Here is a 57,671-nt window from a genome sequence, read left to right on the forward strand (position 1 = left end):
TCGTCGGTAGCCACCCAGGCGTCGTCCAGCACGCCTGCCACCTGTTCGTACACCCGTTGTATCACGGTCTTGCCGCCCAGCATGGCCAAAGGTTTGGCGGGGAAACGCGTGGAAGCGTAACGGGCGGGTATGATTCCTATAAATTTCAAGTCACTATTTTTCATTTCCATTTCCATTTTCAATTTTCCATTCTCCATTCTCCATTTTCAACTCCTCCATCCCCTGTCGGACGTAAGCCCGCTCCATGTCGGCCGGCTTGAGCACACGGCCTTCGCACATCAGGAGGTCGAGGTCGAGGCGGACAATCTCGAGGGGCTTGTCCTGAGGCATGCGGCCCGCTTCGCGCTCGATGGCCTTCAGGCGGAGGCGCACCTCGTCGGTTCCGAGGCTGGAGTGGAAACAGGCCACCTGATTGGAGAAGAGGCCCGGACGGTGCAGGCACAGAGGTTCCGTCTCGCGTTCGGCCGAGAAGCGGATGTCCGCAAAGAGCTGCGCCAGCCGGCGGCGTGCCAGTGCCATGTTTACGGCACGCCCCTCGTTGCTACCCATGCTTATCAGGTACTCCATCGGCAAGGCAGATCAGTTGAAGAGGTCGTCCAGCCCCATGTCGGGTGTGGGTTCCTCCACCTCCTCGTACACCTCACCGTTGTCGGCACAGGGGTCGTAGTCCTCGGGCAGCTGGAAGGTCTCCGTCTCGTCGTAGCCCAGGGTCTTGTCGGCATAGACCTTGTTCATGTATTTCGTCCAGATGGGCAGGGCCATGGAGGCTCCCTGTCCGTGGAGCATGGTGTCGAAGTGGATGTCGCGGTCTTCGCCGCCCACCCAGCAGCCCGATACGAGCGAGGGGGTGAAGCCCATGAACCAGCCGTCGGCGTTGTAGTTGGTGGTACCCGTCTTGCCGCCCATGTCGGCCTTGACACCCAGACGGCGCACACGGCCGCCGGTACCTTCGTTGATGACGGCACGCAGCATGACGAGCATCTTGTAGGCGCTGGAGGTGCTGATGACTTCGTTCATCTCGGGCGAGAAGGTGGCCAGCACGTTGCCCTCGTTGTCCTCGATGCGGGTCACGAGCAGCGGAGCCACACGGATGCCGCGGTTGGGGAAGGCGGTGTAGGCGCTCACCATCTCGGCGACGGATATCTCACAGGGGCCGAGGCAGAGCGACACGCTGGGCACGATTTCGCGGTTGCGCACGCCGAAGGTCTGCACCAGTCGCTTCAGTTCGTAGGGGTTGAGCTTGCTCATGAGGTAGGCCGTAATCCAGTTGTCGGAGTTGGCCAGGCCCCACTTCAGCGTCACCATCTCGCCGATGCGCTTGTTGTTGGCGTTGCGGGGTGTCCAGGGGATGCCGTTCTCGTCGAGCAGGGTGTAGGACACGTGGCGTGCCTCGTCGCAGGGCGAGAAGCCGTTCTCCATGGCCAGGGCGTAGACGTAGGGCTTCATGGTCGAACCGATCTGACGGCGGCCCACCATGGCCATGTCGTACTGGAAGTAGTGGTAGTTGGGACCGCCCACATAGGCCAGCACGTGTCCGTTGCGGGGGTTCATCGACATAAAGCCGGCGCGCAGGAAGTGCTTGTAGTAGCGGATGGAGTCGAGCGGCGTGAGCACGGTGTCCACTTCGCCCGCCCAGCTGAAGACCGACATCTCCTGCGGGGTGTTGAAGGCCTTCATGATTTCCTTCTCCGAAGCACCGCCTTTCTTCATCAGGCGGTAGCGGTCGGTCTGGCGGATGTTGCGCAACAGGATTTCATCGACCTGCTCCTGCGTCAGGCGGAAGCTGTAGGGAGCCTTCTTGCGGCCTTTCTTCTCCTTGAAGAAGTAGCCCTGCAACTCCTTGAGGTGCTCGGTCACGGCCTCCTCGGCATACTGCTGCATGCGCGAGTCGATGGTGGTGTATATCTTCAGTCCGTCGGTATAGAGGTTGTACTTCTTGCCGTCTTTCTTGGTGTTCTTCTCGCACCAGCCGTAGAGGGGGTTCGTCTCCCAGTCGAGCGAGTCTTCGTAGAACTTCTGCATCTGCCAGCCGCGGTAGTCGGACTTGTCGGGCTTCTTGGCCGTCAGCACCGTGCGCAGGTATTCGCGGAAGTAGGGCGCGGGGCCTTCCTTGTGGTCCACGCGGTTGTACTTCAGCTTCAGGGGCAGGGCCTGCAGGGAGTCGCACTGGGCCTGGGTCAGGTAACCGGCCTTGCGCATCTGGTCGAGCACCACGTTGCGGCGTCCGCGGGTGCGTTCGTTGCGGCGCACGGGGTTGAAGAGCGAGGGGTTCTTGCACATGCCCACCAGCGTGGCGGCCTCCTCAATCTTGAGGTCCTTGGGGTCGCAGTTGAAGTAGGTATAGGCGGCGGTCTTCACGCCCACGGCGTTGTTCAGGAAGTCGAACTTGTTGAGGTACATCGTCAGGATTTCCTCCTTCGTGTAGTAGCGCTCCAGCTTGACGGCGATGACCCACTCGATGGGCTTCTGGAAGAGTCGCTCCAGCGTGCTCTCCGCGCTGGGCGAATAGAGCTGCTTGGACAGCTGCTGGGTGATGGTACTGCCGCCGCCGGCGTTCTTCTGGAAGAGGAGGCCGCGCTTCACCACGGCACGGAACAGGGCCTTGACGTCGATGCCCGAATGCTCGGCAAAGCGCACGTCTTCCGTGGCGATGAGGGCGTTGATGATGTGGGGCGACAGGTCCTGATAGCCCACGTAGACGCGGTTTTCCTTGCTGTACGAATAGGTGCCCAGCGTCTTTCCGTCGGCCGAAAAGACCTGTGTGGCAAACTTGTAGTTAGGGTTCTCCAGGTCTTCGACGGGCGGCATGTAGCCTATCCAGCCTTTCGAGATGGAGGTAAACACCAGCACGCATGCCAGCAGCATGACGGCCAGCAGTATCCAGAGGATTATGACGACTTTCTTGATCATGTTCCGAGTTTCGTTTTTACTTTGATTTAATAACGTGCAAAGATACAACTTCCGGCGCAATTACACAAGAGGAAGCTTCACTTTTCGGCGGCTTTTCAAGACCGGAAACGCACGTCTGTCCGGCAACCCTGATGATAAACACTTTTTAACTTACACAATTACAAATTACAATTACAGTAAGACGAAAGTGAGTTTCCGCATCCATCAGATTAAATAGTATATTATAAATTTATTATATTATATATTATATATATATTATAATTATATATATAATATATAATATAATAAACATATATATAAGGGGCATGGGAGAAGCGAGCAAAAAACGATATTGACCTAACTGTAATTGTAATTTGTAATTGTGTAAGTTAACGAATGTGAATAAAAATCCATCTTTCCACAGCATTCGGCAGGCACAAACAGTCTGTTTTCCCGAGCAGCCGGACACTCCGTTTCCTGAACAAGCAGACAGTTTCCTGCTTTTCCGGACACATATCCTGATTCAGCAGACATACCCTTCCACGAATGCGACAATCGGACAGAAAAAAGAGAAACGCCCCGATGCCTCGCCACAACGCGCCGCCCCGCCCGCACGAAAGCATCGTTTTCCCGGCTGAAAAACAATGCATTAGTTTTATTAACACAACAGGACGGCTTCGTTAACACCTTTTCAGACGCGGGCGAGGCTCTATTTTTGGCGCTTCGGCGGGAGATGCCTACCTTTGTAGGGACGGGAGGAAAAATGGCGGCGGACGGAAAAAAAACGGGGCACAAGCTTCCAACTACCGCAGTTTTTGCCTACCTTTACACTCTCGAAAAATAACAAGAACAACAACGATATGGAAAACAGAAGTTTAGTGACCATCGCCGAACACAGCAAGGAGAAAATCCTCTATATGCTGGAAATGGCAAAGCAGTTTGAAGAACGTCCCAACCGCCACCTGCTGGACGGAAAGGTCGTGGCAACCTTATTTTTCGAACCCTCGACGCGCACACGCCTCAGCTTCGAGACGGCGGCCAACCGCCTGGGCGCACGCGTCATCGGCTTCAGCGACCCCAAGGCTACCAGCTCGTCGAAGGGCGAGACGCTGAAGGATACCATCAAGATGGTGAGCAACTATGCCGACATCATCGTGATGCGCCACTACCTGGAGGGAGCCGCCCGCTATGCCAGCGAGGTGACCGACGTGCCCATCGTGAACGCCGGCGACGGAGCCAACCAGCACCCCTCGCAAACCATGCTCGACCTCTACTCCATCTACAAGACGCAGGGCACGCTGGAGAACCTGAACATCTTCCTCGTGGGCGACCTGAAATACGGACGTACCGTACACTCGCTCCTGATGGCCATGCGCCACTTCAACCCCACCTTCCACTTCATCGCCCCCGACGAACTGAAGATGCCCGAAGAATATAAGATATACTGCCGCGAGCACGGTATCCGCTACGTGGAGCACACGGACTTCACCGAGGAGACCATCGCCGAGGCGGACATCCTGTACATGACGCGCGTGCAGCGCGAACGCTTCACCGACCTGATGGAGTACGAGCGCGTGAAGAACGTCTACATCCTGCGGGGGAAGATGCTGGAGCACACCCGCCCCAACCTGCGCATCCTGCACCCCCTGCCCCGCGTGAACGAGATTGCCTACGACGTGGACGAAAGCCCCAAGGCCTACTACTTCCAGCAGGCGCAGAACGGCCTCTACGCCCGCGAAGCCATCCTCTGCGACGTGCTGGGCATCACTTTGGATGAATTGAAAATGGAGAATGGATAATGGAAAATTAGTGAATCATTTCCATTGTCAGTCCCCCAAAAAAATTATCAATTATCAATTTTCAATTTTCAATTAAAGAAATGAACGACAAGAAAGAATTGCAGGTAGCCGCGCTGGAGAACGGCACCGTCATCGACCATATCCCCTCCGAAAAACTGTTTACCGTGGTGTCGCTTCTGGGCCTGGAGCACATGAACAACAACATCACCATCGGCTTCAACCTCAACAGCAAGAAGCTGGGCAAGAAGGGCATCATCAAGATTGCCGACAAGTTCTTCTGCGACGACGAAATCAACCGCATCGCCGTCGTAGCACCCAACGTGAAGCTGAACATCATCCGCAACTACGAGGTGGTGGAGAAGCGCGAACTGGTGTTGCCCGACGAGCTGCGCGGCATCGTGAAGTGTGCCAACCCCAAGTGCATCACCAACAACGAGCCCATGCCCACCCGCTTCCACGTCATCGACAAGGAACGCTGCGTCATCAAGTGCCACTATTGCGAGAAGGAGCAGACGAGGGAGGAAATCGAGATAATTTAATCAATGGAGAATTGATAATGGATAATGATGATAGAATACGAAGAATCAACGTTGTCGAGGAAAAGAGTTATCAATTCTCCATCCGTATCATCAACTTGTACAAATATCTGGACGAGAACAAGAAGATATACGCCATTGCCCATCAGTTGTTGAGAAGCGGTACGGCCATAGGCGCACTGATTAAGGAATCGGCCCATGCACAAAGCAAAGCCGATTTTCTGAACAAGATGAATGTTGCTTTGAAAGAAGCAAACGAAACGACCTACTGGCTTTCGTTGCTACACGATACCGATTACTTGAAAGATCATGAGTTTGCCTCTATCAACAAAGATTGTGAAGAACTTCTCAAACTATTGATCAGTATCGTAAAAACGACCAAAAGCAGCCTCAACAAATAATTATCCATTATCAATTATCAATTTTCAATTAACAAAATGAAAGAAGACTGGAAACCCGGCACCCTCATCTACCCCCTGCCCGCCGTCCTGGTGAGCTGCGGAAGCACGCCCGAGGAATACAACATACTCACCGTAGCCTGGACAGGCACCCTCTGCACCAACCCGCCCATGTGCTACATCTCCGTCCGCCCCGAACGCCACTCCTACGACATCATCCGCCGCAACATGGAGTTCGTCATCAACCTCACCACGAAGGACATGGCACGCGCCACCGACTGGTGCGGCGTACGCTCGGGCCGCGACTACAACAAGTTCGAGGAAATGCATCTGACGCCCGGACGTTGCACCGTGGTGCAGGCGCCGCTCATCGAAGAGTCGCCCCTCTGCATCGAGTGCCGCGTCAAGGAAATCGTGTCGCTGGGCTCGCACGACATGTTCATCGCCGACGTGGTGAACGTACGCGCCGAAACCAGCCACCTGAACCCCGACACGGGCAAGCTGGAACTGGCCGAGACGAATCCGCTGGTCTACGTCCACGGCGGCTACTACGAACTGGGCCCCAAGATAGGCAAGTTCGGCTGGAGCGTCGAGAAGAAGAAATCCTGATAAAGAACCCCAAAAACATGCCATGAAACGAACCAAAGCCTCCCTACTGACCTCCCTCCTGCTGGCCGCCTCGCTGGCCTGGGGACAAGGTACCGCCCTGCCCCCGCCCGAAGCCGACGCCGCGCTGGCGGCACAGAGCCAGGAAGACGCGGGCCGCAAGCAGCACGACACTCCGCCCGTGAACTTCGGCATCAAGGGCGGATTCACCGCCTCGCTCTTCCTCGTGTCCGACCTCAGCATCAACGGCCAGCGCATCGAGCAGATTCAGAACAACTACAAGATAGGCTATTTCGCTTCGCTCTTCATGCGCATCAACTTCGACCGCCACTTCATCCAGCCCGAAGTGTCGTACAACATCAACCGATGCAACATCACCTTCGCCAAGCCTCTGCCCGCAGACGCCTCCGAAGGCAGCGTGCCCGAGCAGGCAGGCATCACCTCGACCATCCACAGCATCGACATCCCCGTCATCTACGGCTACAACATCATCAAGGACGGCCCCTACAGCCTGGCCATCTTCGGCGGCCCCAAGCTGCGCTACCTCTGGGCGCACAAGAGCAAGACCACCTTCGAGAACTTCAACCTGGACGACATCCACGAGGAGCTCTACCCCTTCAACGTCAACCTGACGGTGGGCGCGGCGGTCACCATCTCGCGCGTGTTCTTCGATTTCCGCTACGACATCGGGCTGCACAACATGTCGAAACGCATCACCTACGCCCTGCCCGAAACGCCCCCCTCGCCCGAAGGCACCAAGCCCGACAGCGAAATACGCTTCCACCGCCGCGACAACGTGCTGAGCTTTTCGTTCGGCGTATTTTTTTAGACAGAATGTAACCTATTCCCGATAAAATGCTTACATTTGCAAACATTTTGAGCGGAATACCTTTAAAATATAATAGCACATGGAAAGAGACAACTTGATTTTTGACATCATCGAAAAGGAGCACCAGCGCCAGCTGAAAGGCATCGAGCTGATAGCCTCCGAAAACTTTGTAAGCGACGAAGTGATGCAGGCCATGGGTTCCTGCCTCACCAACAAGTATGCCGAAGGCTATCCCGGCAAGCGCTACTACGGCGGTTGCGAAGTGGTGGACCAGAGTGAGCAGATCGCCATCGACCGCATCAAGAAGATATTCGGCGCCGAATGGGCCAACGTACAGCCCCACTCGGGCGCACAGGCCAACGCGGCCGTCTTCCTGGCCGTGCTCAACCCCGGCGACAAGTTCATGGGGCTGAACCTGGCTCATGGCGGACACCTGTCGCACGGCTCGCTGGTGAACACCTCGGGCATCATCTACCATCCGTGCGAATACAACCTGAACAAGGAAACGGGTCGTGTGGATTACGACCAGATGGAGGAAGTGGCCCTGCGCGAACATCCGAAGATGATTATCGGCGGCGGTTCGGCCTACTCACGCGAATGGGATTACAAGCGCATGCGCGAAATAGCCGACAAGGTGGGCGCCATCCTGATGATTGACATGGCACACCCCGCCGGCCTCATCGCCGCAGGCCTGCTGGACAACCCTGTGAAGTATGCCCACATCGTCACCTCGACCACTCACAAGACCCTGCGCGGCCCGCGTGGAGGTATCATCCTCATGGGCAAGGACTTCCCCAACCCCTGGGGCAAGAAGACGCCGAAGGGCGAAGTGAAGATGATGTCGCAGCTGCTCGACTCGGCCGTGTTCCCCGGCATTCAGGGCGGACCGCTGGAGCATGTCATTGCCGCCAAGGCCGTGGCCTTCAACGAAATCCTCCAGCCTTCGTGGAAGGAATATGCCCTGCAGGTGAAGAAGAACGCCGCCACCCTGGCTCAGGCACTCATCGACCGCGGCTTCTCCATCGTGAGCGGCGGAACGGACAACCACTCCATGCTCGTCGACCTGCGCACGAAGTACCCCGACCTCACAGGTAAGGTGGCCGAGAAAGCCCTCGTATCGGCCGACATCACCGTCAACAAGAACATGGTACCCTTCGACAGCCGCTCTGCCTTCCAGACGTCGGGCATCCGCCTGGGTACGCCTGCCATCACTACCCGCGGCGCCAAGGAAGACTTGATGTACGAGATTGCCGAGATGATAGAAACCGTCCTGTCCAACGTAGACAACGAAGCCGTCATCGCACAGGTTCGTGCCCGCGTCAACGAGACGATGAAGAAGTATCCGCTCTTCGCCTATTGAACGGACGACTGAATATCACACCACATAGAAAAGAGGGTGTGTCAAAATGAAGTGAGACTATTTTAACTCCCCTCCTTCTGGAAGGAGGGGTGCCCAAAGGGCGGGGTGGTAGGTTTTCGCGAAAAGTTATCAATCAACGAATTATGTATTCACCTACCACCTCCCCCTATCGGGTACTCCTCCTTCCCGAAGGAGGAGAGTCTCAGATACCTCTATTTTGACACGCCCTCTTTTTTTAGGTTCATACACAGAGCGGAGAGAAACCTCAATCCTCCTCACCGCCGGCCGTATCCTGCCGCTCTATCTTGCGGTTGTCGATGCTCCGCCAGGCATAGAAGATATAGGCCAGTACGAAAGGCACGAGGATGGACACATAGGCCATGGTGCGCAGGGTGAACTCGCTGGAGCTGCTGTTCTGCAAGGTGAGCGAGCTTTGCAGGTCGGCCGTCGACGGATAGTAGGCCGTGTGGTTGTAACCCGCTACCAGCAGAAGGGAAAGCACCGTCAGTACCGTGCCGATGCCCGCAAACCAGATGCCCTTGTCGAAGCCCTTCTTCCACAACGTGCGTCCGATGCCCCACAGCACACTGACCACGCCCGCCAGAAACAGCACCAGCACCACAGGCATCTCGAGGAAATTCGTCAGATACTTATAGGGCTCCATGCACACAAGCCCTGTCTCAGGGTCGACCGCATAGCCGTCGGCCACCAGTGTGCGTACCAGGAAAGCCAGGAAGAACACCAGGAACAATCCTGCATTGGCCCACAACGAACGGCGGCAACGGCCCGTCAGCTCTTCGTCGGCAATGCTGTTCACGAAGTACAGCGCCCCCAGCACCCGCGCCAGGAAGAACACCGCCAGGCCCATCACCACGTTCCAGGGATTGGCCAGCGCGTCGAGTCCGTGCCATCCGTTGGCCCAACGGCTGATGACGGGCATCATCGTCTCCGTCATGCTGCCCTTGTCCACATAGAAGGCCGAGCCTGTGAAGAACGTGGCCACCGCCCCGCCCAGCAGTACAGGCCCCACCACGCCGTTCAGCACCAGGAAGGCGCGATACGTGTTCTTGCCCAACAGATTGCCCGCCTTCAGCTGAAATTCGTAGCTGACGGCCTGCAACACGAAGCTGAAGAGGATAATCATCCACAACCAGTAGGCCCCGCCGAAGCTGGTACTGTAGAACAGGGGGAAGGAAGCGAAGAAGGCACCTCCGAAGGTAACGAGCGTCGTGAACGTAAATTCCCACTTGCGCCCCGTCGAGAGCACCAGCATGCGCCGTTGCTCTTCCGTCTTGCCCAGGCAGAACAGAAGCGAATTGCCCCCCTGCACAAAAAGCAGAAACACCAAGATGGCTCCCAGCAGGGAGACCACAAACCACCAATATTGTTGAAGTAATACCATAACGTCAATAATTTGAAGAATGAATGTCTACGTTTGAATTCTCAGGTCCCTTTCGGATGGCTTTCAGCATGATGCCCACCTCAGCCACCAGCAGGACGGTAAAGAGGAACAGGAAGAGGAAGAAGGTGGTCTGCACCGAACCCACCTCCAGCTTCGAGATGGCCGCGCCCACGGGCAGCATGTCCTGGATGGTCCACGGCTGGCGTCCGCACTCGGCCACCACCCAACCTGCCTGTCCGGCCAGATATCCCAGCGGCACACTGAGCATGGCCACCATCTGCAACCAGCGCAGGCGGCTCAGGTCTTTCCTGAAGACCACGAACAGCACCACGAGGAAGAACAGGATGAAGTATCCGCCCAACATCACCATCACGCGGAACATGTAGAAGGTGAGCGGCACGTTGGGCACCAGCTCGTGCACGTCTTTGATATATCCGTAGCCGAAGTATGGCATATTCTCCTTCAGCTCGACGGAAGCGACCTCGGCCGCCGCATCGTCACCCTGGGCACGCGCCTCCCGATAGGCGGCAAAGGCCCCGATGGCCTTGCGTCCGCGCTCCATCTTCTCTGTGGCCGATAGGGCTGTCGTGCCGTCTTTCAGCTCGTAGCCACCCTCCAGCAGGTCGTTGATACCTGGTACAAAGGCATCGGCCTTGCGCTCGGCCAGCAACGAGAGCATCTTGGGAATCTCCATGCGGAAGAGGAAAGGCTCCACGCCGTCGCCGGCCTTCTGCTTGGCAGGGTTCAGCACGCCGAAGGCCACCAGGCCGGCTCCCTCCTGCCCTTCGTAATAACCCTCCATGGCGGCTAGCTTCATCGGCTGGTGCTGGGCCACCTGGTAGCCCGACCCGTCGCCCGTCCAGGCGGCCATCAGTGCCGCAAACAGGCCTACAGACGCACCCACCTTGATGCTGCTCAGGGCAAAGCGGCGCTCGCGCTTCTTCCACAGATACCAGCAGCTGACGCCTACCACAAACAAGGCTCCCAGCACCCAACCTGAAAGAACGGTGTGGAAGAACTTGTTGACGGCCATCGGCGAAGTGGCTACGGCCCAGAAGTCCACCATCTCGTTGCGGGCCGTATCAGGGTTGAACTCCATCCCCACAGGGTATTGCATCCACGCATTGGCCACCAGTATCCACCAGGCCGAGATGGTGGCGCCCAGGCCCGTCAGCCACGTGGAGGCCAGGTGGAAGCCGCGGCTCACCTTCTGCCAGCCGAAGAACATCACGGCAATGAACGTCGCCTCCATGAAGAAGGCCACAATACCCTCGATGGCCAGCGGCGCTCCGAAGATGTCGCCCACAAACCAGCTGTAGTTGCTCCAGTTGGTGCCGAACTCAAACTCCAGAATAAGCCCCGTAGCCACGCCAATGGCGAAGTTGATGCCAAAAAGTTTCATCCAGAAGCGGGCGGTCCGTTTCCAGAAGGGGTCGCCCGTCCGATAATAGAAGGTCTCCATAAGGCCCATGACCACGGCCAGCCCCAAGGTCAGCGGCACAAAAATCCAATGGTAGATGGCGGTCAGCGCAAATTGTGCCCTCGACCAGTCGATCAGCGAAGAATCAATGTGTTCAATCATAAATCAAATATTAATAGTAAGGGAATAATGTTCTGTACACAACAAAGCAATCTACCTCGAAGGCATCCGCTCAATCAGTTCACGGCTCACGTACCCGTTCTTCTCTCCGCCGTCGGCCGCCTGTTTCAGGAAGTCGGGGAAGAAGAACAGCCTAAGGATGAAAAACATAACAAAAAGCTTGATGAGGATAATCAGCCACAACGTCCGCCCCAGCTTCATGCCGCGGAAGCCGTCGCGATAGAATTGCCAGATGTTCAGGAAAAGATGTTTCATAATCCAAGGTCATAGAAATACAAAGATAGCACAAACCCTGAGAAATGCAAAAGAAAGCTTTCCCAAAAATGAATTATCCTGGCCTTCGAAGACAAGAGTACAACCACAGCAGCAACAAGTCTCCTTCATTGATTGTATAAGATGGCATCTTGAGCAGCATGAGATGGCATCTTGTGCAGCATGAGATGGCATCTTGTGCAACATAAGATGGCATCTTGTGCAACATAAGACAGCATCTTGTGTCATCAAAGATAGAAACATCTGCCACGCGTGTTGCTTCAGACCGACAAGAACCCTGCTTCCGGCCGCATAATCTGCGCTTCACCCCGTCCCAAGCACCATTCTGATTGGTCGGCAAAATCTGCCGGATAAGCGTTGTCTGTACGGCCAACGTCCATCTTTTTTCCACATCCGACGAAAGCCCCGTACTTTTGTCACAGAAAAAAGAAGAGAGAACAGATTGATTTGACAGAAAACGATAACTCCAAATTCTCAAGCGATATGACAAATCTAAGAACATTCACCCTGACGGCTCTCTGCCTGGCAGGCATCACCTGCGCAGAAGCACAGACCGCCGAGACAACGCCAAGCGCACAGGCCGACACCACCGCTGCCGCCCGCCTGCCCCAGCAATGGAACTTGCAGACGTGCATCGACTATGCCTTGCAGAACAACATCACCATCCGCCGCAACCGCATCAGCGCACAAAGCACGCAGGAGGATGTGAAGACGGCCAAGGCCGACCTCTTTCCCTCGCTCAACGCCAGCGTGAGCCAGCGCGTCGTAAACCGCCCCAATACCACCAACGGTACCATCATCAGCGGCGACAACATCACCACCAGCCAGAGCAAGACATCCTATAACGGAAGCTATGGCATCGACGCCAACTGGACCCTCTACAACGGCGGCAAGCGGCTGAACACCATCAAGCAGCAACAGCTGAACCAGCGCATCGCCGACCTGGCCGTGGCCGAAAGCGAGAACTCCATCGAAGAGAGCATCATGCAGGTCTACGTACAGATACTCTACGCCGCCGAAGCGGTCAAGATAAACGAAGCGACCCTCGAAGTGAGCCAGGCCCAGTACGAACGCGGCAAGCAGCTCTTCGAAGCCGGAAGCATCGCCCAGAGCGACCTGGCCCAGCTCGACGCACAGGTGAGCAGCGACAACTATCAGCTGGTCACCTCGCAGGCCACCCTGCAGGACTACAAGCTCCAGCTGAAGCAACTCCTCGAACTGGACGGAAGCGAAGAAATGAACCTCGACATGACGATGCCCGACGACGCCCAGGTGCTCACTCCCCTGCCCAACAAAGTGGACGTCTACCGCACGGCCCTGCTGATGCGCCCTGAAATCGAGTCGGACAAACTCGATGTCGAAGCTTCCGACCTCAACATCAAGATAGCCCGCTCGGGCTACCTGCCCACCATCAGCCTGAGCGCAGGTATCGGAAGCACCAATGCCAACGGCAACGACTTCACCTTTACCGAACAGATCAAGCAGAACTGGAACAACTCGCTGGGCCTCACCCTGAGCATCCCCCTCTACGACAAACGGCAGACCAAGTCGTCCGTCAACAAGGCCAAGCTCCAGAAGCAGACCAGCGAACTGGACCTGCTCGACAAGCAGAAGACGCTCTACAAGACCATCGAGAACCTGTGGCTCGACGCCAACAGCGCCCAGCAGCAATACGTGGCCGCCAGCAAGAAGCTGGAGAGCACACAGACCAGCTACGACCTCGTCAGCGAACAGTTCAACCTCGGCATGAAGAATACCGTCGAACTGCTCACCGAAAAGAACAACCTGCTCAGCGCCCAGCAGGAAATGCTTCAGGCCAAGTATATGGCACTGCTCAACGCCGGCCTGCTCCAGTTCTACCAGGGCGAAACGTTCGAACTCTAACCAGCATAGAAACAATCAAAGCATAACAATTATAGCATATGAACAAGAAGAAAATCATCACCCTCACGGCAGGCGTCATCATCGTGGCCGGAGCAGCCGTCTGGCTGCTTGGAGGAAGCAACCGCAAGCAGCAGGTTACGTATGAGATGGTCAAGGTAGGTCCGGCGGACATTTCGAACTTCGTCACCGCCACAGGTACCATCGAACCTGTTACGGAAGTCGAAGTAGGTACGCAGGTCAGCGGCATCATCGACAAGATTTATGTAGACTACAACACCATCGTCAAGGAAGGGCAGCTCATCGCCCTGATGGACAAGGTGACACTGGAAAGCGAACTGGCCTCGTCGCAGGCTACCTACGACGGCGCCAAAGCCGAATACGAGTATCAGCTGAAGAACTACGAGCGCAACAAGGGGCTGAAGGCCAAGAACCTCATCAGCGACACCGACTACGAGCAGTCCGAATACAACTACCTGAAGGCCAAGAGTACCTTCGACAGCAGCAAGGCCGCCCTGGCCAAGGCCGAACGCAACCTGTCGTACGCCACCATCACCTCGCCCATCGACGGCGTGGTCATCAGCAAGGATGTGGAAGAAGGACAGACCGTGGCTTCGGGCTTCGAGACACCGACCCTCTTCACCATTGCCGCCGACCTGACGCAGATGCAGGTAGTGGCCGACGTGGATGAAGCCGATATAGGCGGCGTAGAACTGGGCCAGCGTGTGGAGTTCACCGTAGACGCCTATCCCAACGACACCTTCCAGGGCGAAGTGACCCAGATCCGTCTGGGTGAAGCCTCCTCATCGACCAGCACCACCAGCAGTACGACGGTGGTTACCTACGAGGTAGTCATCTCGGCTCCCAACCCCGACCTCAAGCTGAAACCGCGTCTGACGGCCAACATCACCATCTATACGCTGGACAAGCGTGGTGTGAACAGCGTACCTGCCGCCGCCCTGCGTTTCACCCCGGCCCGTCCCATCGTAGGCGATGATGCCGTCATCAACGACTGCGAAGGCGAACACAAGCTGTGGACCAAGCAAGGCAATGTCTTCACGGCCCATCCCGTCAGCACAGGCATCAGCAACGGAAGCTACACTGAAATAACAGGCGGCATCGAAGCCGGTACGGAAGTCATCTGCGAGGCCAACATCACCCGCGGCACCCAACCCGAAGCCGAACTCGAAACCGGCGAACGCAGCCCCTTCATGCCTGGCCCTCCGGGTAACGACAAGAAGAAAAGCAACAGTAACGGCAAACAATAAGAATAAACAGCCATGAACAAAGTTGTCATCGAACTACAAAACATCAAACGCAACTTCCAGGTGGGCGACGAAACGGTACACGCGCTGCGTGGCGTTTCGTTCACCATCCGCGAAGGCGAGTTTGTCACCATCATGGGAACGTCGGGCTCGGGCAAGTCCACCCTGCTCAACACGCTGGGCTGCCTCGACACCCCCACCAGCGGCGAGTACTTGCTGGACGGCATCTCCGTGCGGACCATGTCCAAACCTCAGCGAGCCATCCTGCGCAACCGCAAGATAGGCTTCGTCTTCCAGAACTACAATCTTCTGCCGAAGACTACCGCTGTCGAGAACGTGGAATTGCCGCTGATGTACAACCCCTCCGTCTCGGCCGCCGAACGCCGCCGCAGGGCCATCGACGCCCTGATAGCTGTGGGCTTGGGCGACCGTCTGGAGCACAAGTCCAACCAGATGTCCGGCGGACAGATGCAGCGTGTGGCCATCGCCCGCGCACTGGTCAACAACCCCGCCGTCATACTGGCCGACGAAGCGACAGGAAACCTCGATACGCGCACTTCGTTCGAGATTCTGGTCCTCTTCCAGAAGCTCCACGCCGAGGGACGCACCATCATCTTCGTCACCCACAACCCCGAAATAGCCCAATACAGCAGCCGCAACATCACCCTGCGCGACGGGCAGGTAAAGGACGACCGTGTGAACCCTCACATTCTGAATGCAGCCGAAGCGCTGGCCGCCCTCCCCGTGCCCGAGGAGGACTAAAGAAGGGAGGGGAATTTAACAGACCGTTAAGCGCCCGTTTAACGGACCATTAAATGCAACCGCAGAATTCCACCACTGAAAAGTGATGGAAGAAACAGAAAAAACAACCCTTATGAACGGAACAAACTTATTCAAAATAGCCCTGCGCGCCCTTGCCAACAACAAGTTGCGCGCCTTCCTCACCATGCTGGGTATCATCATCGGTGTGGCCTCCGTCATCACGATGCTGGCCATCGGCCAGGGCTCGAAAAAGAGCATCCAGGCACAAATCTCCGAAATGGGCTCCAACATGATCATGATACATCCGGGAGGCGAACGACGGGGCGGTGTGCGGATGGATCCCAGCGAAATGCAGACCCTGAAGCTGTCCGACTATGAATCGTTGCGCAACGAGACGACCTTTCTCTCGGCCATCAGCCCCAACGTGTCGAGCAGCGGCCAGCTCATTGCCGGCAACAACAACTACCCCTCTTCTGTCAGCGGCGTAGGCACGGAGTATCTGGAGATACGCCAGCTTACGGTCGAAGAGGGCGAGATGTTTACTGAAGCCGACATCCAGGTGTCTGCCAAGGTTTGTGTCATCGGAAAGACCATCGTAGACAACCTCTTCCCCGACGGTACCGACCCCATCGGACGCATCATCCGCTTCAACCAGGTACCCCTGCGCGTGGTAGGTGTCCTCAAGAGCAAAGGCTACAACTCCATGGGCATGGACCAGGACGACGTCGTACTGGCTCCCTACACCACCGTGATGAAGCGACTGCTGGCCCAAACCTATCTGGAAGGCATCTTTGCTTCGGCCCTCTCGGAAGACATGACCGACTATGCCACCGAAGAGGTCAGCACCATCCTGCGACGCAACCACAAGTTGCGCGATACGGACGACGATGACTTCACCATCCGCAGCCAGCAGGAGTTGAGCTCCATGCTCAACACCACCACCGACCTGATGACCACGCTGTTGGCCTGCATCGCAGGCATCTCGCTCGTCGTGGGCGGCATCGGAATCATGAACATCATGTACGTCTCCGTCACCGAGCGTACCCGCGAAATCGGTCTGCGCATGTCTGTCGGCGCCCGAGGTATTGATATTCTGTCGCAATTCCTCATCGAAGCCATCCTCATCAGTATCACGGGTGGTATCATCGGCGTGCTCATCGGATGCGGAGCTTCGTTCATCGTCAAGAACGTGGCCCACTGGCCCATCTTCATCCAGCCCTGGAGCGTCATCCTCTCGTTCGCCGTCTGCACCGTCACCGGCGTATTCTTCGGATGGTATCCTGCCAAGAAGGCTGCATGTCTCGACCCGATTGAAGCTATTCGTTACGAATAACTCCCTCTTTCAGGCGTGGATGATACGGATGCTCACGATAAAGGAGAAACTTTACCTGTGAGAGTCCGTATCATTCATGCTTTCAAATAATTCTTCATTCTTTATTATTAATTCTTCATTTAATCTTATCTTTGTCCCACTATGATGAAACGAAACTTGTCACAACGTCCTTATCTTGTCGAAGTCCTGACCCACATCATTGGTTGGGGTATTGTCTTCGGCTTTCCGTTCCTCATGATGAGCCGGAGCGGATTCAATATCACGTGGCCTGAATACTTGCGCCACGGCTGCATTGTCCCCCTTTCATTTCTCATCATTTTCTACTTGAACTACTGCCTTCTCATTCCCTGCTACTTGTTCAAGAGCCATATCAAGACCTATCTCGTACTGAATGCTCTCTGCATCCTTCTCATTGCAACCGGTTCGCATTTCTGGCAAGAATTCATTTTCGTACATCCTGATTCAATCCGCCCCATAAAACGTCTTGACGGACCTCCCAAATGGATTTTTTTCCTTCGAGACATATTCTCCATGGTACTCACTGTGGGGCTCAGTGCTGCCATCCGCATGAGCCGCCGCTGGGCAGCCAACGAGGCCGCACGCCGCGAGGCCGAACAACAGCGCACGGAAGCCGAACTCAAGAACTTGCGTAGCCAGCTCAACCCCCACTTCCTGCTCAACACCCTGAACAACATCTATGCTCTCATTGCCTTCGATGCAGACAAGGCACAACAGGCCGTACAGGAACTGAGCCGCCTGCTTCGCCACGTTCTCTACGACAATCAGCAAAACGTAGTGCCGCTCAACAAAGAAATGGACTTTATCCGCAACTACATAGCCCTGATGCGCATCCGCCTGGCGTCCAACGTTACAGTGGAGACCCACTTCGACATCAGCCCTGAAAACCGTACCGAAATTGCCCCGCTCATCTTTATCTCCCTCATCGAAAATGCGTTCAAGCATGGCATTTCGCCCACAGAACCCAGCTACATCCGAATACGTTTCAGCCAAGCAGACAATTGTGTCAGTTGTGAAATAACCAACAGCTACCATCCCAAATCTCAGGGTGACAAGAGCGGTAGCGGCATCGGTCTGGAACAAGTGCGCCGCCGTCTCGAGCTCTCCTACCCCCATCGATATACCTGGCACCAGGGAGTGGATGAAACGGGAAAAGAATATTATTCCAAACTTACAATAGAATGCTATCCCACTGAAGAATTAAAAAACGAATAAAGCTATGAAACTGAAATGTGCTATTGTAGACGACGAACCACTTGCTCTCGGCCTGCTCGAGAGCTATGTGGAAAAAACGCCCTTCCTCGAACTGACAGGAAAATACTCCAGTGCGGTACAGGCAATGAAAGAACTGCCTGAAAAGCAAACCGACCTGCTCTTCCTCGACATCCAAATGCCGGAGCTCAACGGACTTGAGTTCTCCAAAATGGTAGATTCGCACACTCGTATCATCTTCACTACCGCTTTCGAGCAGTATGCGATAGACGGATACAAAGTCAACGCCCTTGACTATCTGCTCAAACCCATTTCCTACACCGACTTCCTACAGGCTGCCAACAAGGCTGTCCACTGGTTCGAACTCCTCAACCAGCCCCACGAAGAAATCACTTCCATTTTTGTCAAAAGCGACTATAAACTGGTACAGATAGAACTGGACAATATCCTCTACGTGGAAGGCCTGAAAGACTACGTCAAGATATACGAGGAAGGCAGCCAGCGTCCCATACTCTCACTCATGAGCATGAAAGCTATGGAAGAGTTGTTGCCTGCATCCCGATTTATGCGCGTTCACCGTTCGTATATCGTACAAAAAAGCAAGATACGCATCATCGACCGCGGACGCATCATTTTTGGGAAAACCAGCATCCCTGTCAGCGAAAGTTACAAGGCCGCATTTCAGGAATATCTTGACCGAAGGAGTTGAATCGTCCACTATATCAACTTTTTAGGCTATACATTTGGATGTTCTACAAAAACATCGTATCTTTGATGCCGAATAAATAACGGAGTTGTGAAACTCTTCAATAGAATAGTTTAGTTAAGTCTAGTTTAGTTTTTGTTGGGCACTTCCACGTTAAGCGAACGCAGGGGGTGCCCATTTTTATTCAATCCACATTGCCATAAATTGCTCCCCTATAGAAAGGTCTATAAAAAGAAAGCGGATAGCAATTTCCGCAAAGGATATCGCCATCCGCTTTTAAGGGAGACCTAAGAACTAATTATCCACCGAAGTTGTCATACATAATGCTGGACGACTCAACACCCAGGCTATCAAGCATATTAACAACAGCCTTAGACATCGGTCCAGGACCACACATGTAGTATTCAATATCTTCAGGAGCTTCATGATCCTTCAGATAAGTATCGTACATTACTGTATGAACAAAGCCCGGAGTATACTTCACACCCGCTGCATCGGCTGCCGGATCAGGACGGTCCAAAGCCAAATGGAAATGGAAGTTGGGGAATTCTTTCTCCAATCCGAGGAAGTCATCCAAATAGAATACTTCATTCAATGCACGGGCACCATAGAAATAGTGCATTTCACGATCACGAGTATTCAACGTCTTGGTCATATGCATAATCTGCGCACGAAGCGGAGCCATACCGGCACCACCACCTACCCAAATCATTTCTTTCTTAGAGTCGAAGTGAGGATGGAAGTCACCATAAGGACCGCTCATCGTCACCTTATCACCCGGCTTCAGCGTGAAGATATAAGAAGAGGCTATACCAGGATTTACATCCATGAAACCGCTACGATCGGGCTTGAACGGAGGAGTAGCAATACGAACTGTCAGCATAAATACGTCACCCTCAGCCGGATAGTTGGCCATGGAGTAAGCACGGACAGTAGGTTCTGGATTGACGCACTTCAACGGGAAAAGGCCAAACTTCTGCCAAGCAGGCAAATACTCATCACCGATAAGACTCTTATCAATGTCCTTGTCATAATCCATTGTAAAAGCAGGAATCTTAATCTGTGCGTAAGAACCCGGCAGGAAGTCCATATGGGCACCGGCAGGAAGCTGTACTTTGAACTCCTTGATGAAGGTAGCCACATTCTTGTTGGAGATAACGGTACATTCATATTCCTTCACACCCAATACACTTTCGGGCACCTTGATAGACATATCTCCTTTCACCTTCACCTGGCAGCCCAAACGCCAATGATCTTTCTGCTGCTTGCGGCTGAAGTGGGGAATCTCAGAAGGCAGAATTTCACCACCACCTTCTACTACCTGACATTTGCACTGACCGCAAGAACCTTTACCACCGCAAGCGGAAGAAAGATAAACGCCGTTAACGGCCAGCGTATTCAGCAACGTACTACCCGATGCTACATCCAGCACCTTGTCGCCATTCATTGTAAGCTTAACATTACCTGAAGGAACCAAAAATTTCTTGGCTACCAACAGAATCACCACAAGCAGAAGAACCACTACGAGGAATACTCCAATGCTTGCCAATATCATATTCATATCCATTGTCTTATTCCTTTCTTTATTAGATGTTCAAACCTGAGAAACACATAAATGCAATAGCCATCAGACCTACCGTGATGAATGTAATACCCAAACCTTTGAGAGGAGCAGGTACATCAGAATAAGCCATTTTCTCGCGGATAGCAGCCAGGCCGACAATTGCCAGCATCCAACCAATACCGGAACCTAAAGCGTATGAAATAGCATCGCCCACTCCACCAATATACTTCGGATCACTCATGCCAAGATTAATGCGCTGCTGCATGAAAAGTGAAGCACCCATGATGGCGCAGTTCACGGCAATCAGCGGCAAGAATATACCCAAAGAAGCATAAAGCGAAGGGCTGAAACGTTCTACAATCATTTCTACCAACTGAACGATGGCAGCAATGACGGCAATGAAAAGAATAAAGCTAAGGAAACTGAGGTCTACACCTTCAATGATAGCATTCGGACCCAGTACCTTGGTCTGCAACAAATAGTTGACCGGAAGGGTAACCACCAACACAAAAGTTACGGCGATACCCAAGCCAACGGAAGTCTTCACAGTCTTCGAAACGGCCAGATAAGAACACATGCCGAGGAAGAAAGCGAATATCATGTTATCCACAAAAATGGAGCGGACTAACAAAGTAAAAAAATGTTCCATAATCATTATTTAATTGATAATTGATAATTGACAATTGATAATTTCATTATCATTATCTCCTATCCATTATCCATTCTCCATTAATACTTATTTATCTTGTAACTCTTTGTGACGGGCACGTTGATACCAAATGATACAAGCCACGATGATCAACGCCATAGGAGGCATCAACATCAGACCGTTGTTCTGATATCCCAACTGTTTCAGAGGTTCGTAGTTGAGAATATTGAAACCCAATAACGTACCTGAACCCAACAACTCACGGAAGAAAGCCACGATAATCAAAATCTTGGCATAACCCAAACCATTGCCTACACCGTCAAGGAAAGACTCCCACGGACCAGCCTGCATGGCAAAAGCTTCCAGACGTCCCATCAGGATACAGTTCGTAATAATCAAACCTACGTATACCGAAAGCTGTACACTTACATCATAGGCAAACGCTTTCAGAATTTCACTCACAACGGTTACCAGCGCAGCTACAACAACCAACTGTACGATGATACGGATACGGTTGGGGATGGTCTTACGCAACAATGAAATTACTACATTGGAGAATGCCGTAATAACCGTCACGGAAAGTCCCATCACAATGGCCGGTTCCAACTTGGCCGTAACGGCCAATGCCGAACAGATACCCAACACCTGTACGGTAACAGGGTTGTTCATTCCCAATGGAGTAGAGAATATTTCTTTATTCTGCTTTGAAAATAACTGTCCCATATTCTTTTATTCCTCCACATTATTGGTTAAAAAACTCTTGTAATTACCCAAACAACCCTTGATCATGGCGTCTACAGCCAGAGAAGTGATTGTACCACCAGAAATACCATCAACCTGATAGTCGGCATTCTCAATCTTACCATTCTTCACTACCCCAAGAGCAATTTCGCCATTTTCCAAAGTTTTCTTGTTCAAGAATTCACTTTGGAAGTGATCAGTAGCAATTTCAGCACCCAGGCCCGGAGTTTCGCTGGCGTGCGAAAAATAAGTACCATATACGGTATTCTTATCCTCGTTCAGGGCAATATATCCCCAAATAGCTCCCCAAAGACCGGTCCCATAAACAGGGAATACATACTTTTTGGCACCGTCCACCTCACAAACAAACACGTGCAGACGATTGTTTTCCTTCACTTCCTTTTCATAACCGGTAGCAAATGCACCCGTATTTTCAGTCAGTGTACCGTCAGCGTTCATCAGCATGTCGGCCTTTACATATTTATTATATTCTGCATCGGCATCTTCTACGTTACGGACATTAAGGGCAGCCAATATCTGCTTTTTCGTGTCCAACTCTACGTTCTTGTTCTGCGTCTCCTTCAAGGAAGAACTGACAAATGCCAGCAAGAATGCCACGATAACAACCATTACCGAAGCATAAATGATAGTATAACTGTTACTATTAGTATTCATTTTCATTCGGTATTTCAATTGTTAGACTTGATTGCACGTTTTTCGCGACGGCTGATATTGCTCTGTACAACACAATAGTCGATAAGCGGAGCAAAAATATTCATCAGCAAGATGGCAAGCATCATACCTTCAGGATAACCAGGATTGAGAACACGGATAATGATAGCCATTACACCAATCAGGAAACCAAAGATATATTTACCAGTTTCTGTACGGGCCGAAGTAACAGGGTCGGTAGCCATAAACACGGCGCCGAAACAGAAGCCACCAAGCACGAGATGTTCATACCAAGGCATTTTGGCCATTGCTGTATCAGGACCGAACTCATTGAATACCCATGCCATGAAAGCACCGCCTACAAATACAGAAAACATTGTTTTCCAGCTGGCAATACCTGTCCATAACAATATTACAGCACCGATACCGATGGCTATGACACTTGTTTCACCAATTGAACCAGGAATAAGTCCGGTTACCATATCCCAAGAGAAAGGCATATAACCATCAGCTGTAGGAGCAACAGAAGCTACGCCCAATGCAGTAGCACCCGAGAAACCATCTACAAACTTGTCGCCACCCAAACCGAAAATACTGTCACCGGATACCCAAACAGAATCACCAGACATTTTGGTAGGATATGCAAAGAACAAGAAAGCACGTGTGATAAGAGCCACGTTGAATACGTTCATACCCGTACCACCAAATACTTCTTTGGCAAAAATTACAGAGAATGCAGTGGCAACGGCCAACATCCACAACGGACAGTCAACCGGCACAATCATCGGAATAAGAATACCCGAAACCAGGAAGCCCTCCTGAATCTCTTCATTCTTCCACTGGGCTACGACAAACTCAATGCCCAGACCTACTACATATGATACTATGATTTTAGGCAACACTGCCAAAAAACCATAAGCAAACATTTCGATGAAACTACCAGTAACGCCAGTAGCATGGAAATGTTGATAACCCACATTATACATACCGAACAACAATGCCGGTATCAGCGCAATGACAACCATCGACATAATGCGTTTGCTGTCAATGGCATCATGAATATGCGTTCCCGATTTCGAAGTGGTGTTAGGCACGAACAAGAATGTTTCAAAGCCATCGAACACCGAACGAAACGCGTGGAATTTACCGCCCTCTTCAAAGTTCGGCTTTATCTTGTCGAGATAATTTCTTAACGCTTTCATCTAATTAATTTATCAATTTAGCAATTTACAACTTTCTTAATTATGCCATTTCAGCACGAAGCATATCAAGTCCTGCACGTACGATACGCTGAACTTCTACCTTTGAGGAACAAACAAATTCGCACAAGGCAAAGTCTTCGGGAGCCACTTCATAGATACCCAACGCTTCCATACGGTCAATGTCACCGGCAATAATTGCCTTCACCAGATATTCCGGATAAATATCCATCGGGAAAACACGATCATATTCATTGGACATAATCATGTGGCGTTCACCACCCTTGATGCGGGCATCGAATACATACTCCTTCTTACCCATCAACCAGCTGAAATAAGAGTGACTCACACTGAACTGATTGAAACGCGGCATAATCCATCCCAACATCTCATGATTTTCGCTTCCTTCAGGAATAACAGTCAGTTGGTTATGGAAAGCTCCCAAAAATCCATTGGGAGATACTTGTTTGCCAGTCAACACATTTCCACTGATATAACGCAACGTCTTGTCGGTCGTCACATTACCTTGGAACACATGGGTCAGCAAGGCACCCACTTTCAGTTTGCAATAAGCCGGTTTCTTGAATTCACTACCTGTAACAGCCACCGTACGAGTCAAATCCACCCGTCCCGTATTCATCAGACGGCCAATGAACAGCACAGCCTCGGCAGCAAGTGTCCATACCGTTTCACCCTTGGAAATGGGGGCAATGTGATTAATCTGTACACCCACATTACCAGCCGGATGCGGGCCATCGAAAGCTGTTATGGTCACATTCTTGGCTTGTGTCAAAGCAGCAGCCTTCTGTTTCACACTGATGTTGAGATAAGTTTTGGCCAATTTAGCCAACGCATCGAGACCTGTCTGGAAATTGGCCTCCTCCCCTTTCAGGGCGAATTCAAAATCAGGTGCCAACGGGTTGCTGTCAAAAGCAGATACAAAAATTGCTTTCGGCTCCACCGTAGGATCTGCGACAACATCGTAGGGACGCTGGCGGATGAAAGCAAACATACCGGCATTGAGCAACGCCTCCTTGATTTGCTGGGCGTTCATCTTGGACGGATCCATTTTGCCGAATTCTTCATAATCCTGCTCGGTGGCAGCCTCAACGACAATGTTCATCACCTTTCGGCGTGCACCTCGTTCAACGCTTGTCACTACACCACTCACGGGTGACACAATTTTCAGTTCAGGATGGTTCTTGTCGATAAACAAGGGTCCTCCGGCCATTACATATTCCTGTTCTTTGACTACCACTTTGGGAGTTATTCCTGTAAAATCATCGGGAACAAGCGAATAAAATCCCGGCTCTTTCACAGAAAAGAACTCTTCCGCAGCTTTGCCTTTCAGGTTAATGTCAAGGCCTTTGCGTAATTTAATTACATTTGCCATGTGTTGATTTAAAATAATGGTTTCATTAATTTGCCGCAAAATTAGTAAAAAAGAATGTGATAACGGAGGAAAAACAAGAGGAAATACGGAGAATTTTCCGTAATAGGCTCCGTTAACGGACACAATCTCCTTCTATAGCTTCCAAAACGGCTTTACAAACACTAAAAAAGGAGGCTCATATAAACCTCCTTTTACTCTCTCTTCATTTTATAAACTATTTCTCCTCAGCAAACATCGGATCCCATGCCGGCAAGCGGATTGGTTTCTGTTTGAGGAGCTCCTTCACTTTTTCAGACACGTACTTGGTTTCGACTACCAGGCGGAACATGTATTCATCAAACCAACGATCAGTCATTATGAGATGCCCCTGATATCCCGACTGAGCGCCCCAACTATTCTCCACCATCCATTTCACAGGCTTCCCATCCTTGTCCAAATCGACTGCCATCAACGTCATAGCGTGACTGGAACCGCTTGAATATGTCTGGATACGCTGTTTTTTGTCCATACCAAAAGTAGTCCCCATCAGAGACTCATAATCATAGTTATTTACATCAAGCAAACCACGTTTGGAATCAAGGAACTTACCTACATCACAGGAGAAGTACATCATCGTACTGTCTTTCAATGAAGCAATGGCCATTTCCTTAATTTCGTCTACCGGCAAATTGATATATGTCCAATTCTTTCCATCATAACGGTGACGGTCATAATCAATTTCATAACATTTATAATATTCACGACTAGGATCATTCATCAGCATCACATAATTGGACAACAGATTCTTATCCCCATACTTTTCCAAGAAAGTCATCGGCGTATGATGTTCCGTTTCTATCGGATTTCCCTGAACATCCTTACGGACAAAGTCAAATTCTGTCGGGGGTACTCCCAAATTCAACACCAGCATTCGGTAAATAGTACCCAACATTTTTGTTTTCTCTTCCAACATGACAGAACGTTTGGCGCCATTTGTCCCCAATTCACGAAGCTGAAGTCCATACTCTTTCAGTTTCAACGAAATAAGATTGGCCATTTGCGATGTATTGTTACTACTGTTGGTCTCCGGCATAGCTTCTTTAGGAACAAGTCCATATTTACCCACAATGTCAGCCACACCGGTAAATGTACCTCCGTCACTCAGCGGATGCTGGAAGAGCCATTGTACCGTTTTATCTTCTAGAGGCTTGTCACTGGTATCAATTATCCCCTGAAGAAAAAGATTCGACTTTTCCAGCTGGTCCCAAAAGAACGGATAGATTTCAGAAAATTCAAACGAAGGCAGATTGTATTTAGCCATCGCCTTGGCACGCATTACGTTCAAACCCGTAAAAAGCCAGCAACGACCGGAAGATTGTTGGTCCGTAACACCTTTCGACTTCACACGTATGGAAAAATGGGTATCCATCTCCTGCATATTCTCCTGATTGAGGGCCAGGCTCCGGATGCTGTTGTTTCCGATAGCATTACGCAGAGCCTTATCGGAAGCAGTTCCTTGATAACTTTGACGAATCTGCCCCAGCATATCCGGACTGATTCCACCCTTACTATCCTGAGCCTGTGCATTAAGCAAGATACTTCCCAGAACAAATACCGATAAAAATTGTTTCTTCATTAATGACAAACTTTTTAAATGAGCAATGTTAATAGCTACAAATATACAAGCTTTTTCTGAGATTTTTAGTACCTTTGCAACACATTTCCAACAATATGAAGAAAATAATATCTATTCTGCTTCTTTTTATATGGGTAGTGACCGATATAAAAGCCCAACAAAGGGAAGATGTAGCGTTGAATGACAGTACCCCTGCCCTCACAAAAAAAGAACTACGGAAGCTTGAAAAAGCGAACCGTAATTTTCATTATAACATCTTGGGAGGCCCAAGCTATTCGCCAGATTTTGGACTTCTGATTGGCGGAAGTGCCCTGATGACATTCAGCATGGCGCCAGAAGACACAACACTGAAACGTTCGGTCGTACCTGCCGCACTGGCATTCATGTTTGACGGAGGAATCAACATCTTCTTCAAACCCCAATTATTCTTCAAACACGACCGTTTCCGCATCTTCGGGAAGTTCAGTTACAAGAATACATTGGAGAACTACTATGATATCGGATATACCACAAACAAGAACTACATCCGAAGCGACTCTACAAGCCAGTACCGTTACAGCGGTGTACAGATCAATCCATGGTTCCTGTTCCGTTTGGGTAACAGCGACTTTTTCGCAGGACCCCAAATTGACATTAATTATGACCACTTCACCCAACCGGCCAAAGGACTGACGACCAATGAAAGCTATCTGGCAGCAGGTGGTAACGCCAACGGATACAAGAATTTCAACTCCGGATTGGGTTTCCTTCTGACATACGACAGCCGCGATGTGCCAGCCAATGCGTATAAAGGAATTTATCTGGACTTCCGTGGCATGATGTATCATAAGATTTTTGGCAGTGACAAAAATTTTTATCGACTGGAACTGGATTACCGCCAATACAAGGAAGTGGGTAACCGCAAAGTTATTGCCTGGACGGCGCAGACCAAGAATGTATTCGGGAAAAATATTCCCCTCACCCAATATTCTCTCACAGGTACCCCCTTTGATCTACGTGGATATTACCAGGGACAATATCGCGACAAATCATCGCATATCGTCATGGCAGAATACCGTCAAATGCTCAATACCGATCAGGAAACCTGGTTAAAACGCATCATCAGCCACCTGGGCTTCGTAGTATGGGGAGGATGTGGTTTTATGGGCCCCACACCTGGAAAGATAGAAGGAGTATTGCCGAATTATGGCGTAGGCCTCCGCATCGAGGTACAACCACGAATGAATGTCCGTCTGGATTTGGGCAAGAATACTGTAAACAACCAAACCCTCTTCTACTTCAACATGACCGAAGCATTCTGATTGATTATATTTTCCAATATAATTATCTACCAGAAAAAGGGGATGCCTCAAACAAGCATCCCCCATCCTGCTGTTCCTACAAACTTTTTACCACATGCACTTTTGTGCCATACCTATCGAAAACGAATTGGAAACAATTGTTTATGCAAATATATCGCTGCGTTGTATATAGGCAATTACATCGCCTTTGTTCACCATAGCCCCTTGTTGGGCGCAAATCTCTACAACGCGCCCCGTAAATCCTGTATAAATCTTTTCATATTCACCCCACGGTGTAGAAATATAACAAAATACCTCATCATGCTGATATTTGCGGCCGACAAATGGAGCTGATGACGGACCGTCAACTGATACCTCCCACAATATCTGTCCCCTTGACGGAGCGATCACCGGGTCAGCCTTCGCACGTTTCAGTTTCTTGATATCTTCTTCGGAAACAACCCCTTGGGACAAAGCGGCATCTTTGGCACGCATCAACTCTTCTTCAAAACGTTTTTTGGCCACTCCCGATTTATAATCACGGTACTGACGGTCGTGCATGGCCAGTTCAAACAATTCTTCATCATCTTCACCATACTCCCATCCGTTCTCATCCATCTCCTTACGATATTGATCCAACGCATCAGGATAGTTGGCTTGAGGATCAGTATCCACAAACTCATAGCCTTTTTCCTTGGCCAGTTCTACAATTTCAGGTGCCAATTTACCGGGAAGCCGTCCGCTCTTACCCAAAATCATATCCCAAGTGTGATTGTCAATCATGGTCCACCGTTCTTCCCCCTTCACCAGCTGCATGACATTCATCAATGCCACATTCTTGACGTACTGGCTGAACGGTGTAACCAGTGGAGGATAGCCTAATTTCGGCCATACATATTCTACTTCATCGAATAACATAACCAACAAATCATCGATACTCATCGGAGGTTGGTTTTTACTCTTCAATATAAGATTGATTCCCGAATGGACTCCTTTCAGATCGGCCATCATCGAACCCATCATTCCACCCGGCAATCCGCATTTCAGCAGCAACGACGACATATGCTTGTTGGTCGGATCCATAAAGTATCCCAAAAAGTCATCAATAAATTCCTGAGTCATTGCACGTGCCTTCATATAGGCCTTCATATTGATTTCAGGAACTTGGAATCCCTTGTCCTTCAACATAGCCTGCACAGAAATCACATCGGGATGTACCTTTCCCCACGACATGGGTTCCATCGCCACATCTATTATATCAGCTCCGTTTTCGCATACTTCAAGAATAGAAGCCATCGAAAGTCCCGGTCCGCTATGCCCGTGATACTGTATCAATACTTCGGGATGGCGTTCCTTGATAGCCTTAGTCAGACGGCCCAGCATACCTGGACGACCGATTCCGGCCATATCTTTCAAACAAATTTCAGGCGCTCCGGCTTCAATCAGCTTGTCTGCAATTTCCGTGTAATACTCCACCGTATGGACAGGTGAATAAGTAATACATAACGTAGCTTGAGGAATCATGCCCGCTTCCAAAGCATATTTAATGGACGGGATGATATTGCGAGTCTCATTCAAACCACAGAAGATACGGGTTATATCGACCCCTTGTGCATGTTTCACCTTATACATCAGCCGACGTACATCAGCAGGAACGGGATACATGCGCAACGCATTCAATCCCCTGTCCAGCATGTGGGTTTGTATGCCCGCATCATGAAAAGGTTTCGTAAAAGCACGCACGGCCTTGTTCGGATTCTCGCCGTAAAGCAGGTTCACCTGTTCAAAGGCACCGCCATTGGTTTCGACTCTCGCAAAACAACCCATCTCGACAATCAGAGGAGCAATCCGCACCAATTGGTCTACTCTAGGCTGATATTTGCCGGATGACTGCCACATGTCCCGATAAACGAGACTGAATTTAATTTCTTTTTTCATCGTAGTCAGGTATTAGTGATTTTTCCTGGGGTTAACTTAACAAGTACAAATATAGCTGATTTAATTGACATATCGACATTTTTACACTAAAAATATTCACCTTAAAAGATATGTTATATATCATATTGTCACCCATCTGACTTCCCTTACATTCCCGATAGCCGTCAAAAAGAATAATTTCCACCATATTAAATACCACCATCCGTGATTTTTTCATAGTTTTGTATACTGATTAACTATCAAAGACACATCAACTGAAAAAAAGTAAAGTTATGAGATTCACAAAAATGAAAATGTTGCTATGCCTGGCTATCGCCGTCATAGCCACGCCTGTATTCAGCCAAGGCCTGAAGGCATTCAAACTCAAGAACGGTCTTTCCGTATATATATGGGAAGACGCATCCAAATCGGATGTATTCGGACTGGTCGGTGTTAGGGCCGGTTCCATCAACGAGCCCGAAGAGTATACCGGACTGGCCCATTATCTGGAGCACGTCATGTTCAAAGGTACAGACAACATCGGAGCGCTCAACTGGGCTGAAGAAGAACCCATCTACAAAGAAATCATCGCAAAGTATGACCAACGGGCTTCCGAAACCGACCCCGTCAAAAAAGACGCCCTGAATCAGGAAATCAATGAACTGACCCTGAAAGCCGGCAAAATCAGTCTTCCCACCGAATATTCCAGCCTGATGGAAAGCATCGGAGCCAAAGGAGTAAACGCTGCTACCAGTTACGACTACACCTTTTATCACAGCTCCTTCCCTGCCTATCAGGTAAATAAATGGCTCGAAATCTCCTCCCAGCGTTTCATCCATCCAGTGTTCCGTTCCTTCCAGCCGGAGTTGGAAAATGTATACGAAGAATACAACCGCGCCCAGGACAATCCCAATCAGGCAGTCAGCAGCTTTTTCATGAGCAAGGCATTCGAAGGTCACCCCTATTCGCGCGACATCATCGGATTACCCGAACACTTGAAGAATCCGCAACTGAGCAAACTCATCGAATTTTATGACACCTGGTACGTACCCGAAAACATGGTACTGATATTGGTAGGAAACATCAATGCCCAGCAAGTGGCCAGCCGCATAGCAGGAACCTTCGGCCGCCTGGCCAAAAAACCGATGCCCGAACGCAAGACCTACGCAGACATGAACATTAAGGGACGGAAGCAATATACCGAGAAAATAGGCTACTATCCGCAGGTTGCCATGGTATTCAATGGGGTACCGGCCGGACATCCCGACGAAGATGCACTCGACATTGCCCTCTCCCTGCTGAGCAACGGCAGCCAGACAGGCGCATTGGACAAACTGGTACTGGACGGTGAACTGACCAGTGCCGGAGCTTATGCACAGACATTCCGCGAACAAGGTCGTTCCGTAGTAGTCAGCATCCCGCTGTACGACGAAAACCAGCGCCGCTTCGAGTCGAACAAGAGCGCTGAAAAGAAAGCGGTGGAAGCCATCGGAAAAATAGCGAACGGAGAGTTCGAAGACTGGAAAATCAATGCCATCAAGGCAGAAATGTGCCGTCAGTTCGACCTGGCTATGGAGAAGAACGAACAGAAAGCCATGATTCTGATGAACGCCTTCTGCAACGGTCAGGACTTGGGTGAAATACTGAACTACAAGGACAAGATTATGGCTGTGACCAACGACGACGTAAAACGTGTAGCCAAGCAATACCTCTCCCAAAACTATCTGGCCCTTTATATTGAACAAGGTAAAGCCAAGAAAAACGAGAAGATAGCCAAGCCCAACTACAAGCCCGTAGAACCTCCTGTAGGACAACAATCGCTCTATGCTCTGCAATTCAAAAACCTGCCCATCGGACACGTAGCCGAGAACTTCATTGATTTCAGTGACGTACAGATGAAGCAGCTGAACGACCGTTCCAAGATGTACTATACCCCCAATAAGGAGAACAACATCTTCCAGCTCGTCCTGCAATATGGTGCCGGCACAGATGAATTCCCCAAACTGGACATTGCAGCCAACCTGATGAACAATGCCGGTGTGATGGGGCTCTACGAACCACAACAGTTGAAGGAGGAACTCAGCAAGCTGAACGCCACTTGTTACGTATCGGCTAGCTCCAACTACCTGACCATCGTGATGGAAGGATTCGAAGAAACTCTTCCCCAAGCCTGCCAGCTCCTGTCCCGACAAATCCTGATGCCCAAGCTGGACGATAAGCAGCTGGCACAGCTGAAAGGTAACATTCTAAGTACACGCCAACAGCGCAAGGAAAATGTCAGTACCCTGAACGAAGCCCTGCGCCAATACCTGCTCTACGGTGACAAGTCGGACTACATCGACGAACTGACCGACAAGGAAGTGCTGGAACTGCAAATTTCGGAACTGACAGGCGACATCAACCGTGCCTCCAACTTCGAATCCAAAATCTTCTATACAGGTACCCTGCCGTTCGACAACGTCTACACCATCCTGAGCCAGAACCTCCCGCTGGTGGCCAACGAACGCCCGTCCGAATCGCCGCGCGTGAAGCCGATGCAGGCAGTAAGCGAGAACACCATCTACTTCTTGCCGAACAGTGACGCCGAACAGGCACAGATACACTTCTACCTGCCCATGCAGACAGCCGACAAGAAAGATGACGTAATGCGCGACGCCTTCAACCAGTATTTCGGACTGGACTTCACCGGACTGGTGTTGAACGAAATCCGTGAGAAACGTTCCATGGCCTACACAGCCTATGCCTACGCCACCACGCAAGGAATTGCCGGCAAGGCCAGCTACCTGTACGGCAGCATCGGCACCCAGAACGACAAGGCCAACGATGCCATCGACGTGTTTATGGGTCTCATCAACGACATGCCGAAGAATGCCGACCGCATCGACAACATCAAGAGTTACCTGCGCCAGTCTGCCCTGACCAATCATCCCGACTTCCGCAGCAAGGCCATGTATCTGGTAAATCTGGGTTACCAGGGTTACACAGAAGACCCAGCCAAAGAACAGCTGCCGCAAATCGATGCCCTGACCTTCGACGACATCGTGAAGTTCTACGAAGCAAACATCAAGGGCAAACCCTATGCCATCGCCATCATGGGTAACCCCAAAATGATAGACCTGAAGAAGCTGGAAAAATACGGTAAAGTAGTCAAACTGAATGACAACAAACTGTTCAATACGACAGATACGCTGTTCTGACACAGGGAGTTCACAACGACCCACTGCATGGAATCCTCACGAAGCACTGCATGACCCTCTGACGAAGTGCTTCGTGAGGAGCTGACGAAGCACTGCATGAGGGGGTAACGAAGTGCTCCGTCAGACCTTAAGAAAGCACTTCGTCAGAACTGCTACCATAAAAGTCACGGACGGTATGAGCGAAACGACTCTCATACCGTCCGTGACTTTATTCTTTCCTGTCCCTATGTCAATCAGCCGTCAGGCGTGCCCCGACAGCGTCGGGAGGCAAATCTTGTACTTCACGGCCAGAATACGTGTCAGGAAAACCACAATGCCACAGGCTATCTGACAAATATAATCGTCCATCTGCCCCAACGCACAGAGCCAGTAGACCAGTCCGCCCACCACGCAGGCCATTGCATAAATCTCCTTACGGAATATCAACGGAATTTCATTGATAAACACGTCGCGGATGACACCACCTGCCGCACCCGTCATGCTACCCATGATGATAGCCACCCAGAAAGGGTAACCCAGCGACAGACTCTTGCCCACACCTACAACCGTAAACAACGCCAGACCGATGGTGTCGAAGAAGAAAAACGTATTGTTCAGATGGATGAGATGCTTGCCGAACATAGTCACAAATATCAGGGCAAGCCCGGTACATATAAGGTAAATGGGATCGGTCATCCAGCCGGGAGTCACATCGAGCAACAAGTCACGCAACGTACCTCCTCCGACGGCCGTAGCAAAACCAACCACGTATGCGCCAAACCAATCAAAACGTTTGGCCGAAGCCAGACGAATGCCACTGATAGCAAAAGCAAACGTCCCCACAAAATCGAGTATCTGAACAAATGTAGGCATAACAACTAAAATTTCCTGCAAAGTAACGAATAAAATTCCATTAGAAAACGTACTTTTGTGAAAGAATTAAATGATACGACTCATGAAAATAACGATTGTAGCGGGTGCACGCCCCAATTTTATGAAAATAGCCCCCATCTGCCGCGCCATGGATGCCGCACGCGAAGCCGGTCAGGACATCAGTTACCGAGTAATCTATACGGGTCCCGAAAACGATCCGGCACTGGAGGCCTCCCTTTTCTCCGACCTCGACATGAAGAAACCTGATGCCTATCTGGGTGTCACGGGTAATGACCATTCGCAAGTAACGGCTGACATCATGCTGGCATTCGAAAAAGAGCTGAATGCCCACCCGGCACAGACGGTACTGGTGGTCGACGACATGACGGCTACCATGAGCTGCGCCATCGTAGCCAAGAAGCGCGGTCTGAAGGTGGCACACGTCATTGCCGGTACCCGTTCGTTCGACATGAACATGCCACGCGAGGTAAACCGTACCATCGTCGATGCCATCTCCGATTATCTGTTTGCCGCCAGTATGGCCGCCAACCGCAACCTGAACCAGGAAGGCATGATACCGGAATATATCCATTACGTAGGCAACATTCTGATGGATTCCATACGCTACAACCGTCATCGTCTGCTCCAGCCCCTGTGGTTCTCCACCCTTGGTCTGAAAAAGGGTTGTTATCTGCTGCTCACCCTGAACCGGCGTGAGCTTGTACAGCAGCGCCAGGTACTCCAGTCACTGCTGCAAACCATTCTTGACCGTGCGGAAGGTACTCCCATCGTGGCCCCTCTGCATCCGTACGTCCAGCAGGCCATCCGGGCAACAGAAATCAGTGCCCCCAACCTGCACATCCTGCCGCCACAAAGTTATCTGCACTTCGGTTTCCTCATCAATCAGGCACAGGGCATCGTAACCGACTCCGGCAACATCGCCGAAGAAGCGACTTTCCTCGACGTACCCTGCATCACGCTGAACACATACGCCGAACATCCCGAGACATGGCGCATCGGTACCAACGAACTGGTAGGCGAAAACACTTTTGCCCTGTCGGCTTCACTGGAGAAGATGCTGAAAGGCGACTGGAAGCACAGTACCCTGCCCGAACGCTGGGATGGCCGTACAGCCGAACGCATCGTACAGGTGCTATTGAAGAAATAAACTACAGGATTCGGGAATTGGAATTTAAGAAATAGATACAAAATTACCGGGAATTTCCCCCTATTTTCAAGTTCCAATTCCCAAATAATCCAAATTTGCTTCTTATTTGCTTGCAAATTACTAACTTTGCAGTTCCATTATGATAGGTATGAAGCAATTATATATAACCCTCACCCTTCTGGCGATACTCCTATTCACCCATCTGACGGGAGCAAGCGCACAAATAAGGGGTGTCGTTACAGACTCCCTTACCAATGAACCTCTTTTATATGTTACTGTCCAGTACGAAGGCAAAGGCGTAGGTGCCATCACCAACGGCGAAGGAGAATACACGGTCGAGACCCGCAAAGGCTGGGACGAGCTGACCTTCTCGACCATTGGCTACGTCACAAAAAAAATCAAGATCAAACCCGGACAGAAAGTTTTGGACGTCAAAATGTCGCCCGACGACATCATGTTGTCCGAAGTGGTGGTCAAGCCCAAGAAAGAAAAATATTCCCGCAAGAATAATCCGGCAGTCGACTTCATGCGCAAGGTCATCGACCACAAAAAACAATTGAAGCTGGAAGAGAATGACTTCTACCAGTACCAGAAGTACGAAAAGATGAAGATGTCGCTCAACGACGTCACTCCCGAAAAAATGGAGAAAGGCCTCTACAAGAAGTTCTCCTTCTTCAAGGACCAGGTGGAAACATCTCCCAAGACGGGTAAGCAGATATTGCCTATCTCCATCAAGGAGACAGCTTCACGTACCATCTACCGCAAGAGTCCGCGCAGCGAGAAGACGATTATCGAAGGTATGAATTCGACCGGTATCGAAGAATTCTTCAGTACGGGCGACATGCTGGGTACCATTCTGAACGATGTTTTCTCAGACATCAATATCTACGATGACGACATCCGCCTGCTGCAACGGCGTTTTGTCAGCCCCATCGGGCGTGGAGCCATTTCTTTCTACAGATATTATCTGATGGATACGCTTATGGTAGACCAGCAGGAATGCGTTCACCTGACATTCGTTCCCAACAATCCGCAGGATTTCGGTTTTACAGGCCATCTGTATGTGGTGAAGGACTCTACCTATGCCGTAAAGAAGTGTACCATGAATCTTCCGAAGAAAACGGGAGTGAACTTCGTAGAGAACCTGGACATCGTCCAGCAGTTTGAACAGTTGCCCGACAGCAACTGGGTACTGACCGACGACGACATGACTGTCGAGCTGGCCTTGATGAAAGGCATTCAGGGACTGGAAGTGCAGCGCACCACCAAATATTCAAAATATAGTTTCGACGAGATAGAACCCCGTCTGTTCCGCCTGAAAGGTAAAGTCATCAAGGAAGCCAACATGCTGGCCAAGAGCGACGAATATTGGGCTGAAGTGCGCCAGGTACCCCTTACCAAGAAGGAAAGTACCATGGACATCTTCATGAACCGCATCGAACAAATACCGGGATTCAAGATTATCATCTTCGGCGCCAAGGCCTTGATCGAGAACTTCGTGGAGACTGGAACCAAGGACCACCCCAGCAAGTTCGACTTCGGCCCTATCAACACCATCATTACCAGCAACTACGTCAACGGTGCCCGTTTCCGTCTCAGCGGTATGACCACCGGCAACCTGCATCCCCACTGGAACTTCAGCGGATACGGAGCCTATGGTACGCGCGACAAGAAGTGGTTCTATTCCGGCCAGGTGGCCTATTCGTTCAACAAGCGTGAATACGTGTTGTGGGAGTTTCCCAAGCATTACATCTCAGCCAAATATACCTACGACGTCATGTCGCCTGTAGACAAATACCTCGATACAGACAAGGACAACATGTTTGTAGGCTGGAAATGGACTACCGTCGACCAGATGTCATACATCCGCGACGCTACCATCAACTACGAGCTGGAAACCAATACAGGTTTCTCCGTCAAGGCCATGCTGCGCCACCGCAACGACCAGCCGGCCGGCATCCTGCAATACTGGCGCAACGACGGTGAGACCCCCGGCGTAAAGGGCGACAAAAACACTTTCGTCCATGACATCACGACAGCCGAAGTCGGTGTGACCTTGCGTTATGCCCCGGGCGAAACGTTCGTCAATACCAAGCAGCGCCGTGTACCCGTCTCCCTGGATGCCCCGCAGTTCACCCTGTCGCATACAGCCGGCTTCAAGGGAGTATTGGGCGGAGAATACAACTTCAACCTTACCGAAATAGGCCTGCGCAAACGCTTCTGGTTCGGTTCGTGGGGAAAGATAGACATTACCGCCCGTGCCGGTGCACAATGGAACAAAGTGCCCTTCCCCCTGTTGAACCTGCCTATGGCCAACCTGTCGTACATCACCCAGCACAACGAATCGTTCTCGCTCATCAACAACATGGAGTTCCTGAACGACCGCTACGGTTCGCTGGCCCTGAGCTACGACATGAACGGCAAGCTCTTCAACCGTATCCCGCTGCTGAAGAAGCTGAAGTGGCGCGAGATGTTCCGCATCCGCGGCCTGTGGGGTACACTGACCGACAAGAACAACCCATACAAAAGCAATGATCCGGACCTCTTCCTCTTCCCCACCCGCAACGGCGTACCTACCAGTTACGTCATGGGAAAGACGCCCTATGTGGAGGCCAGTGTAGGTATCTATAATATCTTCAAGCTGCTGCACATCGAGTACGTGCGGCGCCTTACCTATACCGATATTCCCGGCGTGAAAAAAGACGGCATCCGCTTCATGATTATGATGATATTTTAACTCATAGAACTAACGTGCAACCACTGGCAGAAAGGCTTCGGCCTAAAACATTAGACGAATACATCGGCCAGAAACATCTGGTCGGCCCTGGAGCGGTGCTCCGCAAGATGATTGATGCAGGACGCATCTCTTCCTTCATTCTGTGGGGTCCTCCGGGAGTAGGCAAAACAACATTGGCCCAAATCATCGCCAACAAGCTGGAAACCCCGTTCTACACCCTGAGTGCCGTAACGAGCGGCGTGAAGGACGTGCGCGACGTCATCGACCGCGCCAAAAACAACCGGTTCTTTTCGCAGGCCAATCCCATCCTTTTCATTGACGAAATCCACCGTTTCAGCAAGTCGCAGCAGGACTCATTGCTGGGAGCGGTCGAACAGGGTATCGTGACCCTGATCGGTGCCACGACGGAAAATCCTTCATTTGAAGTCATCCGTCCTCTATTGTCGCGCTGCCAGATTTATGTACTCAAGTCACTCGAAAAGGAAGACTTGCTGGAACTTCTCCAGCGGGCACTGACTACCGACCATATCCTGCGCGAACGCCACATCGAGCTGAAGGAGACCACCGCCATGCTGCGTTACAGCGGAGGTGACGCCCGCAAGCTGCTCAACATACTGGAACTGGTTGTCGAGTCGGAAACAGGCGACACCGTCGTCATCACCGACGACATGGTGACCGAACGCCTGCAACAGAATCCGCTGGCCTACGACAAGGACGGCGAGATGCACTACGACATCATATCCGCCTTCATCAAGTCTATCCGCGGCAGCGACCCCGACGGGGCTATCTACTGGCTGGCCCGCATGGTGGAGGGCGGTGAAGATCCCGCTTTCATAGCCCGCCGGCTGGTCATCTCAGCCTCGGAAGACATCGGGTTGGCCAACCCCAACGCCCTGCTGCTGGCCAATGCCTGCTTCGATGCCGTGATGAAGGTAGGCTGGCCCGAAGGCCGCATCCCCCTGGCCGAAACGACCATCTACCTCGCCACCAGCCCCAAGAGCAACTCGGCTTATATGGCCATCAACGATGCATTGGAGCTGGTCCGACAGACAGGCAATCTGCCCGTCCCCCTTCATCTGCGCAACGCCCCCACCAAACTGATGAAGCAGCTGGGCTACGGCGAAGACTACAAGTACGCCCACGACTATCCGGGGCACTTCGTTCGCCAGCAGTTCCTGCCCGATGACCTGAAGGACCATGGCATCTGGCATCCGCAAGAGAATGCAGCCGAAACCAAGCATAAGGAACGGATGCAAGCTTTATGGGGAAAAGAACGGTTTTAATCAAATATATTTGAATAACATGAAAATTGTAGCACTCGACGGCTATGCCGCCAATCCAGGAGACCTTTCCTGGGACGAAATGAAAACATTGGGCGAATGTGTCGTATACGACCGCACAGCCCCCTCGGAAATATTGGAACGTGCCGAAGGCGCTGATGTCCTCCTGACCAACAAGGTCGTAATCTCGGCCGAACACATGAAAGCTCTGCCACAGTTGAAATATATCGGTGTCATGGCAACCGGATACAACATTGTCGATACCGAAGCCGCCAAGGAGCAGGGTATCATTGTGACCAACATCCCGGCCTACAGCACCGACTCTGTAGCCCAAATGGTCTTTGCCCACTTGCTGAACATCGCCCAGCAGGTTCAGCACCACTCCGAGGAGGTACACAAAGGCCGCTGGACCAACAGCCCCGATTTCTGTTTCTGGGACACTCCGCTCATCGAGCTGGCCGGTAAAAAGATAGGTATCGTAGGTTTGGGCAACACAGGTATGCGAACCGCACGCATCGCCATCAGCTTTGGTATGGAGGTGCATGCCTATACCTCCAAGTCACACTTCCAGCTGCCGCCCGAAATCAAGAAGATGGAGCTGGACGAGCTGTTTGCCGAATGCGACATCGTCAGCCTGCACTGCCCCCTCACCGAGCAGACCCGCGAGATGGTCAACGCACGCCGCCTCAGCCTGATGAAACCCACCGCCATCCTCATCAACACAGGACGCGGACCACTCATCAACGAGCAAGATCTGGCCGACGCACTGAACAGCGGACGCATCTACGCCGCCGGCGTCGATGTTCTCTCACAAGAACCTCCCCGCTCTGACAATCCGCTGCTCACCGCCCGTAACTGCTACATCACCCCGCACATTGCCTGGGCCAGCACGGCTGCCCGCCAACGCCTCATGCAAATTGCGCTGGACAATCTGAAAGCTTATATAGAAGGAAAGCCCATCCATGTAGTAAACAAGTAACCATTCCATCAAACGAATAATCCCTGGCATCTTTCTTTACCGAAGATACCAGGGATTGTTTGTTTCAGCAAGTGTTACCACACTCCGATTACCAGGTCCAGTCTGTTTCCTTCCATGAACTCTCGACAGCGTTCTCCACATTGTCGGGCAGATTGCAGAAGAAATCAAGGCCTGTATTCTTTTCCAGATCGTCGATACTGAGAGCGTATGTCTTCAAAAAAGTAGCAGGCGCAAAATTATCATATTCGTAACCATAATCATCACGATGCTCAATCCAAAAACCTATAGCTTGAAAGCCATCATTTTTTTCAGCCAAAATAGCCATAAAATAATACTTGGGACATGCCAAACCTTTTTTGGTAAAACCATTGGCATCAGTCTCAGGTAGCACATCATCATTTCCCTTGCGCGTACCCGTAAAGTTCACAAGCAACTGATTAACCGTACCACCTTTCGCTGTATAAACTTTACGATACATTCCAGATTGTGCCCATTTCCTTACCTGCATCTCAAATGAGGCCCAAACACCTCCATTAAAGGAACTCATTTGCGGACTCATATTGCTATAATAATATGTTTGATTATTGGCAGTCTCTGAGAAAAGACGATCTGCGGATGCACAGAGGTGGCCTTTATCAAAACCATCACTCCTATAATTATTCTCTTCAGGACACCACCCCCCAGGTAATTCCAGATCAATTGACCATGGCTCTTTCTCATGTTGAGGACGTTTATAATTCACCTTTGAAGTTGTTTCGTCAAAGCTGAAAGCCACCCACGCCGTATGTTTCTTGTCCTTCACCCACTCATAGGCATAATTCAAGATTTTCTTGCCATCATATGTCACCGTATGCTCCACATAGTAATTCTCAGAATTTAAACGGGGCATGGAATAATCTGTCACAAATGATTTTCCTTCTACCGGTTCATTGGCATTGGCGTTTTCTTCCGTAGTTGGAGGTTCTGGTTCCGGATTGACCGAAGAATCAGAGCCACCACACGCCACCAATAACACAATCAGGAGCACAATAAATAAAGAATCGATTTTTCTCATAATCATATCAGGTTTATAATGGACGAAAAAGGGGATATCACAGGCATGGTGACATCCCCTTTGACTATTGACTTAAAAATGCTTATTCTACTTTTTTCAACGAATCTGCTACATATTCAAATTTACCGGCAGCCACAACTTTATATTGAATAGTCCAAGAAGTTGTAGAGCCATCATAAATTCCAAAATTAATGGTATAGATTACATCAATACCTTCAACCGGAGCAACAGAACCATAAAGTGCCTCCAATGCGTGCGGGAAAGATTCAGGCAGACGTTCCCACATCAATTTCTCAATGTCTGCATCGCTCATGTCATTGTAGGTACCCTGCTCTTTCCATTTATCTACACGGAAATCGAAATTATTCTGATAAGCAGAGCCACCATAATAATAATCATTATTACCATAACCCGTTACATATTCAGGATGGTTCTCCTTCACCCAATCGGTAATAGCCTGGTAGAAAGCAGAAACTTCTGTGTTACTTTTGTCAACCGGCAAGTCGATTACCGTACTGGGGTCATAATTCCATTTACCATTAGTCAAAACAAACTGATTGGTAAGAACCTGTTGTGCGGCCGGAGTCCACTTACCACCAAGCATGGTATAAGTAGCACATTGAACGCTTGTCTGTTTATTCGCATAATATTTGTATGCTACCGTATATTGGTCTTCTTCCTGTGCATAAGGATATTGCTGTGACAGATAAACAGGCAAATAAGCATCAGGTGACATTGAGTCATCCAGATTACCATAATTACTTCCCATAGCCTGATAGTCTGCTTCATCCAAGGAAAGAGCACCTGTAAACAAATCCCATTCAGAACCGTTGAATTGGAAAAGATCGCTGACCTTAACAGACTTCAAATCACTTGTTCCAGCAGCTTTCTTCACTACAATGTTATCCACCTGAACAGTAGTAGTTGCATCCGTTGAGTTACCGTTGTAACGGAAGGCAAAGTAAACACTCTTACCAGCCAAGGCAGACAAATCATAATCGCACACATTAGCCAATGTTCCATAAGTACCCGTAGGAACCGGAATCTCGACAGCATCCGTTATGTCAACCCAAGTAGCGGCAGCAATGTCTTCTTTTGTAAAACCTGCCAGATTTTCACTATAAAGCAATGTCAATCGACCACCTTCGGCCTTATAGTTTCCGTAGCAAGCATCAAAAGTGAGCTTCATGCCCGATTCTACAGCAACGGCCGGAGTAATCATATACGATTCCAATTCACCGTCCTTATGCTTATAGGCACTTTGTTGCATGTAAAAGTTACCACTATAGGATTTAGCCTGCCATGTATACGAGCCTACCGTTGTAACATTATGCCAGCCGGCAATTTCTACAGTTTCATTGCTTGTCTGGCCATCGAAACCTTCGTTCAAAGCCGGCTGCTCACCACTCGGTTCCTCTTCAGAGTAATTATAATCCACCAAAACAACGTCACCGTCAGCAGCATCGGGATATTCAGCTTTCAAAATGCCGGGAACATGTTTGGATGCACTTTCGGTAGGGGTAAAGAAAGTATTCTTGGCACCACCCCAAGCAGCAGCATAATCATCATTGCTTACTGCATAAATCGACGCTGCATTGATGGCCTTTTCTGTTGCAGTGGAAGCTCTCCTTTGGTTATAAGTTACCTTGATTGCAGAACCATCATCGCCTGTATACCAAGTAGCTGCCAAAAAAGCAGGAATATATACAGTACCCGGCAATTCATCGGTAAAGGTCAAAGAAGTCTTTATTGCAGACAATTCACCGGAGAGACCAGCTTCGGAAGCCAAAGACTTGTTTGTACTGTTATTGGCAATAGTCGAGTAATCAGCCTCAGTCAGAGTATAATCTTTCTTAAAGACATTGGTAGGACGAGTCATGTCTTCCAGTCCTTCAAAATTATCTTCATTGTAATCGCAGGCGCCCAATGCGAGCAACGATGCCATTACGGGAATTATATATTTTCTTTTCATAAATTCTACCAACTTTAGAGATTAAAAATTCAGTTTCAGTCTCACGCTGTACGTACGACCCCATGCATAGAACACACGTGCATCCTTCCAAGTATGTGAAGAGCCGTCGATGGCATCTGTAATATACTCCTGATTGAACACGTTGTCGATATTACCATAGAGCGTAGCATTGATCTTACCGATGTTGAAACGATATCTTGCACTCAAGTCGAATACATTGGCATCCGGCATCTTCCAAGGATCGTCATACGACTTCTCGCCATTGGCCACCAAATCACTCGAGCTGAATGACCAGTCTGCATAGTTGCGTCCGTAATAGTTCCAGTCGAGACCAACGCTCAGGTCCTTGGTAATCTTGGCATCGAGACCCAAAGCAGCAGTAGTCTGTGCAGAGTTACCAACCTTCGTTTCATTCAGGTGGATAGTCATCGAAGCATGATCTTCTGCCTGGATACCCGAAGCATGAGTAATTTCACCCTGGTTCGTCCAGTTCTTCACAGGCTGGCCGGTAGAGTCATAGAAATATCCCTTGGCATCGCAATCCCAACGCCAGTAACCCATAGAGAACATACCACGAACATCCAACCACTTGAAGGGTTTGGCAACGAAATCAAGTTCGACACCCTGGTGGATAGCGTTGACACCGCTCATGTTGATACTGATACGGTCTACGAATACACCGTCGCTGTTCTTCAAATCAATACCACGGCTCATGGTCTTGTTCATCCACTTCGTGTGATACAGGTTCAGGTTAGCTGTCAGGAACTTGGAACGGAAACCATAACCCAACTCAGCAGAGAACACCTTCTCGTTTACTGCATCAGGGTTGGTCAGATTACTTGTAGTTGACTGGAGGAAAGCACCACCCGAGAAGAAAGGTGCACGGCTGATATAACCGATATTGGCAAATACATTGTGATTGTCTGTGAGGTTGTAGTTCAAACCGCCCTTGGCTGTCCAACCCAGGAAATTCACCGTTTCCGATTTTGCATGATCAGCATCATAGTAGAAACGGTCGTAACGCCAATAGCCCGTATTTGAAAGAGAACCGGCCACGAAAGCACTCAGTTTGTCTCTGTTGTATTCGGCCTGTGCAAACACACCTTCCTGCAACGTATAGCCATCATAGTCACGGTAAACTACGTCGCCCACCTGCAACTTCTGGTTGACGAAAGCACTGCCGGCCGCTGCAGCAGCATTGTTGGCCACCAATACATTCTGGCGCGAAGAAGAGTCAATGAAATAATCGCCACCATAGAGGTCACAAAGTTCATTGGTGTGTACACCTTTATAATAACGGAAGTCTACACCGCCATAGAAATCGACATATTCACCAAACTTGGTCGTATAAGTAGAAAGCAAACCAATCCAAGTGTGCTTGTTGTAGGACTTGGACATCGCCATTCTGGAACCGTTCTCGCTTTCCTGGTTCAGTTTGTAAACTTCGTCATAAGCAAACGTACCATCTTCGTGACGGAACGTCGTATTCAGTGTTCCATAAGAAGCACCATACCAGTTGCTACGGTCAGCCGATTCCAGTCCCTGGCCAGAGTAGCCATAACCATTACCGATAGAAGCATAGAGGGCAGTACTCAAAGAAGACTTGTTGTCAATCTGCCACAAGTGGTTCAGCGAGAGCTGAGGCTTGTGATAAGCATTGCGGGCAGAAGTCTTGCGCTCGCCGTTCAGGCCATAACCGTAAGTAGGGTTATACTTGTAGGGGCTATCGCCGTTCATGTATTTCTTGGCAACCGTCTGCCAGCCTTCGATGGTCAGACCGTCGTTGTTGTTACGCTGATTGTGCCATTGGGGAGCACCGAAAGCCGTGAATGACAACTGATGGTTGTCGTTGATGCGCTTTGCAATGTTGATGAACCAGTTGTAGGCCTCGTATTCGGTACCCTGGATATATCCGTCAGCCCAAGTCTTGGCACCCAGCAAAGTCAATGCCCAACCCGACTTGCTCATACCGGTAGACACGTTGAACATGATTTTATTGTAACCGTCGTTACCCATTGCATAGGAAACCGAACCGCCTTTCTTGGCCTCTACCGAGTTTGTCACAATATTGATAGAACCACCGACTGAAGGAGCTGATACCTTGGAGGCTCCCAGACCACGCTGTGTCTGCATGCTGCGTGTCACGTCTGACAAACCAGCCCAGTTGGACCAGTAAATACCACCCCACTCCATATCATTCATAGGTACACCGTTGATCATCACTGCGATGTTCTCCGATTCGAAACCACGCATATTGATACGGGAATCTCCGAAACCACCACCTTGCTTGGTTGCATACACACCAGGAGTTGACTTCAAGATTTCAGGGAATTCCTTTGTACCCAACTTTTCTTCGATAAACACCGGCTCGACCGTCGAAACCGCAACCGGCGTCTTGCGGGCAATGGCCACAGATGAAGTAATGACCACGTCGTTCAGCATCACCGCATCGGCATGCATCTGAATAACGCCCAAGTCTACAGAAGCGCCCTTCCGAGTAATTTTCTGTCTCAGGTCTTTGTAACCCACATACTTGAACAACAATGTGGCATTGGCAGCAACGCTTTGCTTGAAATAACCGTCGATGTCGGTTACAGAACCTTGTGTAGTACCTTCTACCATAACGGCAGCACCTACCAAAGGCTCGCCTGTTTCTGCATCAACAAGCTGACCTTTCACTGTAGTGGTCTGTGCAAAGGCAGACACGCTGCACACAGCCATCACAGCAACTAACAGGAAGTGAATTAGATTTCTTCTCATAATTCTGTTTTTAGTTAATAGATATTGTTAATTAAACATTAATTTATGTTTCTTCCTGCAAAGATAATGAATAATATCCATATAAATATTACATTAACGCTACATTTTTTCAGAATGAGAAAGACTTTTTTATAGTGAAGGCTCCATGTAGCTTCCACAAACAGGTAAAGCCATCCGGATGAAGGGCCGGACAACCACATAGGAACAAGAAAAAGACGATAGGAAATCGCTGGTTTCCCCTGACACATTGTAACATATTTTCAATACTAGAAAAAATCAGGCGACCGGCATGCTCAAAAAAGGTTCAATGGGAATGTTTGAAACATAAGGGGGGTATGTTTGAAACATAAGACCCCAATGTTTCAAACATAGAGGCCTCAGGGTTTAAACTCTCCTACAGACACGTTTTCCGGATTGGATGCCAATCCGCATCGTTTGTAAACATATACTACCAAACAAAGAAAAGGCTGCACCAACCTTTCCTGGTACAGCCTTTCTATAACCGAAACAGCCGGGGGCGTTTCCTTGCATAAATCGCATCAATCTTCCATCAGCTTGCGATAGCGCACGCGCTTGGGCTCTTCCTTGCCCAGACGTTTCTGCTTGTTTTCCTCGTACTCCGAGTAGGAACCTTCGAAGAAGAACACATTCGAATCGCCCTCGAAGGCCAGAATGTGCGTACAGATACGGTCGAGGAACCAACGGTCGTGGCTGATGACCACGGCACAGCCGGCAAAATCTTCCAAACCTTCTTCAAGGGCACGAAGGGTATTGACGTCGATATCGTTGGTAGGCTCGTCGAGAAGCAGTACGTTGCCCTCTTCCTTCAGCGCCATGGCCAGGTGCAGACGATTGCGCTCACCGCCGGAGAGCACGCCGCAGAGCTTCTCCTGGTCAGCACCCGAGAAGTTGAAACGCGAGAGGTAGGCACGGGCGTTGATGTCGCGTCCACCCATGCGGATGAGTTCGTTGCCGCCCGAGATAACCTGATAGACACTCTTGTTGGGGTCGATATCCTTGTGCTGCTGGTCTACATAGGCCACCTTTACAGTTTCGCCCACTTCGAACTCACCCCTGTCGGCCTTCTCCAGTCCCATGATGAGACGGAAGAGCGTGGTCTTTCCCGCACCGTTCGGACCGATGATGCCCACAATGCCGTTGGGCGGAAGCATGAAGTTGAGGTCGTCGAAGAGCAGCTTGTCGCCAAAAGCCTTGGCCACGTGTTTGGCCTCGATGACTTTGTTGCCCAGTCGCGGACCGTTGGGGATGAAGATTTCCAGTTTCTCTTCCTTCTCCTTCACGTCCTCGTTCAGCAACTTGTCGTAAGAGTTCAGACGGGCTTTTCCTTTGGCCTGACGGGCTTTGGGCGCCATGCGCACCCACTCCAGCTCGCGCTCCAGCGTCTTGCGGCGCTTGCTGGCTGTCTTCTCCTCCATCTCCATGCGCTTGGTCTTCTGCTCCAGCCAGCTGGAATAGTTGCCCTTCCAGGGAATGCCTTCACCACGGTCGAGTTCCAGAATCCATCCGGCCACGTGGTCGAGGAAATAACGGTCGTGCGTCACGGCAATCACCGTACCCTCGTACTGCTGCAAGTGCTGCTCCAGCCAGTCGATTGACTCGGCATCAAGGTGGTTGGTCGGCTCGTCCAGCAACAGGATGTCCGGCTTCTGCAAGAGCAGGCGGCAGAGGGCCACGCGTCGGCGCTCACCTCCCGACAGATGTTCGACCGACTGGTCTTCGGGCGGGCAACGCAGGGCGTCCATGGCACGCTCCAGCTTGCTGTCCAGGTTCCAGGCATCCGTCGCGTCGATGATGTCCTGCAGCTCGGCCTGGCGGGCAAAAAGCTTCTCCATCTTGTCGGGGTCTTCGTAATACTCGGGCAAGCCGAACTTCTGGTTGATTTCCTCATACTCCGTCAGCGCATCGACAATGGGCTGCACACCTTCCATCACCACTTCCTTCACGGTCTTGGCAGGGTCCAGATAAGGCTCCTGTGCCAGATACCCGACGGAATATCCGGGTGAAAACACCACTTCGCCCTGATAGGATTTGTCCAACCCGGCGATAATCTTCAGCAAGGTGGACTTACCCGAACCGTTCAGACCGATGATACCGATCTTAGCTCCGTAGAAGAACGAGAGGTAGATGTTCTTCAACACCTGCTTGTTGTTCTGCTGGATGGTCTTGTTCAAGCCCACCATGGAAAAAATAATTTTCTTATCGTCTACTGTTGCCATAAAAATAAGGTATATATAATAATGTGTAAAAATGCGTTTGCGAGGTTGTGCCCTGTACAGTCTGCACAATCAGCCGTGAGCCATGACACCTCTTCATAATCTTTGTGCAAAGATAATAAAAAAGACAGAAAGACTTTGCATCTTCAAAAAAACTCTCTATCTTTGCACCCGCTTAACAGCACTAAGGTTTGATTCGCTAGCTCAGCAGGTAGAGCACAACACTTTTAATGTTGGGGTCTTGGGTTCGAGCCCCAAGCGGATCACAAAAGAAAGACCGCTGATAATTTGGAATTATCAGCGGTCTTTCTTTTATGCAAACACGAGGTATCAATATCCCTCTTCCACAAAAGTCACCATTACGCCATCCAACTTGCCGGACAGATAATGTTCGCGCACCCAGACGTTTTCAAAATAAACGATGTTGCCCGCGCCGAAATCCATGCGGAGACCCTCCTTCGAAGCATCCAGCCATTCCCAGTCAAAGTTACCGGTCACTGTACTATAAGGACGGTTCTGCCCTACATAATAATACTGAAAGATTTCCTGACCGCTGTTTCCAGCCTTGGCAAACTTCAGCTGATGAATGCATGTCACCTCGACATTATCTTCATTGGTTGTCTCATAGGTTTCTGACCATGTATGGGCACACAGGGCTTCATCGGTATTCTGGAAGGTTTGATAAACCACATCGTCGCCACAGGAAGACACAAACGAGGCCAACAGACCGACAATCAGTATTTTCACACAATTCACAAATTTCATACTCTTTCTTCTTTAAAGTTAATAATGGCGACAAACATACGGAAAATGTCGCTACACACCAATTATTATAAGAAAGAATAACAAAATCGGCCTATACAACAAGCCTCATCAGATTCGCAATAAAGGATAACCAACGACCGGAAATGATGGTTAAAAAAAAAATTTTTATAGAAAACTTAGGCAAAACTTTGCAATCATCAACATATCCGTTACCTTTGTAACGACATTTAGAAGAGTAAAACATGCCGTTATGGGCCAAGTTCCATAAACGGCAATTTGAGAACCTAACCAAATTTTGTTTAACCAAATTGTTATGAACATGAAGAAATTTGTGATTTTTTTGTTCGTGCTGGCAGCTTCATTGTCTGTCAAGGCACAAGTGTATGTAGGCGGTTCGCTGGGTTTATGGCACAATGATGATGCCGACAAAACGTCGTTTACCCTGGCTCCCGAAGTAGGTTATGAACTGAATGAAGCATGGTCGGTCGGTGCCACACTGGCCTTTACCCACAGCAAGACAAAGACAGAGGAACACAAAATCATTGCCAACGGTTTTGCCTTTGCCCCCTATGCCCGTTATTCCTTCTTCAACAGCAAGATTGTGCGCCTGTTTGTAGACGGTGGAATCGGAGTTTCCACTTACAAAATCAAGGACGGAGGAGATGCTACTTCCGGATTCGAACTGGGCCTCAAGCCTGGTATAGCCATCAAGCTGAACGAGCACTTCAGCTTCGTCACCAAATATGGTTTCCTCGGATATCGGGATGACTACATGCTGGGCAGCTCGGATGGTTACGGCTTCTCTTTCAGCAGTGAAGACCTGTCCATCGGCTTCCACTATGTATTCTGATGCAACGGCTTTCGATTGACTGACAGAAACAGCTTTCATCCTTATGGTTTCCTGCCGGGATGAAAGCTGTTTTTGTTTATCGGATGTCAGGCGAAATCATTCGGCAGACTGGTTGCCTGCATACAGATTGTCGATGATACCGTCGGCCAAGCCGATAACCGGCACATGTACATACTGTGCCTTCACCGTTTCGGCAATGGTCAGGAATATCTTGGCGGCGGGCACGATAACATCGGCACGGTCGGCCTTGAGGCTAAACTCCTTCATGCGCTGTTCGGGAGTCAACGGACTAAGTTCGTCGTACAGTTCCTGCAAGGAAGCAATAGGCATCCGCTGGAGTTTCTTGTCTTTCTTGTCGGCCAAGCGGTAGAGTTTGTTGATGTTTCCACCCGAACCGATGATGTTGATATCGGGAAAATCGGCTGTCAGGCGGGTCAGGTCGTCTTTCATCTGTGTCCAGACTTCCTCCTGCACGGCATTGCTCAGCATACGCACGGTACCGATGTTATAGGACAGAGACTGTACCAGCACGCCGTTGGTCAGCAGATTGATTTCGGTACTGCCTCCACCCACATCCACGTAGATATAATTGCCGGTACGGTCTTCCAGACACTCCACATGATTGTTGTAAATCATACGGGCCTCCTCCTGACCGTCGATAATCTCGATGCGGATCCCCGTATCTTTCAACACTTTCTTGATGACCGCCTTGCCGTTGCGTGCATCGCGCATGGCCGACGTGGCACAGGCACGATAGTCGGTCACTTCGTATATCTTCATCAGCTGGCGGAAAGCCTTCATCAGACGGCGCAGCTTTACAGCCTTGTTTTCCGAGAGCTCACCCAAAGAAAAGACATCAAATCCCAGACGGAGGGGTACACGAAGCATCAGCACTTTCGAAAGGCGACGGCTCACCAGGCTCTCGTTCTCCTCCTCTTTCTTGATCAGAAGCCGCACGGCATTCGAACCGATATCGATGGCGGCATAACATTTCTTACACATATATATATTCTTATTTGTTCTCTTGCGACTGATTCATCTCCTGGTAATACTTGTACAATGCTTCCTGCGAACGGAAAGGAACTTCACTATCCGTCGTCCAGGGCTTGTTCTCTCCCCTGCCGTCGACTATGCGCCCCTGCATGTTGTCGCGCAGGCCATAATCGATGACCCGGGCCAGGTCGGCCTTGATGGCAGGATCGTAGACAGGCGTCACCACCTCCACCCGATTGTCCAAGTTGCGGGGCATCCAGTCGGCCGAACCGATGAAACACTTTTCTTCACCACCGGCCGCAAAAATAAAGATGCGAGAATGTTCCAGATAACGGTCGATGATACCGCAGATATGGATGGTATCGCTCACCCCCGATATGCCTGTCACCAGCGAACAGTTGCCGCGCACCAGCAAATCGACGGGCACGCCGTTGGCCGAAGCCTCATACAATTTCTTCACCATATCAGTATCCGTGATATGGTTTATCTTGACCCGTATGTAGGCCGGCTTTCCCTGCTGGCGGTTCTTGATTTCAGCATCGATCAGCTTGAGGAATTTCTTCTTCATCTCATTGGGTGATACCAGCAGTTCCTTGAAAGATACCGGCATATAGGGTTTCTCGATAAATGTAAACACAGAGTTGACATCGCGCACCACATTACGGGCGGCAGTCATCAGCATATAGTCCGTATAAACCCGTGCATTGCCTTCGTGGAAGTTTCCTGTACTGATGCAGGCGATGTCGCTACCGTTCTTCATGCCGATGTGGGTTATCTTGGAATGCACTTTCAGATTCTCCACCCCAAAAATGACGTGAATACCCGCATCCTGCATTTTCTTCGACCAGCTGATGTTAGACGCCTCGTCGAAACGAGCCAGCAATTCGATGACAACCGTCACCTTCTTCCCGTTACGGGCAGCACAGATGAGGGCACGCACCACCTTGGAATCTTTGGCCAGACGGTAAAGGGTCGTCTTGATGCTCTTTACCTCCTTGTGTATGGCGGCTTCCTGCAACAGGCGGATGTAGTAGTCGAAGCTGTGATAAGGTACATGTATAAAGCGGTCGCCCTTCTGTACCAGCTTCAACAGACTCTCGCCACTGTCCAGTTCAGGGCGTACCAGAGGCTCCCAACGGGGATATTTCAAGTCTTTCCGTCCGCAGTCGGGAAAAGACATCAGGTCTTTGTGGTTGTGATAACGGCCACCGGCCAATACGGTATCCAGCTTGTCAAGGTTCAACATGTTCATCACACGCTTGTGCAGGTCTTTGGGCATGGCGGCATCGTAAATGACACGCAGCGCATCACCCTTCCGGCGGCTCTTCACTCCCTTGGATATTTTCTGCAACATGCCGTTGCGCAGGTCGTTGTCTATCTCCATTTCGGCATCCTTTGTAAACTTGAAGGCGTATGCTTCGAAATGGTCATAGTTCAATCCGCCGAAAATCATCGGGAGGCAGAAACGGATAACATCGTCCAGATACATCAGGTAGTTGTTTCCATTCTTGTCGGGCAGGCGCACAAAGCGTCCGCAGACCGAAACCGGAAGCTCAATCAAGGCATAATCGCCTTGTTTCTTATGGCCTGACTGCATCTTTACAGCCAGATAGATGTTCTCGTCGGTCTCGTCGGCCAGTTGTTTTACCGCCGAAATCCATACCGGACTCACAAAACCACTCAACTGCTGACGGAAGAAGGTACGTACATATTGCTGCTGTTCGTCATCGAGTTCGTTTTCCTTCAACAGACAAATGTGCTCGGCACGCAACTGCTGGGTAACGTCGCGGATGGCCTCTTCGTACTCCTTGGCGTACTTGTTGTTCAGCTTGTTGATTTGCTTGATGAGCTGACGGGCATGTTCACGCTCGGCCCGTACGCTCCTGTCATCACACTCGGCAATACGACTCAGCGTAGCCATGCGTACACGGAAAAATTCATCCAAATTGTTTGAATAGATACCCAGAAAGCCCAACCGTTCCAACAAAGGAATCTGCTGCTTGGTTGCTTCCTGAAGGATGCGCCGGTTGAAGTACATCCAACTCAGGTCGCGCTCCACGTATGCCTCCGACAAGGTTTTCTTGTTGACCGTCCTGTTTGCCATAAGTTTCACAATTTTTCCGCAAAAGTAGAGGACGGGTGTTACATTCAGATTTCAAAACGGTTACAATATTCATACGGCACACCCAACGGAAAACGTCCGGAGTGTGCAACTTCTTCCAGTGCATCCAGAATGATTCGTTCGGCACTACGTACCCAATAACGGAACTCCGCATTCGGACGATAGCCCTGCTCGAAGTCGAGCAGGCGTTGCAGGTCGAACGAATCGGCCACAATGCCGGCACCAGTCAAAGCTGCATCATAGGCATTGCAATCCTGTTCGATATGGGCAGGCACCATCAGCAAAGGCTTGCCCAGATACATGGCTTCGCACACTGACTCGAACCCTGCTGTTGTAGCGTAAGCGCGGCAACCGGACATGTAACGCAGAAACTTCATGTCGTCTATCTGATGAAAAGTCAGCGTACCGTCCATGCAGCAAGTTTCTTCTTCACCCGGCTTGTCCCAAAAGAAATGGAGGGGTACACGCGGATAACGCTGATGCCAACCCAACACATCCTGCGCAAAGCCCGCATTGAGCAGGTAGCCGTGCAGATAGTCACCTTTCTCACTCTCGCAAGCCAGCACTTCCGGACGAAGCAAAGGCGGAATCACCCGAATGCGGGAAGAAGGGTTGTCGTCCATCGGACGGAATGACAAAGCGAGCCTGCGACAGGTACCGATACAAGTCAGACGGGTAAAGAAGCGTAACAGGAAAAGACTCCATCCACTTTTTCGCGGAAAGCGGAAGTCGGGATGCAGAAAAAGATATTGATGCCCGATGCAGACCTGCGGAACCGGAGGACGGAAGAAACAGTAAGTCAGCCCTGTCAGCAATTCGTAGAAATTGATGACCAGCTCAGCCTCCGTTTCCCGGATACGCCGGTTGATGTATTGCATGCTTCGTACATAGGCTGGCAGACGGAACAGGTTGTAGGCCACGCTGCGCGTGAGACTGACCCGACGATTGGCCGGTGTAGGCAGAAAGTTGGGACTCAGGAAACGCTTCACCGGTGCCTTGATGCTCCGGTTGAAGAAACCGGGAAGACTGCGCGAGCTGCTCTGCCCCACCAGCACTTCGACCACATCGTACCCGTTGCGCCGCAAGATGCCTTCCAATGTAATGGCTTGGGTGAGGTGTCCCCGCCCTTCGCCTTGAATGATGAACAATACTTTCATAGGACTTCAATACATATATATAGAGGTGTGTTCGGATAATAGACTTAAACTAACCGCACCTGCATCACGCAGATGCGGAGCAAAAAGAGAATATATGAATTTACGTAAGAAATGCTTCTCGACGTTGAGGTCAGATATATTCTTCAACCATAAACATATCGCTGACAAAATCGTCCACGACACGTTCCAGGTTCTCACAGGCTTCATCGGGCGTTTCGCCGTAAGCGCTGCACAACAGATTGTTCATGTAATAGGCAAAAAATCCGCCGCCTGCGGCAGCTTCTACCGTGTAATCATTCTGATTCAGTTGCATAATCATTCCTCCTATTTTTATTTGGCATTGCAAAAGTGCACAAACATTGTTGCAACCATGTTTAGACAACATTACAAATCTGCTAAAATAACCGGTTGCACACTTTGAAAGAAGCCCCTGCCACACCGACCTGCAATTTCCCTACAGAAGACGACCCTTTTCCCAAAGTATTTGCGTACTTTTGCACAACTATAACCAAAAGGAGTTTTCATCATGAAGAAACTGATAAAGGGAGCCCGCTTCACTCCCAAAAACTATTCCGATGAAGTGGAAGCAAGAATACAGCAATACAAACGCGAAGGCGTCCGCCTGCCGCAACGCCACCTGCTCCGTACCGAAGAACAGCTGGCCGGCATCCGCGAGAGTGCCAAAATCAATACTGCCCTGCTCGACTATATTTCTGAGAATATCCGTGAAGGCATGTCTACGGCCGAAATAGACCACATGGTCTACTGCTTCACCACCGACCACGATGCCATCCCCGCCCCCTTCCTTTACGAAGGTTACCCGAAGAGTGTATGTACCAGCATCAACGATGTCGTGTGCCACGGCATCCCCAGCACCAGGGAAATCCTGAAAAGCGGCGACATCGTCAACGTCGATGTATCGACCATCTACAAAGGTTATTTCTCAGACGCATCGCGCATGTTCATGATCGGCGAAGTGAGTCCCGAAATGAAACGTCTCGTTGAAGTGACCCGCGAATGCCGCGACATCGGCGTACGCATGGCACAGCCCTGGACACGCCTGGGAGACATAGGTGCCGCCATCCAGGAACATGCCGAGAAGAACGGCTACAGTGTGGTACGCGACCTGTGCGGCCACGGATGTGGTGTCAAATTCCACGAAGAGCCCGACGTAGAGCACTTCGGCAAGAAAGGAACGGGCATGATGATTGTACCGGGCATGACGTTCACCATCGAACCGATGATCAACATGGGCAGTTATGAAGTCTTCATCGACGAGGCCGACGGATGGACCGTCTGCACCGACGACGGCCTGCCCTCGGCACAGTGGGAAAGCATGGTGCTGATTACCGAGAACGGAAACGAAGTACTGACAGAATAAGGAGGGCCGCTTCGCATGAAAAGATTTCTGGCAACAGTACTTTTATCTCTTGGCCTTGGTGCTACGGGGATGTATGCGCAAATCAGCCTGCACTACGTCGATGCCGCCCAGGCCCGTGTTCTGCTTTCGCAGGAAGATGCCACCACCCGCCAGTGGAGCCGTTTCGACTACGAAGCCCGGCTGGGCAAAAAAGGTGGAACCCGGCAGGAACTGATACACTTCATTGCCGACCAGGCACGCGACTGGAGTGAACTGGACAAGCAGCGGATGCAGGAAGCGGCCGACACGCTGAACAGCCACATCAAAGCCTTGAACCTGTCACTGACTCTTCCGCAGGAAATCAGAATCCTGAAAACCACGATGGCCGAAGAAGGCGGTGCAGGAGGATATACACGTATGGACTACATCGTAGTGGAAGAGCAGATAGCCCGCATGAAGCCCCAGCAGGCAAGTTATCTGCTGGCGCACGAACTGTTTCATGTGCTGACTCGCAACAATCCGGATTTCCGTGAGAAGATGTACAAGCTCATCGGCTTCAACATTGTGCCAGAGGAATTTGAAGTACCGGCCGATTTGCGCGACGTAATCATCACCAACCCCGATGTCAACCGCTTCGACAGTTACGCCCGCTTTCGCATCAAGGGGGAAGAACGCCCCTGTGCGATGCTGATATATGCCAACAAGCCCTACGAAGGAGGCAGCTTCTTCAATTATCTGACAATCGGCCTGATGCCGCTGAAAGACGGGAAAGCAGAACAGAAAGACGGGAAAACGGTGATATACGGAATAAAGGATGCAGAGAATTTCTTTGAACAGGTAGGAAGGAATACCAACTACATCATCAATCCCGAAGAAATACTGGCCGAAAACTTTGCCTTCCTGCTGACCCGCAAGCCTGTCACCGGAACTCCCGAACTGATTGAAAAGATGCGGCAGGCTTTGCAGCCACAAAGATAACCGGTGGGGATTGGTTTTAATAAACGGACATAATATCGCACATCATGGAAATCGTATTACTGATTATAGGACTGGGCGTGGGGACAGGTATCGGGATGCTGGTTGCAGGGCGTAAAGCCACCGCACTGAAAGCGCAGCTTGAAGCCGCACAGCAACGTGAAGACTTGCTGAACCGTACGACCAACGAACGCATCGAACGAGAGAAAGCAGTTGCCGAGGAGCGGCTGAAAGCCATCGGGCAGCAGAGCACCGAACGACTGGCCGCACAAGAAAAACAGTTTGGTGAACGCCTGGCCGAGCAGGAGCGGCTGTTTGCCAACCGCCTGGCCGAACAGGAACGGCTGTTCAATGAACAGAACAGCAGCCGCGAACAGCAATTCGCCGAACGACTGGCCGAACAACGGCAGCAACTGGAAAAGCGCCTGGCCGAACAGCGCGAAGAGGCCGAAGCCCTGCACCGCCGCATGAACACTGAGTTCGAAGCACTGTCCAACCGTATCTTCCAAAACAAGGCCGACGACTTCAAGCGCCTCAATGCCGAACACATCGGCAATCTGCTCCGCCCCTTGGGTGAAAATCTCAAAGACTTCCGCGAAAAGGTAGAACAGGTATACAACACCGAAGCCAAGGAACGCTTCTCACTGGGCGAACGCATCAAGGACCTTGTGGAACTGAACAACCGCCTGAGCGAAGAGGCTAACAACCTGACCCGTGCCCTGAAGGGCGACTCGAAAATGCAGGGTAACTGGGGCGAAGTCATTCTGGAACGCCTGCTCCAGGCATCGGGCCTCATCGAAGGCGAACATTACGTCCGCCAGGAGTTTCTGCGCGACGAGCGGGGTGAAGCACTGACCAACGAAGAAAGCGGTCAGCGCATGCAGCCCGACATCATCGTCCGCTATCCTGACGACCGTGAAATGATTATCGACTCCAAAGTCTCCCTATCGGCCTACGCCGCCTATACCGCCGCCGAGGACAAGGAAGAGCAGGCCCGCTGCCTGAAGGCACATCTGCAGTCCGTCCGGGCTCACATCGACGAACTGAGCCGCAAGGACTACTCGCACTACGACGTCAAGGCGCCCGACTTCGTCATGATGTTCATCCCTACCGAAGGAGCTTATCTGCTGGCCGTACAGAGCGACGCCAACCTGTGGGAATATGCCTACAACAAGAAGGTTGTTCTGATGAGCCCCACCAACCTCATCAGTGCCCTGCGCCTCTCGCTCGACCTGTGGAAACGCGAGAATCAGGTAAAGAACGTGCAGGCCATCATCAAGCGGGGCACGTCACTCTACGAAAAGATTGCCGGCTTTA

At 50.6% G+C, this 57,671-nt stretch carries 46 protein-coding genes and 1 tRNA gene (2 of these 47 running past the window's edge); 23 read left to right on the plus strand and 24 right to left on the minus strand.

The window, feature by feature from the left end; all coding sequences use genetic code 11:
* The 3 genes in view from kdsB to RDO88_RS04770 are tightly spaced (at most 12 nt apart) and all read right to left on the minus strand, a layout consistent with a single transcriptional unit that may run on beyond the window.
* Nucleotides 1-149: the beginning of a 3-deoxy-manno-octulosonate cytidylyltransferase gene (kdsB, locus tag RDO88_RS04760; protein ID WP_205096261.1), read on the minus strand. Its footprint begins 610 nt before the window's first position; only the first 149 of its 759 coding nucleotides appear in the window; it begins with the start codon at nucleotides 147-149; its stop codon lies beyond the left edge, outside the window.
* Between the two features lie 4 nt (nucleotides 150-153).
* Nucleotides 154-567 carry a 2-amino-4-hydroxy-6-hydroxymethyldihydropteridine diphosphokinase gene (locus RDO88_RS04765; protein WP_307758289.1) on the minus strand — a complete coding sequence of 138 codons (414 nt, stop codon included), beginning with the start codon at nucleotides 565-567 and terminating at the stop codon, nucleotides 154-156.
* A 12-nt stretch (nucleotides 568-579) separates the two neighbouring features.
* Nucleotides 580-2,910: a transglycosylase domain-containing protein gene (locus tag RDO88_RS04770; RefSeq protein ID WP_307758290.1), complete on the minus strand. Its 2,331-nt coding sequence runs from the start codon at nucleotides 2,908-2,910 to the stop codon at nucleotides 580-582.
* 839 nt (nucleotides 2,911-3,749) lie between these two features.
* On the opposite strand from RDO88_RS04770, the gene pyrB reads away from it, so the two are divergent.
* The 6 genes from pyrB (at nucleotide 3,750) to glyA (ending at nucleotide 8,417) form a co-directional block, all read left to right on the plus strand.
* Entirely contained in the window at nucleotides 3,750-4,688 is a 939-nt protein-coding gene (pyrB, locus tag RDO88_RS04775) for an aspartate carbamoyltransferase (RefSeq protein ID WP_021848137.1), read from the plus strand.
* An 80-nt stretch (nucleotides 4,689-4,768) separates the two neighbouring features.
* The gene (gene pyrI / locus RDO88_RS04780) at nucleotides 4,769-5,227 is read left to right on the plus strand and encodes an aspartate carbamoyltransferase regulatory subunit (protein ID WP_022020337.1); all 459 of its coding nucleotides are present in this window, start codon (nucleotides 4,769-4,771) and stop codon (nucleotides 5,225-5,227) included.
* Nucleotides 5,228-5,244: 17 nt separating this feature from the next.
* Entirely contained in the window at nucleotides 5,245-5,625 is a 381-nt protein-coding gene (locus RDO88_RS04785; protein ID WP_307758291.1) for a four helix bundle protein, read from the plus strand.
* A 36-nt stretch (nucleotides 5,626-5,661) separates the two neighbouring features.
* The gene (locus RDO88_RS04790; protein ID WP_021848140.1) at nucleotides 5,662-6,231 is read left to right on the plus strand and encodes a flavin reductase family protein; all 570 of its coding nucleotides are present in this window, start codon (nucleotides 5,662-5,664) and stop codon (nucleotides 6,229-6,231) included.
* A gap of 22 nt (nucleotides 6,232-6,253) precedes the next feature.
* Entirely contained in the window at nucleotides 6,254-7,057 is an 804-nt protein-coding gene (locus tag RDO88_RS04795) for an outer membrane beta-barrel protein (RefSeq protein ID WP_307758292.1), read from the plus strand.
* Nucleotides 7,058-7,136: 79 nt separating this feature from the next.
* Nucleotides 7,137-8,417 (plus strand): serine hydroxymethyltransferase, encoded by a 1,281-nt coding sequence (glyA, locus tag RDO88_RS04800; protein ID WP_307758293.1) that lies wholly within the window; start codon nucleotides 7,137-7,139, stop codon nucleotides 8,415-8,417.
* Nucleotides 8,418-8,682: 265 nt separating this feature from the next.
* On the opposite strand, the gene RDO88_RS04805 is transcribed toward glyA, so the two are convergent.
* From RDO88_RS04805 to RDO88_RS04815, 3 genes are read right to left on the minus strand one after another with little or no spacing between them, the layout of a single operon-like run.
* Nucleotides 8,683-9,819 (minus strand): cytochrome d ubiquinol oxidase subunit II, encoded by a 1,137-nt coding sequence (locus tag RDO88_RS04805; RefSeq protein ID WP_307758294.1) that lies wholly within the window; start codon nucleotides 9,817-9,819, stop codon nucleotides 8,683-8,685.
* A gap of 4 nt (nucleotides 9,820-9,823) precedes the next feature.
* Entirely contained in the window at nucleotides 9,824-11,401 is a 1,578-nt protein-coding gene (locus RDO88_RS04810) for a cytochrome ubiquinol oxidase subunit I (protein ID WP_307758295.1), read from the minus strand.
* A 51-nt stretch (nucleotides 11,402-11,452) separates the two neighbouring features.
* Nucleotides 11,453-11,674: a DUF4492 domain-containing protein gene (locus RDO88_RS04815; RefSeq protein WP_205096248.1), complete on the minus strand. Its 222-nt coding sequence runs from the start codon at nucleotides 11,672-11,674 to the stop codon at nucleotides 11,453-11,455.
* 501 nt (nucleotides 11,675-12,175) lie between these two features.
* Between RDO88_RS04815 and RDO88_RS04820 the strand changes: the two genes are divergently transcribed.
* From RDO88_RS04820 to RDO88_RS04845, 6 genes are all read left to right on the plus strand, one after another.
* Nucleotides 12,176-13,576 (plus strand): TolC family protein, encoded by a 1,401-nt coding sequence (locus tag RDO88_RS04820; protein WP_307758296.1) that lies wholly within the window; start codon nucleotides 12,176-12,178, stop codon nucleotides 13,574-13,576.
* Nucleotides 13,577-13,614: 38 nt separating this feature from the next.
* A complete protein-coding gene (locus tag RDO88_RS04825; protein ID WP_307758297.1) occupies nucleotides 13,615-14,841 on the plus strand; it encodes an efflux RND transporter periplasmic adaptor subunit in 1,227 nt (408 codons plus the stop codon).
* A gap of 12 nt (nucleotides 14,842-14,853) precedes the next feature.
* Nucleotides 14,854-15,600 carry an ABC transporter ATP-binding protein gene (locus tag RDO88_RS04830; RefSeq protein ID WP_205096244.1) on the plus strand — a complete coding sequence of 249 codons (747 nt, stop codon included), beginning with the start codon at nucleotides 14,854-14,856 and terminating at the stop codon, nucleotides 15,598-15,600.
* 112 nt (nucleotides 15,601-15,712) lie between these two features.
* Nucleotides 15,713-16,933 (plus strand): ABC transporter permease, encoded by a 1,221-nt coding sequence (locus RDO88_RS04835; protein WP_307758298.1) that lies wholly within the window; start codon nucleotides 15,713-15,715, stop codon nucleotides 16,931-16,933.
* A 144-nt stretch (nucleotides 16,934-17,077) separates the two neighbouring features.
* Nucleotides 17,078-18,166, plus strand: a complete 1,089-nt coding sequence (locus RDO88_RS04840) for a histidine kinase (protein WP_307758348.1) — start codon at nucleotides 17,078-17,080, stop codon at nucleotides 18,164-18,166.
* A gap of 4 nt (nucleotides 18,167-18,170) precedes the next feature.
* Nucleotides 18,171-18,872 (plus strand): LytTR family transcriptional regulator DNA-binding domain-containing protein, encoded by a 702-nt coding sequence (locus RDO88_RS04845; protein WP_307758299.1) that lies wholly within the window; start codon nucleotides 18,171-18,173, stop codon nucleotides 18,870-18,872.
* 295 nt (nucleotides 18,873-19,167) lie between these two features.
* On the opposite strand, the gene nqrF is transcribed toward RDO88_RS04845, so the two are convergent.
* The 7 genes from nqrF to RDO88_RS04880 form a co-directional block, all read right to left on the minus strand.
* Nucleotides 19,168-20,436 (minus strand): NADH:ubiquinone reductase (Na(+)-transporting) subunit F, encoded by a 1,269-nt coding sequence (gene nqrF, locus RDO88_RS04850; RefSeq protein WP_307758300.1) that lies wholly within the window; start codon nucleotides 20,434-20,436, stop codon nucleotides 19,168-19,170.
* A 19-nt stretch (nucleotides 20,437-20,455) separates the two neighbouring features.
* Entirely contained in the window at nucleotides 20,456-21,082 is a 627-nt protein-coding gene (nqrE, locus tag RDO88_RS04855; RefSeq protein ID WP_075317160.1) for an NADH:ubiquinone reductase (Na(+)-transporting) subunit E, read from the minus strand.
* 87 nt (nucleotides 21,083-21,169) lie between these two features.
* On the minus strand, nucleotides 21,170-21,805 hold the full coding sequence (locus RDO88_RS04860) for an NADH:ubiquinone reductase (Na(+)-transporting) subunit D (RefSeq protein ID WP_075317161.1): 636 nt from the start codon (nucleotides 21,803-21,805) through the stop codon (nucleotides 21,170-21,172).
* Between the two features lie 6 nt (nucleotides 21,806-21,811).
* Entirely contained in the window at nucleotides 21,812-22,498 is a 687-nt protein-coding gene (locus RDO88_RS04865; RefSeq protein WP_307758301.1) for a Na(+)-translocating NADH-quinone reductase subunit C, read from the minus strand.
* A 14-nt stretch (nucleotides 22,499-22,512) separates the two neighbouring features.
* Nucleotides 22,513-23,697, minus strand: a complete 1,185-nt coding sequence (locus tag RDO88_RS04870) for an NADH:ubiquinone reductase (Na(+)-transporting) subunit B (RefSeq protein ID WP_307758302.1) — start codon at nucleotides 23,695-23,697, stop codon at nucleotides 22,513-22,515.
* Nucleotides 23,698-23,737: 40 nt separating this feature from the next.
* A complete protein-coding gene (locus tag RDO88_RS04875; protein WP_307758303.1) occupies nucleotides 23,738-25,087 on the minus strand; it encodes a Na(+)-translocating NADH-quinone reductase subunit A in 1,350 nt (449 codons plus the stop codon).
* A gap of 214 nt (nucleotides 25,088-25,301) precedes the next feature.
* Nucleotides 25,302-26,702 (minus strand): C1 family peptidase, encoded by a 1,401-nt coding sequence (locus RDO88_RS04880; RefSeq protein WP_307758304.1) that lies wholly within the window; start codon nucleotides 26,700-26,702, stop codon nucleotides 25,302-25,304.
* Nucleotides 26,703-26,797: 95 nt separating this feature from the next.
* Between RDO88_RS04880 and RDO88_RS04885 the strand changes: the two genes are divergently transcribed.
* Entirely contained in the window at nucleotides 26,798-28,003 is a 1,206-nt protein-coding gene (locus RDO88_RS04885; RefSeq protein ID WP_307758305.1) for a BamA/TamA family outer membrane protein, read from the plus strand.
* Nucleotides 28,004-28,144: 141 nt separating this feature from the next.
* Here the strand turns inward: RDO88_RS04885 and RDO88_RS04890 are convergent, their stop codons facing one another.
* Nucleotides 28,145-29,920 (minus strand): oxaloacetate decarboxylase, encoded by a 1,776-nt coding sequence (locus RDO88_RS04890; RefSeq protein WP_307758306.1) that lies wholly within the window; start codon nucleotides 29,918-29,920, stop codon nucleotides 28,145-28,147.
* 272 nt (nucleotides 29,921-30,192) lie between these two features.
* Here RDO88_RS04890 and RDO88_RS04895 point away from each other — a divergent pair, with 272 nt between their 5' ends.
* Nucleotides 30,193-33,096 (plus strand): insulinase family protein, encoded by a 2,904-nt coding sequence (locus RDO88_RS04895; protein ID WP_307758307.1) that lies wholly within the window; start codon nucleotides 30,193-30,195, stop codon nucleotides 33,094-33,096.
* A 240-nt stretch (nucleotides 33,097-33,336) separates the two neighbouring features.
* Here RDO88_RS04895 and RDO88_RS04900 read toward each other — a convergent pair whose 3' ends face one another.
* Complete coding sequence (locus RDO88_RS04900; RefSeq protein WP_307758308.1) at nucleotides 33,337-33,948, minus strand: TRIC cation channel family protein; 612 nt, start codon at nucleotides 33,946-33,948, stop codon at nucleotides 33,337-33,339.
* 82 nt (nucleotides 33,949-34,030) lie between these two features.
* On the opposite strand from RDO88_RS04900, the gene wecB reads away from it, so the two are divergent.
* The 4 genes from wecB to RDO88_RS04920 all read left to right on the plus strand — a co-directional run bounded on the left by wecB (nucleotide 34,031) and on the right by RDO88_RS04920 (nucleotide 40,112).
* A complete protein-coding gene (gene wecB, locus RDO88_RS04905; RefSeq protein WP_307758309.1) occupies nucleotides 34,031-35,116 on the plus strand; it encodes a non-hydrolyzing UDP-N-acetylglucosamine 2-epimerase in 1,086 nt (361 codons plus the stop codon).
* 148 nt (nucleotides 35,117-35,264) lie between these two features.
* Nucleotides 35,265-37,853: a DUF5686 family protein gene (locus RDO88_RS04910; RefSeq protein ID WP_307758310.1), complete on the plus strand. Its 2,589-nt coding sequence runs from the start codon at nucleotides 35,265-35,267 to the stop codon at nucleotides 37,851-37,853.
* 14 nt (nucleotides 37,854-37,867) lie between these two features.
* Complete coding sequence (locus tag RDO88_RS04915) at nucleotides 37,868-39,136, plus strand: AAA family ATPase (protein ID WP_307758311.1); 1,269 nt, start codon at nucleotides 37,868-37,870, stop codon at nucleotides 39,134-39,136.
* A 19-nt stretch (nucleotides 39,137-39,155) separates the two neighbouring features.
* Nucleotides 39,156-40,112 carry an NAD(P)-dependent oxidoreductase gene (locus RDO88_RS04920; protein ID WP_307758312.1) on the plus strand — a complete coding sequence of 319 codons (957 nt, stop codon included), beginning with the start codon at nucleotides 39,156-39,158 and terminating at the stop codon, nucleotides 40,110-40,112.
* An 88-nt stretch (nucleotides 40,113-40,200) separates the two neighbouring features.
* On the opposite strand, the gene RDO88_RS04925 is transcribed toward RDO88_RS04920, so the two are convergent.
* The 4 genes from RDO88_RS04925 to ettA all read right to left on the minus strand — a co-directional run bounded on the left by RDO88_RS04925 (nucleotide 40,201) and on the right by ettA (nucleotide 48,135).
* Complete coding sequence (locus RDO88_RS04925; protein WP_307758313.1) at nucleotides 40,201-41,166, minus strand: DNA/RNA non-specific endonuclease; 966 nt, start codon at nucleotides 41,164-41,166, stop codon at nucleotides 40,201-40,203.
* 82 nt (nucleotides 41,167-41,248) lie between these two features.
* Nucleotides 41,249-43,138 carry a choice-of-anchor J domain-containing protein gene (locus RDO88_RS04930; RefSeq protein WP_307758314.1) on the minus strand — a complete coding sequence of 630 codons (1,890 nt, stop codon included), beginning with the start codon at nucleotides 43,136-43,138 and terminating at the stop codon, nucleotides 41,249-41,251.
* A gap of 21 nt (nucleotides 43,139-43,159) precedes the next feature.
* The gene (locus RDO88_RS04935; protein WP_307758315.1) at nucleotides 43,160-45,898 is read right to left on the minus strand and encodes a TonB-dependent receptor domain-containing protein; all 2,739 of its coding nucleotides are present in this window, start codon (nucleotides 45,896-45,898) and stop codon (nucleotides 43,160-43,162) included.
* 539 nt (nucleotides 45,899-46,437) lie between these two features.
* A complete protein-coding gene (gene ettA / locus RDO88_RS04940) occupies nucleotides 46,438-48,135 on the minus strand; it encodes an energy-dependent translational throttle protein EttA (RefSeq protein WP_307758316.1) in 1,698 nt (565 codons plus the stop codon).
* A gap of 190 nt (nucleotides 48,136-48,325) precedes the next feature.
* On the opposite strand from ettA, the gene RDO88_RS04945 reads away from it, so the two are divergent.
* A tRNA-Lys gene (locus RDO88_RS04945) sits at nucleotides 48,326-48,398 on the plus strand.
* A 64-nt stretch (nucleotides 48,399-48,462) separates the two neighbouring features.
* Here RDO88_RS04945 and RDO88_RS04950 read toward each other — a convergent pair.
* Nucleotides 48,463-48,897, minus strand: coding sequence for a hypothetical protein (locus RDO88_RS04950; protein ID WP_307758317.1), 435 nt, complete (start codon nucleotides 48,895-48,897; stop codon nucleotides 48,463-48,465).
* A 319-nt stretch (nucleotides 48,898-49,216) separates the two neighbouring features.
* On the opposite strand from RDO88_RS04950, the gene RDO88_RS04955 reads away from it, so the two are divergent.
* On the plus strand, nucleotides 49,217-49,747 hold the full coding sequence (locus RDO88_RS04955) for an outer membrane beta-barrel protein (protein ID WP_307758349.1): 531 nt from the start codon (nucleotides 49,217-49,219) through the stop codon (nucleotides 49,745-49,747).
* A gap of 96 nt (nucleotides 49,748-49,843) precedes the next feature.
* On the opposite strand, the gene RDO88_RS04960 is transcribed toward RDO88_RS04955, so the two are convergent.
* The 4 genes from RDO88_RS04960 to RDO88_RS04975 all read right to left on the minus strand — a co-directional run bounded on the left by RDO88_RS04960 (nucleotide 49,844) and on the right by RDO88_RS04975 (nucleotide 54,338).
* Nucleotides 49,844-50,749, minus strand: a complete 906-nt coding sequence (locus RDO88_RS04960; protein WP_307758318.1) for a Ppx/GppA family phosphatase — start codon at nucleotides 50,747-50,749, stop codon at nucleotides 49,844-49,846.
* A gap of 10 nt (nucleotides 50,750-50,759) precedes the next feature.
* Nucleotides 50,760-52,844 carry an RNA degradosome polyphosphate kinase gene (locus RDO88_RS04965; RefSeq protein ID WP_307758319.1) on the minus strand — a complete coding sequence of 695 codons (2,085 nt, stop codon included), beginning with the start codon at nucleotides 52,842-52,844 and terminating at the stop codon, nucleotides 50,760-50,762.
* Between the two features lie 44 nt (nucleotides 52,845-52,888).
* A complete protein-coding gene (locus RDO88_RS04970; RefSeq protein WP_307758320.1) occupies nucleotides 52,889-54,019 on the minus strand; it encodes a glycosyltransferase family protein in 1,131 nt (376 codons plus the stop codon).
* A gap of 130 nt (nucleotides 54,020-54,149) precedes the next feature.
* Nucleotides 54,150-54,338, minus strand: coding sequence for a hypothetical protein (locus RDO88_RS04975; RefSeq protein WP_234983982.1), 189 nt, complete (start codon nucleotides 54,336-54,338; stop codon nucleotides 54,150-54,152).
* A gap of 207 nt (nucleotides 54,339-54,545) precedes the next feature.
* Between RDO88_RS04975 and map the strand changes: the two genes are divergently transcribed.
* The 3 genes in view from map to rmuC are tightly spaced (at most 44 nt apart) and all read left to right on the plus strand, a layout consistent with a single transcriptional unit that may run on beyond the window.
* Nucleotides 54,546-55,400 carry a type I methionyl aminopeptidase gene (map, locus tag RDO88_RS04980; RefSeq protein WP_307758321.1) on the plus strand — a complete coding sequence of 285 codons (855 nt, stop codon included), beginning with the start codon at nucleotides 54,546-54,548 and terminating at the stop codon, nucleotides 55,398-55,400.
* Between the two features lie 15 nt (nucleotides 55,401-55,415).
* Complete coding sequence (locus RDO88_RS04985) at nucleotides 55,416-56,357, plus strand: hypothetical protein (RefSeq protein WP_307758322.1); 942 nt, start codon at nucleotides 55,416-55,418, stop codon at nucleotides 56,355-56,357.
* Between the two features lie 44 nt (nucleotides 56,358-56,401).
* On the plus strand, nucleotides 56,402-57,671 hold the 5' portion of the coding sequence (rmuC, locus tag RDO88_RS04990; protein WP_307758323.1) for a DNA recombination protein RmuC. The gene runs 233 nt beyond the window's last position; 1,270 of the gene's 1,503 nt are visible here — the first part of the coding sequence; the start codon lies at nucleotides 56,402-56,404; its stop codon lies beyond the right edge, outside the window.

It is taken from the genome of uncultured Mediterranea sp. (genome assembly GCF_902493215.1).
Classification (GTDB): Bacteria; Bacteroidota; Bacteroidia; order Bacteroidales; family Bacteroidaceae; genus Bacteroides.

Excerpts from the sequence above, each read along its gene's own strand:
- RDO88_RS04970 (WP_307758320.1), bottom strand. The coding sequence starts at position 54,019 with ATGAAAGTATTGTTCATCATTCAAGGCGAAGGGCGGGGACACCTCACC.
- RDO88_RS04925 (WP_307758313.1), bottom strand. The coding sequence starts at position 41,166 with ATGAGAAAAATCGATTCTTTATTTATTGTGCTCCTGATTGTGTTATTG.
- RDO88_RS04815 (WP_205096248.1), bottom strand. The coding sequence starts at position 11,674 with ATGAAACATCTTTTCCTGAACATCTGGCAATTCTATCGCGACGGCTTC.
- RDO88_RS04890 (WP_307758306.1), bottom strand. The coding sequence starts at position 29,920 with ATGAAAAAAGAAATTAAATTCAGTCTCGTTTATCGGGACATGTGGCAG.
- RDO88_RS04895 (WP_307758307.1), top strand. The coding sequence starts at position 30,193 with ATGAGATTCACAAAAATGAAAATGTTGCTATGCCTGGCTATCGCCGTC.
- RDO88_RS04820 (WP_307758296.1), top strand. The coding sequence starts at position 12,176 with ATGACAAATCTAAGAACATTCACCCTGACGGCTCTCTGCCTGGCAGGC.
- RDO88_RS04865 (WP_307758301.1), bottom strand. The coding sequence starts at position 22,498 with ATGAATACTAATAGTAACAGTTATACTATCATTTATGCTTCGGTAATG.
- pyrI (WP_022020337.1), top strand. The coding sequence starts at position 4,769 with ATGAACGACAAGAAAGAATTGCAGGTAGCCGCGCTGGAGAACGGCACC.
- RDO88_RS04860 (WP_075317161.1), bottom strand. The coding sequence starts at position 21,805 with ATGGGACAGTTATTTTCAAAGCAGAATAAAGAAATATTCTCTACTCCA.
- RDO88_RS04960 (WP_307758318.1), bottom strand. The coding sequence starts at position 50,749 with ATGTGTAAGAAATGTTATGCCGCCATCGATATCGGTTCGAATGCCGTG.
- RDO88_RS04840 (WP_307758348.1), top strand. The coding sequence starts at position 17,078 with ATGAAACGAAACTTGTCACAACGTCCTTATCTTGTCGAAGTCCTGACC.
- ettA (WP_307758316.1), bottom strand. The coding sequence starts at position 48,135 with ATGGCAACAGTAGACGATAAGAAAATTATTTTTTCCATGGTGGGCTTG.
- RDO88_RS04805 (WP_307758294.1), bottom strand. The coding sequence starts at position 9,819 with ATGGTATTACTTCAACAATATTGGTGGTTTGTGGTCTCCCTGCTGGGA.
- RDO88_RS04880 (WP_307758304.1), bottom strand. The coding sequence starts at position 26,702 with ATGAAGAAACAATTTTTATCGGTATTTGTTCTGGGAAGTATCTTGCTT.
- RDO88_RS04950 (WP_307758317.1), bottom strand. The coding sequence starts at position 48,897 with ATGAAATTTGTGAATTGTGTGAAAATACTGATTGTCGGTCTGTTGGCC.
- nqrF (WP_307758300.1), bottom strand. The coding sequence starts at position 20,436 with ATGGATATGAATATGATATTGGCAAGCATTGGAGTATTCCTCGTAGTG.
- RDO88_RS04785 (WP_307758291.1), top strand. The coding sequence starts at position 5,245 with ATGGATAATGATGATAGAATACGAAGAATCAACGTTGTCGAGGAAAAG.
- RDO88_RS04835 (WP_307758298.1), top strand. The coding sequence starts at position 15,713 with ATGAACGGAACAAACTTATTCAAAATAGCCCTGCGCGCCCTTGCCAAC.
- RDO88_RS04885 (WP_307758305.1), top strand. The coding sequence starts at position 26,798 with ATGAAGAAAATAATATCTATTCTGCTTCTTTTTATATGGGTAGTGACC.
- RDO88_RS04965 (WP_307758319.1), bottom strand. The coding sequence starts at position 52,844 with ATGGCAAACAGGACGGTCAACAAGAAAACCTTGTCGGAGGCATACGTG.
- RDO88_RS04845 (WP_307758299.1), top strand. The coding sequence starts at position 18,171 with ATGAAACTGAAATGTGCTATTGTAGACGACGAACCACTTGCTCTCGGC.
- nqrE (WP_075317160.1), bottom strand. The coding sequence starts at position 21,082 with ATGGAACATTTTTTTACTTTGTTAGTCCGCTCCATTTTTGTGGATAAC.
- RDO88_RS04900 (WP_307758308.1), bottom strand. The coding sequence starts at position 33,948 with ATGCCTACATTTGTTCAGATACTCGATTTTGTGGGGACGTTTGCTTTT.
- RDO88_RS04975 (WP_234983982.1), bottom strand. The coding sequence starts at position 54,338 with ATGATTATGCAACTGAATCAGAATGATTACACGGTAGAAGCTGCCGCA.
- RDO88_RS04790 (WP_021848140.1), top strand. The coding sequence starts at position 5,662 with ATGAAAGAAGACTGGAAACCCGGCACCCTCATCTACCCCCTGCCCGCC.
- RDO88_RS04795 (WP_307758292.1), top strand. The coding sequence starts at position 6,254 with ATGAAACGAACCAAAGCCTCCCTACTGACCTCCCTCCTGCTGGCCGCC.
- RDO88_RS04765 (WP_307758289.1), bottom strand. The coding sequence starts at position 567 with ATGGAGTACCTGATAAGCATGGGTAGCAACGAGGGGCGTGCCGTAAAC.
- RDO88_RS04985 (WP_307758322.1), top strand. The coding sequence starts at position 55,416 with ATGAAAAGATTTCTGGCAACAGTACTTTTATCTCTTGGCCTTGGTGCT.
- RDO88_RS04870 (WP_307758302.1), bottom strand. The coding sequence starts at position 23,697 with ATGAAAGCGTTAAGAAATTATCTCGACAAGATAAAGCCGAACTTTGAA.
- RDO88_RS04810 (WP_307758295.1), bottom strand. The coding sequence starts at position 11,401 with ATGATTGAACACATTGATTCTTCGCTGATCGACTGGTCGAGGGCACAA.
- RDO88_RS04910 (WP_307758310.1), top strand. The coding sequence starts at position 35,265 with ATGAAGCAATTATATATAACCCTCACCCTTCTGGCGATACTCCTATTC.
- RDO88_RS04930 (WP_307758314.1), bottom strand. The coding sequence starts at position 43,138 with ATGAAAAGAAAATATATAATTCCCGTAATGGCATCGTTGCTCGCATTG.
- glyA (WP_307758293.1), top strand. The coding sequence starts at position 7,137 with ATGGAAAGAGACAACTTGATTTTTGACATCATCGAAAAGGAGCACCAG.
- RDO88_RS04955 (WP_307758349.1), top strand. The coding sequence starts at position 49,217 with ATGAAGAAATTTGTGATTTTTTTGTTCGTGCTGGCAGCTTCATTGTCT.
- wecB (WP_307758309.1), top strand. The coding sequence starts at position 34,031 with ATGAAAATAACGATTGTAGCGGGTGCACGCCCCAATTTTATGAAAATA.
- RDO88_RS04830 (WP_205096244.1), top strand. The coding sequence starts at position 14,854 with ATGAACAAAGTTGTCATCGAACTACAAAACATCAAACGCAACTTCCAG.
- RDO88_RS04935 (WP_307758315.1), bottom strand. The coding sequence starts at position 45,898 with ATGAGAAGAAATCTAATTCACTTCCTGTTAGTTGCTGTGATGGCTGTG.
- map (WP_307758321.1), top strand. The coding sequence starts at position 54,546 with ATGAAGAAACTGATAAAGGGAGCCCGCTTCACTCCCAAAAACTATTCC.
- RDO88_RS04875 (WP_307758303.1), bottom strand. The coding sequence starts at position 25,087 with ATGGCAAATGTAATTAAATTACGCAAAGGCCTTGACATTAACCTGAAA.
- RDO88_RS04920 (WP_307758312.1), top strand. The coding sequence starts at position 39,156 with ATGAAAATTGTAGCACTCGACGGCTATGCCGCCAATCCAGGAGACCTT.
- RDO88_RS04770 (WP_307758290.1), bottom strand. The coding sequence starts at position 2,910 with ATGATCAAGAAAGTCGTCATAATCCTCTGGATACTGCTGGCCGTCATG.
- RDO88_RS04825 (WP_307758297.1), top strand. The coding sequence starts at position 13,615 with ATGAACAAGAAGAAAATCATCACCCTCACGGCAGGCGTCATCATCGTG.
- pyrB (WP_021848137.1), top strand. The coding sequence starts at position 3,750 with ATGGAAAACAGAAGTTTAGTGACCATCGCCGAACACAGCAAGGAGAAA.